Annotated in this window: 48 protein-coding genes and 9 pseudogenes (2 of these 57 running past the window's edge); 32 read left to right on the top strand and 25 right to left on the bottom strand. The window is 66.9% G+C overall.

Annotated features, from left to right (window positions below):
* Positions 1 to 905: the 5' portion of an IS110 family transposase gene (locus tag ACQ858_RS01350; RefSeq protein ID WP_431274663.1), read on the bottom strand. 133 nt of this gene lie to the left of the window's left edge; 905 of the gene's 1,038 nt are visible here — the first part of the coding sequence; its start codon is at positions 903 to 905; the stop codon falls past the left edge of the window.
* 121 nt (positions 906 to 1,026) lie between these two features.
* A complete protein-coding gene (locus ACQ858_RS01345; protein WP_431275077.1) occupies positions 1,027 to 1,494 on the bottom strand; it encodes a DUF1348 family protein in 468 nt (155 codons plus the stop codon).
* A 99-nt stretch (positions 1,495 to 1,593) separates the two neighbouring features.
* On the opposite strand from ACQ858_RS01345, the gene ACQ858_RS01340 reads away from it, so the two are divergent.
* Positions 1,594 to 2,175: a TetR/AcrR family transcriptional regulator gene (locus ACQ858_RS01340; RefSeq protein ID WP_431275076.1), complete on the top strand. Its 582-nt coding sequence runs from the start codon at positions 1,594 to 1,596 to the stop codon at positions 2,173 to 2,175.
* 416 nt (positions 2,176 to 2,591) lie between these two features.
* On the opposite strand, the gene ACQ858_RS01335 is transcribed toward ACQ858_RS01340, so the two are convergent.
* Positions 2,592 to 4,058 carry a PLP-dependent aminotransferase family protein gene (locus tag ACQ858_RS01335; protein WP_431275075.1) on the bottom strand — a complete coding sequence of 489 codons (1,467 nt, stop codon included), beginning with the start codon at positions 4,056 to 4,058 and terminating at the stop codon, positions 2,592 to 2,594.
* Positions 4,059 to 4,424: 366 nt separating this feature from the next.
* Between ACQ858_RS01335 and ACQ858_RS01330 the strand changes: the two genes are divergently transcribed.
* The 7 genes and pseudogenes from ACQ858_RS01330 to ACQ858_RS01300 all read left to right on the top strand — a co-directional run bounded on the left by ACQ858_RS01330 (position 4,425) and on the right by ACQ858_RS01300 (position 11,387).
* Complete coding sequence (locus ACQ858_RS01330; RefSeq protein WP_431275074.1) at positions 4,425 to 4,661, top strand: hypothetical protein; 237 nt, start codon at positions 4,425 to 4,427, stop codon at positions 4,659 to 4,661.
* A gap of 224 nt (positions 4,662 to 4,885) precedes the next feature.
* Positions 4,886 to 5,648 (top strand): IS5 family transposase gene (locus ACQ858_RS01325; RefSeq protein WP_431274653.1). Its coding sequence is split into 2 segments (ribosomal slippage): positions 4,886 to 5,205 and positions 5,204 to 5,648, totalling 765 coding nucleotides; the frame shifts between segments, so codons are not numbered across the junction.
* A 533-nt stretch (positions 5,649 to 6,181) separates the two neighbouring features.
* On the top strand, positions 6,182 to 6,511 hold the full coding sequence (locus ACQ858_RS01320) for a hypothetical protein (protein WP_431275073.1): 330 nt from the start codon (positions 6,182 to 6,184) through the stop codon (positions 6,509 to 6,511).
* 93 nt (positions 6,512 to 6,604) lie between these two features.
* Complete coding sequence (locus tag ACQ858_RS01315) at positions 6,605 to 7,012, top strand: hypothetical protein (protein WP_431275072.1); 408 nt, start codon at positions 6,605 to 6,607, stop codon at positions 7,010 to 7,012.
* Between the two features lie 146 nt (positions 7,013 to 7,158).
* Positions 7,159 to 8,317: pseudogene (locus ACQ858_RS01310) on the top strand (acyl-CoA dehydrogenase family protein).
* A 60-nt stretch (positions 8,318 to 8,377) separates the two neighbouring features.
* Positions 8,378 to 10,488: pseudogene (locus ACQ858_RS01305) on the top strand (acetate--CoA ligase family protein).
* Positions 10,485 to 11,387 carry a LysR substrate-binding domain-containing protein gene (locus ACQ858_RS01300; RefSeq protein WP_431275071.1) on the top strand — a complete coding sequence of 301 codons (903 nt, stop codon included), beginning with the start codon at positions 10,485 to 10,487 and terminating at the stop codon, positions 11,385 to 11,387. The pseudogene ACQ858_RS01305 and the gene ACQ858_RS01300 overlap by 4 nt, the downstream one beginning before the upstream one ends.
* 24 nt (positions 11,388 to 11,411) lie before the next feature.
* Here ACQ858_RS01300 and ACQ858_RS01295 read toward each other — a convergent pair.
* Together ACQ858_RS01295 and ACQ858_RS01290 are read right to left on the bottom strand one after the other, a co-directional pair.
* A pseudogene (locus tag ACQ858_RS01295) lies at positions 11,412 to 12,790 on the bottom strand (NAD-dependent succinate-semialdehyde dehydrogenase).
* Positions 12,791 to 12,842: 52 nt separating this feature from the next.
* Positions 12,843 to 13,681: pseudogene (locus ACQ858_RS01290) on the bottom strand (NAD(P)-dependent oxidoreductase).
* Between the two features lie 398 nt (positions 13,682 to 14,079).
* Here ACQ858_RS01290 and ACQ858_RS01285 point away from each other — a divergent pair.
* The 3 genes from ACQ858_RS01285 to ACQ858_RS01275 are packed head-to-tail and all read left to right on the top strand — an operon-like array spanning position 14,080 to position 16,668.
* Positions 14,080 to 15,114, top strand: a complete 1,035-nt coding sequence (locus ACQ858_RS01285; RefSeq protein ID WP_431275070.1) for an iron-containing alcohol dehydrogenase — start codon at positions 14,080 to 14,082, stop codon at positions 15,112 to 15,114.
* Positions 15,115 to 15,145: 31 nt separating this feature from the next.
* Positions 15,146 to 15,661 (top strand): 2,4'-dihydroxyacetophenone dioxygenase family protein, encoded by a 516-nt coding sequence (locus ACQ858_RS01280; RefSeq protein ID WP_431275069.1) that lies wholly within the window; start codon positions 15,146 to 15,148, stop codon positions 15,659 to 15,661.
* Positions 15,662 to 15,687: 26 nt separating this feature from the next.
* Positions 15,688 to 16,668 (top strand): Bug family tripartite tricarboxylate transporter substrate binding protein, encoded by a 981-nt coding sequence (locus ACQ858_RS01275; protein ID WP_431275068.1) that lies wholly within the window; start codon positions 15,688 to 15,690, stop codon positions 16,666 to 16,668.
* Between the two features lie 30 nt (positions 16,669 to 16,698).
* Here the strand turns inward: ACQ858_RS01275 and ACQ858_RS01270 are convergent, their stop codons facing one another.
* The 6 genes and pseudogenes from ACQ858_RS01270 to ACQ858_RS01245 form a co-directional block, all read right to left on the bottom strand.
* A complete protein-coding gene (locus ACQ858_RS01270) occupies positions 16,699 to 17,601 on the bottom strand; it encodes a M48 family metallopeptidase (RefSeq protein WP_431275067.1) in 903 nt (300 codons plus the stop codon).
* A 10-nt stretch (positions 17,602 to 17,611) separates the two neighbouring features.
* The gene (locus ACQ858_RS01265; RefSeq protein ID WP_431275066.1) at positions 17,612 to 18,379 is read right to left on the bottom strand and encodes a lysophospholipid acyltransferase family protein; all 768 of its coding nucleotides are present in this window, start codon (positions 18,377 to 18,379) and stop codon (positions 17,612 to 17,614) included.
* On the bottom strand, positions 18,379 to 18,957 hold the full coding sequence (gene gmhB / locus ACQ858_RS01260; protein ID WP_431275065.1) for a D-glycero-beta-D-manno-heptose 1,7-bisphosphate 7-phosphatase: 579 nt from the start codon (positions 18,955 to 18,957) through the stop codon (positions 18,379 to 18,381). The genes ACQ858_RS01265 and gmhB overlap by 1 nt, the downstream gene beginning before the upstream one ends.
* A gap of 12 nt (positions 18,958 to 18,969) precedes the next feature.
* Positions 18,970 to 21,121: pseudogene (gene glyS / locus ACQ858_RS01255) on the bottom strand (glycine--tRNA ligase subunit beta).
* A gap of 3 nt (positions 21,122 to 21,124) precedes the next feature.
* On the bottom strand, positions 21,125 to 22,033 hold the full coding sequence (gene glyQ, locus ACQ858_RS01250) for a glycine--tRNA ligase subunit alpha (RefSeq protein ID WP_431275064.1): 909 nt from the start codon (positions 22,031 to 22,033) through the stop codon (positions 21,125 to 21,127).
* Between the two features lie 106 nt (positions 22,034 to 22,139).
* Positions 22,140 to 23,210: an asparaginase gene (locus tag ACQ858_RS01245; protein ID WP_431275063.1), complete on the bottom strand. Its 1,071-nt coding sequence runs from the start codon at positions 23,208 to 23,210 to the stop codon at positions 22,140 to 22,142.
* A gap of 205 nt (positions 23,211 to 23,415) precedes the next feature.
* Here ACQ858_RS01245 and ACQ858_RS01240 point away from each other — a divergent pair, with 205 nt between their 5' ends.
* A complete protein-coding gene (locus ACQ858_RS01240) occupies positions 23,416 to 24,051 on the top strand; it encodes a TetR family transcriptional regulator C-terminal domain-containing protein (protein WP_431276757.1) in 636 nt (211 codons plus the stop codon).
* 81 nt (positions 24,052 to 24,132) lie between these two features.
* Here the strand turns inward: ACQ858_RS01240 and ACQ858_RS01235 are convergent.
* A pseudogene (locus ACQ858_RS01235) lies at positions 24,133 to 25,651 on the bottom strand (CoA-acylating methylmalonate-semialdehyde dehydrogenase).
* A 42-nt stretch (positions 25,652 to 25,693) separates the two neighbouring features.
* Positions 25,694 to 27,038, bottom strand: a pseudogene (locus ACQ858_RS01230) (aspartate aminotransferase family protein).
* A 104-nt stretch (positions 27,039 to 27,142) separates the two neighbouring features.
* On the opposite strand from ACQ858_RS01230, the pseudogene ACQ858_RS01225 reads away from it, so the two are divergent.
* Positions 27,143 to 28,068 (top strand): annotated as a pseudogene (locus ACQ858_RS01225) (LysR family transcriptional regulator).
* A 12-nt stretch (positions 28,069 to 28,080) separates the two neighbouring features.
* Here ACQ858_RS01225 and ACQ858_RS01220 read toward each other — a convergent pair.
* The 7 genes from ACQ858_RS01220 to ACQ858_RS01190 are packed head-to-tail and all read right to left on the bottom strand — an operon-like array spanning position 28,081 to position 35,808.
* A complete protein-coding gene (locus ACQ858_RS01220; RefSeq protein WP_431275062.1) occupies positions 28,081 to 28,413 on the bottom strand; it encodes an AzlD domain-containing protein in 333 nt (110 codons plus the stop codon).
* Positions 28,410 to 29,123, bottom strand: a complete 714-nt coding sequence (locus ACQ858_RS01215; RefSeq protein WP_431275061.1) for an AzlC family ABC transporter permease — start codon at positions 29,121 to 29,123, stop codon at positions 28,410 to 28,412. The genes ACQ858_RS01220 and ACQ858_RS01215 overlap by 4 nt, the downstream gene beginning before the upstream one ends.
* A 22-nt stretch (positions 29,124 to 29,145) precedes the next feature.
* Positions 29,146 to 30,621 carry an amidase gene (locus tag ACQ858_RS01210; protein WP_431275060.1) on the bottom strand — a complete coding sequence of 492 codons (1,476 nt, stop codon included), beginning with the start codon at positions 30,619 to 30,621 and terminating at the stop codon, positions 29,146 to 29,148.
* A 20-nt stretch (positions 30,622 to 30,641) separates the two neighbouring features.
* Positions 30,642 to 32,348: a dipeptide ABC transporter ATP-binding protein gene (locus ACQ858_RS01205; protein WP_431275059.1), complete on the bottom strand. Its 1,707-nt coding sequence runs from the start codon at positions 32,346 to 32,348 to the stop codon at positions 30,642 to 30,644.
* Positions 32,349 to 32,356: 8 nt separating this feature from the next.
* Positions 32,357 to 33,229 carry an ABC transporter permease gene (locus ACQ858_RS01200; protein WP_431275058.1) on the bottom strand — a complete coding sequence of 291 codons (873 nt, stop codon included), beginning with the start codon at positions 33,227 to 33,229 and terminating at the stop codon, positions 32,357 to 32,359.
* 4 nt (positions 33,230 to 33,233) lie between these two features.
* A complete protein-coding gene (locus tag ACQ858_RS01195) occupies positions 33,234 to 34,175 on the bottom strand; it encodes an ABC transporter permease (RefSeq protein ID WP_431275057.1) in 942 nt (313 codons plus the stop codon).
* A gap of 16 nt (positions 34,176 to 34,191) precedes the next feature.
* A complete protein-coding gene (locus tag ACQ858_RS01190) occupies positions 34,192 to 35,808 on the bottom strand; it encodes an ABC transporter substrate-binding protein (RefSeq protein WP_431275056.1) in 1,617 nt (538 codons plus the stop codon).
* A gap of 189 nt (positions 35,809 to 35,997) precedes the next feature.
* Between ACQ858_RS01190 and ACQ858_RS01185 the strand changes: the two genes are divergently transcribed.
* From ACQ858_RS01185 to rutF, 6 genes are all read left to right on the top strand, one after another.
* Positions 35,998 to 37,416: a PLP-dependent aminotransferase family protein gene (locus ACQ858_RS01185; protein WP_431275055.1), complete on the top strand. Its 1,419-nt coding sequence runs from the start codon at positions 35,998 to 36,000 to the stop codon at positions 37,414 to 37,416.
* 195 nt (positions 37,417 to 37,611) lie between these two features.
* Positions 37,612 to 38,724: a pyrimidine utilization protein A gene (gene rutA, locus ACQ858_RS01180; protein ID WP_431275054.1), complete on the top strand. Its 1,113-nt coding sequence runs from the start codon at positions 37,612 to 37,614 to the stop codon at positions 38,722 to 38,724.
* 14 nt (positions 38,725 to 38,738) lie between these two features.
* Positions 38,739 to 39,524: a pyrimidine utilization protein B gene (rutB, locus tag ACQ858_RS01175; RefSeq protein ID WP_431275053.1), complete on the top strand. Its 786-nt coding sequence runs from the start codon at positions 38,739 to 38,741 to the stop codon at positions 39,522 to 39,524.
* Between the two features lie 30 nt (positions 39,525 to 39,554).
* Positions 39,555 to 39,947 carry a pyrimidine utilization protein C gene (rutC, locus tag ACQ858_RS01170; RefSeq protein ID WP_431275052.1) on the top strand — a complete coding sequence of 131 codons (393 nt, stop codon included), beginning with the start codon at positions 39,555 to 39,557 and terminating at the stop codon, positions 39,945 to 39,947.
* Between the two features lie 2 nt (positions 39,948 to 39,949).
* Positions 39,950 to 40,750 (top strand): pyrimidine utilization protein D, encoded by an 801-nt coding sequence (gene rutD / locus ACQ858_RS01165; RefSeq protein WP_431275051.1) that lies wholly within the window; start codon positions 39,950 to 39,952, stop codon positions 40,748 to 40,750.
* Between the two features lie 42 nt (positions 40,751 to 40,792).
* Positions 40,793 to 41,287, top strand: coding sequence for an NADH-dependent FMN reductase RutF (gene rutF / locus ACQ858_RS01160; RefSeq protein WP_431275050.1), 495 nt, complete (start codon positions 40,793 to 40,795; stop codon positions 41,285 to 41,287).
* 12 nt (positions 41,288 to 41,299) lie between these two features.
* On the opposite strand, the gene rutR is transcribed toward rutF, so the two are convergent.
* Positions 41,300 to 42,019, bottom strand: a complete 720-nt coding sequence (gene rutR / locus ACQ858_RS01155; RefSeq protein WP_431275049.1) for an HTH-type transcriptional regulator RutR — start codon at positions 42,017 to 42,019, stop codon at positions 41,300 to 41,302.
* Between the two features lie 172 nt (positions 42,020 to 42,191).
* Here rutR and ACQ858_RS01150 point away from each other — a divergent pair, with 172 nt between their 5' ends.
* The 6 genes and pseudogenes from ACQ858_RS01150 (at position 42,192) to ACQ858_RS01125 (ending at position 47,099) form a co-directional block, all read left to right on the top strand.
* Complete coding sequence (locus ACQ858_RS01150; protein ID WP_431275048.1) at positions 42,192 to 43,178, top strand: isopenicillin N synthase family dioxygenase; 987 nt, start codon at positions 42,192 to 42,194, stop codon at positions 43,176 to 43,178.
* Positions 43,179 to 43,210: 32 nt separating this feature from the next.
* Positions 43,211 to 44,257 (top strand): ABC transporter substrate-binding protein, encoded by a 1,047-nt coding sequence (locus tag ACQ858_RS01145; RefSeq protein ID WP_431275047.1) that lies wholly within the window; start codon positions 43,211 to 43,213, stop codon positions 44,255 to 44,257.
* A pseudogene (locus ACQ858_RS01140) lies at positions 44,254 to 44,751 on the top strand (ABC transporter ATP-binding protein); the annotation flags it as partial. The gene ACQ858_RS01145 and the pseudogene ACQ858_RS01140, both read left to right, overlap by 4 nt.
* 517 nt (positions 44,752 to 45,268) lie before the next feature.
* Positions 45,269 to 45,394 (top strand): hypothetical protein, encoded by a 126-nt coding sequence (locus ACQ858_RS01135; RefSeq protein WP_431276756.1) that lies wholly within the window; start codon positions 45,269 to 45,271, stop codon positions 45,392 to 45,394.
* Complete coding sequence (locus ACQ858_RS01130; protein ID WP_431276755.1) at positions 45,391 to 46,293, top strand: ABC transporter permease; 903 nt, start codon at positions 45,391 to 45,393, stop codon at positions 46,291 to 46,293. Before ACQ858_RS01135 ends, ACQ858_RS01130 begins: the two co-directional genes overlap by 4 nt.
* On the top strand, positions 46,290 to 47,099 hold the full coding sequence (locus tag ACQ858_RS01125) for an ABC transporter permease (protein WP_431275046.1): 810 nt from the start codon (positions 46,290 to 46,292) through the stop codon (positions 47,097 to 47,099). The genes ACQ858_RS01130 and ACQ858_RS01125 overlap by 4 nt, the downstream gene beginning before the upstream one ends.
* 39 nt (positions 47,100 to 47,138) lie before the next feature.
* Here the strand turns inward: ACQ858_RS01125 and ACQ858_RS01120 are convergent, their stop codons facing one another.
* Genes ACQ858_RS01120 through ACQ858_RS01105 form a run of 4 tightly spaced genes read right to left on the bottom strand, consistent with a single transcriptional unit; the run spans position 47,139 to position 49,914 of the window.
* Positions 47,139 to 47,375, bottom strand: a complete 237-nt coding sequence (locus tag ACQ858_RS01120) for a hypothetical protein (RefSeq protein WP_431275045.1) — start codon at positions 47,373 to 47,375, stop codon at positions 47,139 to 47,141.
* 23 nt (positions 47,376 to 47,398) lie between these two features.
* Positions 47,399 to 48,403, bottom strand: a complete 1,005-nt coding sequence (locus ACQ858_RS01115; protein WP_431275044.1) for an MFS transporter — start codon at positions 48,401 to 48,403, stop codon at positions 47,399 to 47,401.
* A gap of 44 nt (positions 48,404 to 48,447) precedes the next feature.
* A complete protein-coding gene (locus tag ACQ858_RS01110) occupies positions 48,448 to 49,503 on the bottom strand; it encodes a 3-keto-5-aminohexanoate cleavage protein (RefSeq protein ID WP_431275043.1) in 1,056 nt (351 codons plus the stop codon).
* A gap of 9 nt (positions 49,504 to 49,512) precedes the next feature.
* On the bottom strand, positions 49,513 to 49,914 hold the full coding sequence (locus ACQ858_RS01105; RefSeq protein ID WP_431275042.1) for a carboxymuconolactone decarboxylase family protein: 402 nt from the start codon (positions 49,912 to 49,914) through the stop codon (positions 49,513 to 49,515).
* A 66-nt stretch (positions 49,915 to 49,980) separates the two neighbouring features.
* Between ACQ858_RS01105 and ACQ858_RS01100 the strand changes: the two genes are divergently transcribed.
* The 7 genes from ACQ858_RS01100 to ACQ858_RS01070 all read left to right on the top strand — a co-directional run.
* Positions 49,981 to 51,015 carry an AraC family transcriptional regulator ligand-binding domain-containing protein gene (locus tag ACQ858_RS01100; protein ID WP_431275041.1) on the top strand — a complete coding sequence of 345 codons (1,035 nt, stop codon included), beginning with the start codon at positions 49,981 to 49,983 and terminating at the stop codon, positions 51,013 to 51,015.
* A 206-nt stretch (positions 51,016 to 51,221) separates the two neighbouring features.
* Complete coding sequence (locus tag ACQ858_RS01095; RefSeq protein WP_431275040.1) at positions 51,222 to 52,253, top strand: hypothetical protein; 1,032 nt, start codon at positions 51,222 to 51,224, stop codon at positions 52,251 to 52,253.
* 240 nt (positions 52,254 to 52,493) lie between these two features.
* Complete coding sequence (locus tag ACQ858_RS01090) at positions 52,494 to 53,081, top strand: NAD(P)H-dependent oxidoreductase (RefSeq protein ID WP_431275039.1); 588 nt, start codon at positions 52,494 to 52,496, stop codon at positions 53,079 to 53,081.
* A 31-nt stretch (positions 53,082 to 53,112) separates the two neighbouring features.
* Entirely contained in the window at positions 53,113 to 53,982 is an 870-nt protein-coding gene (locus ACQ858_RS01085) for a creatininase family protein (protein ID WP_431275038.1), read from the top strand.
* A gap of 71 nt (positions 53,983 to 54,053) precedes the next feature.
* Positions 54,054 to 55,049, top strand: coding sequence for an ABC transporter substrate-binding protein (locus ACQ858_RS01080; protein ID WP_431275037.1), 996 nt, complete (start codon positions 54,054 to 54,056; stop codon positions 55,047 to 55,049).
* Between the two features lie 45 nt (positions 55,050 to 55,094).
* Positions 55,095 to 55,928 (top strand): ABC transporter ATP-binding protein, encoded by an 834-nt coding sequence (locus ACQ858_RS01075; RefSeq protein ID WP_431275036.1) that lies wholly within the window; start codon positions 55,095 to 55,097, stop codon positions 55,926 to 55,928.
* A protein-coding gene (locus tag ACQ858_RS01070; RefSeq protein WP_431275035.1) for an ABC transporter permease crosses the window boundary here: on the top strand, positions 55,925 to 56,020 show its 5' portion. The gene runs 822 nt beyond the window's last position; only the first 96 of its 918 coding nucleotides appear in the window; it begins with the start codon at positions 55,925 to 55,927; its stop codon lies beyond the right edge, outside the window. The genes ACQ858_RS01075 and ACQ858_RS01070 overlap by 4 nt, the downstream gene beginning before the upstream one ends.

Below are 56,020 nucleotides of genomic sequence, written 5' to 3'. Positions count from 1 at the left end.
CTCGCCAGCCACACGTTGGTGTTCACGGCCTTCTTCTGCGCCGCGACGATAGCCGAGCGAGCACCGTGAATCAGCAGCGTGCGCAGGTACACATCGCCGCGCTTGCTGATGCCCAGCAGCGTTGGCTTGCCCCCGCTCGAATGCTGCCTCGGCACCAGCCCGAGCCAAGCCGAGAGCTGCCGCCCGTTGTCGAAGCTGTTCGCATCGGCGATGGAGGCGACGAGTGCACTGGCACCCAGAGGTCCGATGCCGGGAATCTTCTCGAGCCTCAAGCTGAGCTCACTGCTGCGATGCCACGCCTTGATTTGGTCCTCGAACTCGTGGACCAGCTTGTCCAGCTCTTTGAGATGCTCGGTCAGGCGAACGATGAGTCGGCGGAACGACCCCGGCAGCTCATTGCTCGCGTCTTCGAGCAGCTCGGGCACCTGCTCGGCGACGTGACAGATGCCCTTCGGGATGACGAGGCCGAACTCGCCGAGGAGGCTGCGAATCTGGTTGGCCTGCGCGGTGCGGGCAATGACGAAGCCCTGGCGCGCACGATGAAGTGACAGCACCGACTGCTGCTCGACGCTCTTCACCGGAACGAACCGCATGCTCGGTCTGGCGACGGCCTCGCAAATGGCCTCGGCATCGGCCACATCGTTCTTGTTGCTCTTCACATAGGGCTTGACGAACTGCGGCGACATCAGGCGCACCGTGTGGCCGAATCCCTGCAGGGTGCGCGCCCAGTGGTGGGCGCTGCCGCAGGCCTCCATACCGATGAGGCACGGAGGCAAGTTCACGAAGAAGGTGGTCATCTGGTCACGCCGAAGCTGCTTGCGCAACGCGACCTTGCCATGCTCATCCACTGCGTGAACCTGGAACACGTTCTTTGCCAGGTCGATGCCAACAGTCGTAATCTTCATGGTGGACGCCCCTCTCGGTTCAAGTGGTTGGTGACACTTCCACTTTGGCACATCGATGCCGTTACGAGTGGGGGCGTCCATCCCATTGCTCCTGGGCCAAGACCCGACGGTCACCGGTACATCACAGGCCCAGGTCGCTGAGGCCGGGATGGTCGTCGGGACGGCGGCCGAGCGGCCAGTGGAACTTCCGCTCGGAAGCCTGGATGGGCATGTCGTTGATGCACGCGAAGCGGCGCTGCATCAGGCCGTCCTCGCTGAACTCCCAGTTCTCGTTTCCATACGAGCGAAACCAGTTGCCGGAGTCGTCGCGCCACTCGTAGGCGTAGCGGACGGCAATGCGATTGCCATCGAAGGCCCAGAGCTCCTTGATCAGGCGGTAATCCAGCTCCTTGCGCCACTTGCGTTCGAGGAATGCCTGGGCCTCCTCACGGTTGCTGGCAAATTCGACCCGATTGCGCCACTTCGTGTCGCGCGTATAGGCGAGTGCGACCTTCGCCGCATCGCGGGTGTTCCACCCGTCTTCGGCGAGTCGGACCTTCTGGATGGCTGATTCCCTGGTGAACGGCGGCAGCGGCGGGCGAGTTTCCATGGTGTGGACCTTCTAGGTTGATGGGGTTTGGCATGTAGACAGGTTTGTCTACATGGCCTTAATGTAGCGAACGTAGACGAACCTGTCTACACTGGCGCCATGCCCATATCCAGAAGTCCAGAACTTGCCGAACTGCCCGCGCGAGAGCGCATCCTCGCGACCGCTCACGACCTCTTCTATGGAGACGGAATTCGAGCGACCGGCATCGACAAGCTGATCGCGGCGTCCGGCGTCACGAAGGTCACCTTCTACCGGCACTTCCCGAGCAAGAACGACCTGATTCGTTCCTACCTCGACTATCGGCACCGACTGTGGATCGACTGGTTCCGGGACGCGCTGGCCCGGCATGGGAGCGCAAGGATTGGAGCGATGGCACTCCTTCCGACGCTGAAAGAATGGTGGTCCGACGCGCGTTTTCGCGGCTGTGCATTCATCAACGCATCGGTGGAACTCGGTACGTCCAGCGCCGAGGTGCTCGAGGTGAGCCGCGTCCACAAGGAAGAGATGATCGAGGCGATCTCGTCGACGCTGCCGGCGGGGCGACGCCGGCGCGCCCTCGCGCAATCGCTGGCGCTGGCTGTCGACGGCGCGATCGTTCATGTGCAGCTGGGCATGGATGCCGAACAGGTGTCATCCAGATTCGAACAGCTCCTGAAGGCGACGCTAAAGACGAGCGCTTGAGCTGAGTCAATCCGCCCGATGGTCGAACTCGCCAAATCGTTCGCACTACCTGCCACGCACCCAACGCCGGCCCCGAGGCGCCCACCTTCGAGGTCCTCACCACACCCACCGCGAAGCAGCAGCGCGCCGGCGGATCAGCAGCCAGACTGGGATTGACGTTGCCGATCCGCGGCCAAGATCAAGGTGAAAACCGTCGTTCACCCACCTTCAAGATGAGCGCTATTTCGCCGGAAGGCGGCGGGCGATTCTTGCGGTAGGAGTTCTTGACCGCAATCCAATCATGTCGCCAAGAAGTCGGGGCTACCGCTTTAGGCCTTCGTGCCATCTTGCGGCGAAACCTCTACGACTGGATAGAAGCGGCGCGCGTGACGTTGAGCGTCAGTCGAAGGGCGGACCTCGAACTGCATTGACTCCAACTAGGGTCTCGACGAAGCTTCTTCGAAGCTTGGCCCCGATTTTCCAGTTGAAGATTTAAGCTGCGCGTTAGCAAGATCTCCAAGACTCCTGATAGCCCCTTCCAAGCGCGGGTCGCCGAGATACCCGTAGTTAATGCGCAGATGCCGGGTGTATCGGCGGTCGGCTGAAAACAAATGGCCGGGCGCCACGCCTATGCCGAGCCGAAGAGCGTCCTTGTGCAGTGCGAGCGTGTCGACACCTTCTGGCAGCGCGAGCCACAGGAAATAGCCGCCCTCGGGGCGCGTGACCCGCGTTCCAGTCGGAAAGTATCGATCGATAAGTCGCAAGCAGGCAGCCTGCTGGCGGCTGAACGAATGCCGCAGGGCGCGCAAGTGCCGATCGAAACTCTTGTGTTGCAGGTACTCCTGCAACGCCAGTTGCGAGGGAAGTGCCGTCGCCAGCGAACTCATCAACTTGTTCCGACCCAAAGTGGTTGCGAAGCGACCGCCCGCTACCCAACCGATGCGATATCCGGGTGCCAGGGATTTCGAGAAAGAACTGCAGTGCAGCACCCAGCCAGCCCGGTCCCAAGCCTTGGCCGGTGGCGGTCTCCGAGGCCCATGCGCGAGCTCGCCGTACACGTCGTCTTCGATCAGCGGTATGGCGCGAGCGGCGAGCATGCTGACCAGTTGCTCTTTGGCTGCGTCGCTCATGGTGCAGCCCATTGGGTTCTGGAAGGTCGGCATGAACCAGCAGGCCTTCACCGGATGCTGGTCGATCACGCGAGCAAGAGAGCCGAGATCCACGCCTGTTCGCGGGTGGGTCTCAACCTCGACCGCGCGAAGACCGCGCCGCTCCAGTGCCTGCAACGCAGCATAAAAGGTTGGCGTTTCGATCGCCACGACGTCGCCTGGCTGCGTCACCGTTTCGAGCGCAAGATTGAGTGCTTCCATCGCCCCGCTGGTGATGACCAGTTCTGACGCAGGAACATCCATCCCGACGCTGCCGTAACGGAGGGAGATCTGATGGCGTAAAAGGGCGTTTCCTGGTGACAAATCCTCGACGGTCTGCCAGGGATCCATCCGCTTGAGCGCTCGCGTCAGGCCGGCGGCAAGTTGCTCGAAGGGAAACAGCTCTGGCGACGGAAAAGCCGAGCCGAGCGGGACCATGTCGCGCTCGCGAGCCTGTGCAAGGACCTGAAAGACCAGCGACGAGACGTCGACTGACATGGACCGGAGGACAGGCTCGCTGGCGGCGAGTTCGTTGGCCGGCACTTCCGCGCGCGCTCGGACGAAGTATCCCGATCGCTGCCGTGCTTCGACAAGCCCTTGCGCCTCCAGCAGGTAGTAAGCAGAGAACACTGTGGACGCACTGATGCCCATCTGCGACTTCAGTTCGCGCACGGAGGGAAGGCGATCGTTCGCCTTTAGGCTACCCGCGCGAATGCGCTGAGCGATGTTGTCGGCAAGCTTCTCGTAGCGGTTCATGGGCATCCCCCTCTGATACGGTCGTCCTGGACCGCTTCCGAGATTTTCGTATCAGATGTCGGCGTGCCCCGGAGCGACTACCGGCCTCCTTGCATCTGATACGAAAATTTTCAGCTGATCTGGTTCTGTACGTATCAGCCTGGAAGATGAACACTCGACAGCACGATGAGATTGCTTCTGTGGTGCCGGCGGACTGCTCCGCCTTTCGACCGATGTCTTGCGTGACTTTCGACGCGCCTTGCGGACGCCCATTCAGCTCACCGCAACCGTTTCGTTAGGTTGTTTTTCCGTTTCTTTATCGGTCTATTGAGTTATTCGCGGCAATGGAGCATTTCGCCGTCCGTCACCACCAATTTCCTTTAAATCATGAATTCAATCCCTATCTCTTTTATTATTTTCAAGGTTCTCGTGCTCAGCGTGGGCATGTATCTGGCCGTCAAGTGGCATTACGATCGGGGACAGAAGGAAAAGAATCAAAAGACAGCTGCAGTGGTACTGACATCTATTAAGGTGGGCGCGGCGTTCGTCGCTTCTGCGTTCCTCATGCTGTTCCTCACCTTTGAATTTTGCAGTTGGATGGGTCTGGACCTGGCCATGCGGTGATTGGAAATTTTCGGTCGATAGCCCGGATACAGTGCGACTAGCGGCACGACCCTCTCAGAATGGACCGCGACACGACGGCGCGGTATTTGGCTGGCATGCCGACGTGCAAGGCACAAGCTCGCCGACGGTAAAGTTCTTGCCCGGAATTCATGTCAAGTGATCTCCCGACTAGGGCGTGTTAACACTAATGGTGCCGACCATGCCCACTCGCCGATACTCTAGGCATGGAAATCACGCCCGAGCAATTTGCCTGGATTGAGCACTGTCTGCCGACGCAGCGAGGCAATGTGAGCCTGACGAACCTTCAGGTCGTCAACGCCATCCTGTACGTGGCCGAGCATGGCTGCAAGTGGCGAGGGCTGCCCAAGCGCTTTGGCAACTGGCACACGATCTATACGCGCATGAACCGCTGGGCCAAGGCCGGCGTGCTCGATCGAATGTTCGAGGAGCTTCAGAGGGCGCAGGTGGTTCGCATCAGGATCGAGGCTGTCTCGCTGGATTCCACGAGCATCAAGGTGCATCCGGACGGCACTGGGGCGTTAAAAAAACGGCCCACAGGCCATCGGCAAGTCCCGAGGCGGATGGAACACCAAGATTCATATGGTTGCCGCGGATGCTCGAACGGCCATAACGTTCTCGCTGTCGCCGGGTCAAGCGCACGATGCACCTGAAGGTCGGGCACTCCTGAGCCGGCTTGGTGCTCCTGGTCGGCCGCTGCACCTGCTCATGGATCGCGCCTATGAGGGCAACGAAACGCGCCAACTCGCGCTCGACCTGGGGTTCATTCCTGTCGTGCCGCCTCTGAAGACCCGCGTTGAGCCCTGGGAGTACGACCGAGCGATGTACAGGCGCCGCAACGAGGTCGAGCGGTTGTTCCGCCGCCTCAAGGGCTACCGCCGAATCTTCTCGCGCTTCGACAAGCTCGACCTGATGTTCCTCGGTTTCATCAGCTTCGTCCTGGTCGCCGATGGCCTCCGTTTGTGTTAACACGCCCTAGACGCGGACAGCCGGGAGTGAAACCGAGGCGCATGTTCGGATGACGCTTGGGAAATTACTGCAAAGGCGTGCGCTCTGCGTCAAGTCTGCGTGAAGAGCGGCTCTGGGCCCCATAACAACGCGATAGACGAAGGGCTGGTTTTGGCCGAGGCCGGAAAGAATCGCGAGTTTAGGCGCGCAGATCTCGCTCCCACTACCACTTCAAGCGCGAGGCTACGGTTAAGCGCCGCGCATCACTCGACCCCATCGCTATACTCCGCCCGATCACGTCCCCAACGACGTGATCGGGTTCTAGCAGCCCCAAAACACGTTCTGCGACGAAAGCCGCAGTCACTCCCGCAGGACCTGCGGCTTTTTCGTTCGAGCTTCTTTTAGGCGGCTCGAGCGGGAGGGCTTACGCCCTGCCGGTTCTCGCAGGAGGTGTCCGGTCTGCTAACCCGTTCGAGCTGCCGCCTTCGTTTAGCAGCGGGTGCGGTGGTTGTTGCAATGACACACCTCCTGGAGGCCTTCATGGCTCACCCTACTTGCGCGCTCGCGCGCCTCCCCCACCCTCCCCCGCTGGCGACCGCCCGCGTCCCACCACCGAAGCCGAGCGCGACCTGCTCGTCGACCGGGCCAACGCCGAACTCGGCGCCGCGACCGAAGCCGGCACCGCGCTCACCTGCTTGCGCAAGCTGCTCGTTCACACGCGCGGTTTGAGCCGCGATGAGCGCAGCTTCAGCCATCACGAGGTGGAGTGCCTGATCACCGTGGTCGTCGACGAGTTCGAGCGGCGCTTGCAGGTGACGCAGGCGACCGCCGATCTGCTCGGTCCGTCGATGGTCGCCGAGCGATTGCATCACCCATCGACCTGATCGGGTCCGGCAGCGCCCGCACGTTTGCGCGCATGCGCCATCCGACCACGTTGTGCGAGGATGGCGCTCGCTGCATTAGACGGGGTGCGCGTGATGCCCAATCCATGGAAGCGTCGATTCGTCCTGTTCATCAAGCGCTTCTGGCAACCGACCAGCGCGTGCATGACCTGCATGCCCGGGAGCCTCGCGAATCTCCTGAGCGCGCCCCATTGGGCGCTTGCGTTGCGGACCGGTTTGTTCACCGGGGTTCTCGTGCTGATCCTCACCTTCACACCGGCGATGAAGCTGTTCGGCAATCGCTATGGCAACGCGCTGCTGGTCGGGTTGCTGACGATGGCCGGCGACACGTTCTCGCATCCGGGGCACTACGGCATTCCGCATCTGGAGGCGGTGGTGACGGGTGTGGTGTCCGGGCTGCTGGCGCTGGCGGGGTCGTACCTCTTTGAGGACCGGGCTCGGAGGCTGCGCGGGCTGTGGGCTCGTCTGTGGGGCCGCGCGTGAATTGCCGCCTCGGAACTCGCCAGGTGCCAGCGGTGTGCACCGGATGCGATGACTTTTTGTCATGCCAGCTGTCCGGATCGGAAGTTCCGCGAATCGCGCGCCTGGAGGACGATCGGCCCATCGCACCGCGGACCGACGAGAGGCACATGAATTTCCAATTGAGTGAAGAACATCAGGCGTTCGCCGATTCGGTGAACCGTTTCGCACAGGACAAGCTGGCCGCCGGCGCCCTTGAGCGTGCCCACGCCCACGACTACCCGTGGGAGATCGCGCAACTGCTCGCGAAGCAGGGGTTGCTGGGCATTGCATTTCCGGAGGCCGATGGCGGCCAGGGCGGCACGCTCATGCACGCCGTGCTGGCGATCCAGCAGATCGCGCTGGTGTGCCCCAAGAGCGCGGACATCGTGCAGGCGGGCAACTTCGGGCCAATCCGCACTTTCGTCGAGTACGCGACGCCGGAGCAGAAGGACCGCTTCCTGCCGGATCTGCTGGGCGGGCGCAAGTTGATCGCCCTCGGCATGACCGAACCCGATGCGGGCTCTGCCGTGACCGAGCTCAAGACCAGCGCCCGCAAGGATGGCGACGGCTACGTCATCAACGGCAGCAAGATTTTCTCGACCCATAGCCCGGACGCCGATGTCTTTCTCGTCTACGTGCGTTTCGGACCCGGGACGGACGGCATCGGCTCGGTGCTGGTCGAGCGCGGCACGCCGGGATTCACGGTCGGCAATCCGGCGGGCTTCATGAACGGCGAGCGCTGGTCGCAGCTGTATTTCGAGGACGCGCGCATCCCGGCAAAGAACGTGCTTCTCGGGCCCGGCGGGTTCAAGAAGCAGATCTCCGGATTCAACGTGGAGCGCCTGGGCAACGCATCGCGCTCGCTCGCGCTCGGACGGCATGCTTTCAATGTCGCGCGCGAGCATGCGCGGACCCGCAAGCAGTTCGGTCGCGAGTTGTGCGAGTTCCAGGGCCTGCAGTGGGAAGTTCGCTGACATGTGGATGAAGCTGGAGCAGGCGCAACTGCTGCTGTACCGCGCGGCGCTTGAGGGCGAGCACGGCCTGCCGTCCGCGCAGAGCACGGCAATGGCCAAGCTCGCATGCAACGAAGCGGGATGGTTCGTTGCCAACGAGGCGCTGCAGGTCATGGGCGGCATGGGGTTCAGCCAGGAGGCCATCGTCGAGTACTGCGTGCGCCGCATCCGCGGCTGGATGATCGCCGGCGGCTCGATCGAGATACTCAAGAACCGCATCGCCGAAGGCGTCTTCGGCCGCACCTTTTCCCAGCGGCCGCCCAAGGCGGCTTAAACCTACCCAAGACACTCTGGAGACTCTCTCGGTCAGGGTCTCGCTGACTCAATGATCGACATGCAGAAGTTTCGCGCAGAAGAAGGCGGCCTCCACACGGCCCTGTTCAACCCCAAGAGCGTGGCGCTGGTCGGCGCATCGGACGACGAGACGAAGACCGCAGGGCGACCGCAGCAGTTCCTGCGCCGCGCAGGGTTCGCGGGCAAGGTCTACCCGATCAATCCGAACCGCGAGACCGTGCAAGGCGCGCGGGCCTACCCCTCTCTATCCGCGCTGCCGGAGGTGCCGGACCATGTTTTCGTGCTGTCTCCCACCGCGAGCGTGCTGCCGACGGTGGAGGAGTGCGCGAAGCTCGGCGTCAAGGTCGTGACCGTGCTGGCCAGCGGCTTCTCGGAGTCCGGACCGGAGGGCGCACAGAAGGAGGCGGAGCTGCGCACGCTGGCGCAACGCAGCGGCGTGCGGGTGCTCGGCCCCAGCAGCATCGGGGTGGTCAATCCGAGGAATGGCATGGTCCTCACGGCCAATGCCGCGTTCGCCGAGCCGGACCTGCCCAGTGGCCGCGTTTTCGTGGCATCGCACAGCGGCAGCATGATCGGTGCGCTGGTCTCGCGCGGTATCGCGCGCGGCGTGGGCTTTGCCGGGCTGGTGTCCGTGGGCAGCGAATCGGACCTGAGCCTCGGGGAGATTTGCCTCGCATCGCTCGACGATGACGGCATCGATGGCTATCTGCTCTTTCTCGAATCGATGCGTCACGGCGAGGCGCTGAAGCGGTTCGCGATCGAGGCGGCCCGCCGGGGAAGCCGGTGGTGGCCTACAAGCTCGGCCGATCGGACGCGGCCGCCGAGATGGCCACCACCCACACCGGCGCGCTGGCCGGCGAGGACGATGTGGCGGACGCGATGCTGAAGGACTGCGGCATTGCGCGTGTCGGCGTGATCGAAGCCTTGCTCGAAGCGGTGCCGCTGGCCCGGCGCATCCCGCTGCAGCGATGGACGCGCCCTCCCCGCGTGGGCGTGGTCACGACGACGGGCGGCGGCGCGGCGATGGCAGTGGACCAGCTCGGCATCCGCGACGTGACGGTGCAGGCACCGTCGGCCGAGACACTCCAGAAGCTGCGCGACAAAGGCATCGTGGTCAGCGCAGGCCGCGTGGTCGATCTCACGCTGGCCGGCGTCAGGTACGAGGTCATGAAGGCGGCGCTCGATGTGTTGCTGACGGCGCCCGAGTTCGATCTGGTGCTGGCGACGATCGGGTCGTCCGCGCGGTTTCAGCCGCAGCTTGCGGTCAAGCCCCTCATCGACAGCGCGCATCACGCGACGCCGCTGGCCGCGATGTTGGTGCCCGATGCGCCGCAGGCGCTCGCGGCGCTGACAGCGGCGGGTGTGCCGTGCTTCCGCGGTCCGGAGGCCTGCGCGGATGCGATTGCATCGGTGTTCGCGCGGCGGCTGCCGGACCGCCCGGCGCTGCCGCCGCAGCCTGACTCCGGGTTGGCGGTCGCGCCGCTGAGCGAAGCCCAGGCCTATGGGGTGCTGGATGCGCTGGGTGTGCCGCACGCTCCCGCGGTCACGGCATCGATCGACGCGGAGCCGCCGGCTTTGCCGTTCGACTTTCCGGTGGTGGCCAAGGTGTGCTCGGCGCAGATTCCGCACAAGACGGAAGTCGGGGGCGTCGTGCTCGACATTCGGAACGCGGACGCCTTGCACGCAGCCATGGCAACGCTGCGCGCCAACCTGCGCGAGCGAGCGCCGAGCGCAACATGCGACGAGGTACTGATCCAGCCGATGCGCAAGGGACTGGCGGAGGTCCTGATCGGCTACCGCATCGACCCGGACGCCGGGCCGATCATCATGCTGGCGGCAGGCGGCATCTGGGCGGAGGTCGCGCGCGACCGCAGCATCCGCCTCGCGCCGGTGAGCCTCGAAGTCGCGCGGGACATGGTCGGCGAAGTCCGCGCACTCAAGACCGTGACGGGGCTGCGCGGCAAGGCGCGCGGCGATCTCGAGGCGCTGGCGGCCGCGGTTTCGGCCCTCTCGCAACTCGCGCTGCGCCCGCAGCTGGGCATCCGCGAAGCCGAGGTCAATCCGCTCATGATCATGGAAGAAGGAGCCGGCGTGATGGCGGTGGACGCGCTGATCCTGCGGACACCACAGGCAAAATCCACGCCTCAATGAAAACTCCGCCGCTCAATCCGCTCAAGGTATTCGACGCCGTTGCGAGGACCGGCAACCTGACGACGGCCGGCAGCGAACTGGGCGTGAGCCAGTCGGCGGTGAGCCGGCAAATCGCGGTTCTGGAGGAATACCTGGGAGTCCAGCTCTTCGCGCGCGAGCGGGTGGGCGTGAAGCTGACGGAGGTGGGCGAGGTCTACGCCAGCCGAATCGGCCCGGCCTTCAAGGAGATTGCCGACGCGACCCGGCTCATCACCCAGAAGTATTCCAACAACATCATCCATCTGCGCACGTACACGACGCTGACCGCTCGCTGGCTGATCCCGCGCCTGCCTCGCTTCAACGCCCAGTATCCGGACATTCAGGTCACGATTTCCAACAGCACCGCGTCGCCGGATTTCGGTGTCGAGCAATGTGACCTGGCCATTGTCTTCGGCGATGGAAACTGGCCCGGGGCGGATGCGACCTTGCTGCTGGAAGATGTCATCGAGCCTGTGTGCTCGCCATCGTTCCTTGACTCCTTCGATGACGGCAGCCACTTGCTGGAGGATATTGCTCGCAGGCGGCTGCTCGTCTCCAAGTACCGCAACAATGACTGGCCGATCTGGCTGGCGCACGCGGGCCTGGGCAAGGTATTCGGTGCTGCGGAGAAGATGACGTTCAGCAGTTCCCTGCTGACCTGGCAGGCAGCCATGGATGGGCTGGGGATCGCGATGGGGCAGCAGATCATGACGGAGACCGACATCCGCGCCGGGCGCCTGATCCGGCCGTTTTCCAGGCCGTTGCGAACCGGACGGGGTCACTACCTCGTGACACCGTCGCTGCAGCGGTACTCGGGCAAGATCGAGTCCTTCAAGGACTGGCTGCTGCACGAAGCACAGCAGTCGCAGACCATCCTCTGATTCCCTTGACTTGCCGCGCCCGGCTTACGAGCCCGCGCCCTGGCGCACGCACTTGAGGCGCAGAAACTCCTGCACACCTTCGATCCCGCCCTCTAACCCAAGGCCGCTGTCCTTGTGTCCGCCGAAGGGCGTCTCCGGCGCGGAGGCCTGCCATTCGTTGATGCAGACCACGCCACTGTCGATGTCGTTGGCGAGGCGCTGCGCGTGCTTCACCTGGTTTGTGAAGGCGTACGCCGTGAGACCAAAGGGAAGTCGGTTGGCCTCGGTGATCGCTTCGTCCAGGGTGTCGAAGGCGCTGATCGAGGCGATGGGGCCGAACGGCTCGATCGTCGCGACGTCGGAATCGACGCCGGGGTGAAGAATCACCGTGGGCCGGTAGAAGAAGCCCTGGGTGCCGACCCGCTCACCCCCGGTGGCGATCGTGAGTCCGCGACCGCGGGCGTCCTGCACCATGCTTTCGATGGCTTGCAGGCGCTTGAGATTCTTCAGCGGCCCCACCTGGGTGGCGCTGTCGAATGGGTCCCCCACTCTCAACGCCGCGGCTGCACGGACAAATTTCTCGGTGAACGCATCGAAGATCGACGACTGGACCAGGAACCGCGTTGGCGACGTGCACACCGGCCCGCATTCCGATACTTGCTGGCCACGGCCATGTTGACCACGCGATCCACGTCGACGTCGTCGCACACGATCACCGGTGCATGGCCGCCCAGTTCGAGCGTGGCCCGCTTCATGGTCGCGGCCGCCATCTTGCCGATGTCCTTGCCGACGGAGGTTGCTCCGGTAAAGCTGACCATGGCGATCTGCGGCGCGTTGCACAGGATGTCGGCGATCTCGGCGGGATCCCCGAACACCATGTTGACCACGCCGTCGGGAACGCCCGCATCCTGGATGATGCGCGCGATGAGAAGCGCGACGCCCGGGGTTTCTTCCGAGGGCTTGATGACGATGGTGCAGCCGGCCGCCAATGCGCCGCTGATCTTGCGCGCCGGCGTGATGGCAGGAGCATTCCAGCCCGCGAAGGCAGCCACAGGGCCGATCGGCTCCCAGCAAACGGTCTGGGTCACACCTTCGGTTCGCGCGGGAATCGTACGGCCGTAGATTCGTCGCGCTTCCTCGCTGGCCCAGTCGAACATCTCGGCAGCCGTCACCACTTCGCGCTGCCCCTCGGCAAGCGGCTTGCCCAGTTCCCGGGCGATCTGCTCCGCGAGCACCGTGCCGCGCTCGCGCATCAGCAAGGCCACGCGGCGCAACTGCGCGGATCTCTCCAGCGCGGACGTCTTGCGCCAGGTCTGGAAGGCGTTGGTCGCTGCGGCGACGGCCTCTTTCACGTCGGCCTTCGTGGCGGCCGCGAACTCATCGAGCGTCAGGCCCGTGCTCGGATTGACGACGACGCAGCGCATCGGCGAAGTGCCCGGCCGGAATTCGCCCGCGATGAATTGCGAGTACTGCATGTCAGTCCAATCGAAGGTGCGCCAGTCCGTTGGCCTCGGCCCAGAAATCGGTCATCGCCGACGTGTCCTGCGCATCCTTGCCAGCGTGGCGCGCCAACTGGAAGAGGCTGCGCACGAGGTTGCCCACCGGGAGTGACACTTGCGACGACTGTGCGGCCGCGCAGGCCAGGGTGAGATCCTTGAAGCCGAGGGCAAGGTCGAACCCCGGGGTCAAGTCGCCCTTGAGCACCTTGGCGGGCCACTTCTCCTTGAGTTGGCCGTTGGTTGCCGTTGTGCCCGTGAGCACGTTGAAGGTCTTGCGCAGGTCCAGCCCCAGTGCTTGCGAAAGCACGAGGGCTTCGGAATTCAATTGGCAGTAGCACAGGACCATGAGGTTGTTGATCAACTTCATGCGCGTGCCGGAGCCGGGCGCCCCGCAGTGCAGCACCGTGCTGCCCATTTTCAGCAGGACCGGTTCGAGAGCGGCAAGGTCGTCGGCATCGGCGCCCAGCATGAACAGTGATTCGCCGCGATCGGCATGGGCCGCCAACCGTCCGACTGGTGCGTCGGCGAAGCGCAGCCCCTGGCCTTGGCGGCACTGCACAGCTCGTCGACCGTATCGGTGTCGATCGTGCTGAGCTCGACCAAGGTAGCGCCCGGCTTCATCGCGCCAATCACACCTTGAGGGGACAGCACCACGTCTCGAACCTGGCGGGGGCCCGGCAGCATCGTGAAAATAATGTCGGCACGCGCAGCCAGATCCTGTGCGCCAGCGGCCGTGGAAGCGCCCTGCGATTCCAGTTTGCCGACCGGCTCGCTCTGGATGTCATGGACGATGAGGTCCACTCCGTTGCGCAACAAGTGAGAGGCGAGGGCAAATCCCATGCGCCCCAATCCGATGAATCCAACTTTCATAGATGTCATAAGAGAGCAGTTTCATTGGATTGTCCTTGGGCCTTCGCCATCACAGAACCAAGAATTTGTAGTGCAGCGATGAGCTTTGGTCATGCCTGCACGACATGAGTATTTGTCATGGCTTTTGACCAAAGCAGAAGTTCTCAAGCCTCGGGCCCATCGGCAACACTCATGGCTCGGCGCTACGACGGCGCAGCAGGAATGTGCATGGATTTCACGCTAATAGATGAACAAGGGGCTTCGATGCGCGCACCTGATATGTCGGGAGCGCCTGCGTGATGCCAGCGCCTCGCGTTATCGGACTGCCCGCTCTTTACGTTCAGGGCGAGAACATTCTGCAAGAGTTGTCCGCTCGTCTCACCGAAGGTTTCGGCTGCACGCACGCCTGCGCGATTTTTGATCCGGTGGTCGAGCCTCTGTTTTCCTGCTTGTTCTCCAACGCTTCGCCGGAACTGCGATGGACGGGACTGCCATTCGGCGGCCGCTGCACGCGTGCCGAAATCGAGCGCCTGTGTGCACTGGCGGGACCTGCTGCGCCCCAGGTGATCGTCGGCGCGGGAGGGGGACAGGCGCTGGACACGGCCAAGGCCGTGGCACGGCAGCTGCGGCTGCCGCTGGTCATCGTGCCCACGGCGGCGTCCAGCGATGCGCCGACCAGTCGCCTGATCGCGATCTACGACGATGCGCACAAGATCGTCGATGTTCCGCTCATGCCTTGGAATCCGAGCATGATCCTCGTCGACACGGCCGTTCTGGCCAAGGCGCCGAGGCGCCTTTTTATCGCGGGCATCGGCGACGCTTTCACCAAGCGCTTCGAAGTCGCGGACGCCGCGCGCGACCCGAACCAACGCAATTACTTCGGCGGACTGCCGCCGCATCTGGCGACGGTGCTGGGACGTGAATGCCACGAGATTCTCATCAGATTCGCGGCACCGGCCTTGCGCGAACTGGACGCGGGTGCGGGCGGTCCTGCGTTCGAGCGCGTGGTCGAGGCGACCATCCTGTATTCGGGGCTGGCGTTCGAGAGTGGCGGCTTGTCCGTCGCCCACGGCATGTTGCGCGGCCTGACCGCCTTTGGTGAGACGCAGGGCAGCCTGCACGGCGAACTGGTGAGCTACGGCTTGCTCGTGCAGCTTCATGCCTTTGATTACGACCCGCAGCAGATCACCGATGCGACGCGCTTTCTCGCGGGCGTGGGCCTGCCGACCTCTCGCAAGCACATCGGGCTCAGCGGCGCGTCGGCCGAGGACTTGCTGACGATCGCCCGGCTGACCCTGGCCGCCCCCTACCTGGAGCGGCTGGGGCCGACGCTCACACCTGATCGCCTCGTGGACGCCATGAATGCCGTGGAGCGGCATGCGCAGCCCGCGGTGATCTGACCCCGGTTTTCATAAACAAGGAGATGAAGCAATGGAGAAGGTTGTCTTTCCGAAACCCGTTCCGGCCGAGCGGCAGCCGCCGGGACTGACCCCGGAGATCGTGCTGCCCGGCATTCCGGAGGATGAGCGCGTGTGGGTGCCGGTCTATCCCGGCGCGTGGATCCGCCCGCTGCTGTTGAACAAGACGCACGGCTACTGGACGAGCCTGCTGCGCGTGCGTGCGGCAGGAGTCGTCAGCTGCCACCGTCATCCGGCGCCCGTACACGGCCTCGTGCTGAAGGGGTCGTGGCGCTACCTCGAGCACGACTGGGTGGCACGCGAGGGCGACTACGTCTTCGAGCCGCCTGGCGAGACGCACACGCTGGTCGTCGACGAAGACGTGGAAGAGATGATCACCTGGTTTCTCGTCAGCGGTTCGATGATCTACATGGACGAGCAAGGGCGGACAACAGGCTTCACCGACGTGTTCGACCGCATCGAAATCTGTCGCAAGCACTACGCGAGCGTCGGCCTCGGGGCCGACTACGTCGATCAATTCATTCGCTGAGCAACTGCCAAATCAAAGGAGACAACGTGAAGCTGAAATCGCTCTACAAGAAAATGGGCTTTGCCGCGCTATTGGCCGTGAGCCAAATCGCGGGCGCGCAAGACTACCCGAACAGGCCCATCACGATGGTGATCGGCTTCGGCGCGGGCGGACCGACGGATGTCGTGGGCCGCTTCGTGGCCCGCCAACTCGAAGCCGAGTTGAAGCAGCCCGTCATCGTCGACAACCGCGCCGGGGCCAATGGCCTGGTCGCGCTGCAATACGTGAAGCGCGCCAAGCCTGACGGCTACACCATCCTGATGGGCAGCAGCGGATCGCTGGCTATCGAGCCGGCGTTCAAGAAAAAGGTGGAGTTCGATGTCCTCAAGGACTTCATTCCAATCGCGCCGCTGGCCAACTATCCGTATGTCCTGGTCGTGTCGCAGGACTCGCCGTACAAGACGCTCAAGGAACTGGTCGACGCGGCTCGCACCTCCAAGGTGCCGCTGTCATTCGCGTCCGCCGGCATCGGGGCGGACAACCACCTGGCAGGCGAATGGTTCGCCGTCGCGAACAAGATCAAGCTTTTGCACGTGCCTTACAAGGGCGATCCGCCGGCCATGCAGGACGTGGCGACACGCCGGGTCGACTTTGCTTTCCTGAGCGGGTCCGTCGCGGTGCCGCAGGTCAAGGCAGGCAAGCTGCGCGCATTGGCCGTGGCAGATGACCATCGCGCTGAGTTCTTGCCCGATGTTCCGACCGTCGCCGAAAGCCTCGGTACGTCCAACTTCGTCGTGGGACCCTGGAACGGGCTGCTGGTGCCGGCCGGTACCGATCCGGCCATCGTGACCAAGCTGAGCAAGGTGGTGAACAAGATCATGGCGTCGCCCGAGACGCGCGCCGCATTGCTGGAGCAGGGTCAATATCCTTCGACTGGCACTTCCCAGGAATTCGCGCGCTCCATCGACCAGAAGCAGAAGCACTGGGCCGCGATCGTGGAAGAAGCGAATCTGGAAAAAGTGGATTGACAGAGGTGCGGCTGGTGGCAGCGCCGTCCGTCACCAGCGAGGAACCGCCTCGTCCTTGAGCTGCCGCCGCAGCAGCTCGTAATCGGGCACCACGCTTTCGACGGTTTCCCAGAAGCGCGGGCTGTGGTCCATCACGCGCAGGTGGCTCAGCTCGTGCGCGACGACGTAGTCGACGACGGACATGCGGAAGTGCACCAGCCGCCAGTGCAGCCGGATGCTGCCGTCGCCGCTCGCGCTGCCCCAGCGGGTGGAGGCGTTCGAGAGGCTGAGCTTCTTCCAGCGCACGCCCAGGCGCGGCGCGAAGTGGTCGAGGCGTTCGACGAAGATGCGCTTTGCCTGCCGCATGAGCCACGCCTGTGCGGCGTCGCGGATCTGCGCGGGGGTGGCGTTGTTGGCGAGCGCGAGGCGCAGGGTCGGCGGGCCGTCGTCGGCGACGGCGTCGAGCACGGCGCCGATGCCGTCGAAGGCATGGTGCGGGTCGAGCCGCACCGTGACCTGCTGGCCGAGGAAGGGAAAGCTGACGCCGTCTCTCCAGTCGATGCGGGTGGCTTCGAGGCGGTCCTGGCGCTGCTGGGTTTCCGAGAGCTTGCGCAGGATCCAGCTGGACTTTTCGACGACGGCGGCATCGACGTCGCGCAGCGCCACCCAGCGCGGCGCGCGCACCGACAAACCTTCGGCGCCGATGACGAAGCCGATGGTGCGGCGCTTGCCGCGCGTGAATTCGTAGGCGACGCGGGCGTTGCCAAGCACGACTTCACGGCTCGCGCGCGGGTGGATGAAGCTGACGCGGCTCAGCACGTCGGCGGGCGGGGTCGCGGGCGGTTGCTGCCGTGCGTTGTCGGCGGTGGGCGCTTCGGGCTGCTGCGGTGTGCGTGCGGGCGCCGGCTCGGGTGGGTCGAACAAATCGAGCGTGAACTGCAGCAGCGCGCGCATGCGGGCCTCTTCAGGCGGTGGTGGATGCGGCCGGCGCGGGTGCGGTGACGTAGGCCTCGGGGTCGAGGCGGCGCATTTCGCTTTCGATCCAGGCCTCGACTTCGCGCATGAGTTCGTCGGGACGGCGGCCGACGCTGGGGATGGCGGGGCCGATGGAGACATCGACGACGCCCGGCGTCTTGACGAAGGCCTTGCGCGGCCAGACCTTGGCCGAGGTGACGGCGATCGGGACGACGGGCACGCCGGTTTCGATGGCGAGGCGGGTGCCGCCGGTCTTGTAGGTGCCCTGCTTGCCGCGCGGGATGCGCGTGCCTTCGGGGAACATGATGATCCAGATGCCCTGCGCGAGCAGCTTGCGGCCTTGCGAGACGACCTTGTTGAAGGCCTGGGTGCGCTGGCTGCGGTCGATGTGGATCATGTCGAGGCGCGACATGGCCCAGCCGAAGAAGGGGACGTAGATGAGTTCCTTCTTGAAGACGAATGCCAGCGGGTGCGGCATGAGCGTCGGCATCAGGAAGGTCTCGTAGGTGGACTGGTGCTTGACGAGCAGGACGGCGCCGGCGAGCTTGTCCTGGGGCAGGTTCTCCATGCCGCTGACGCGGTAGCGGATGCCGAGCAGCACGCGCGCGCCGCCGATGGCCCAGCGCAGCCATTGCACGGCCATCCAGTAAAGCGGGATGCCGCGCTTCCACAGGGAGTTGACGCACATGATGATTCCCCACGGAACCACGGTGACGAGCATCCACAGGGCGTGGATGACGGAGCGGATGAAGGACATCAGACGGCCACCTTCAGGGCGGCTTGTTCTTCGCGTTCGAGGAGGAAGTCGACAAAGGCGGCGAGGTCTTCGTGAACGCGGGTGTTGGGTGGGTATTCGGGCGGCAGCGGGTTCATGCCGCGGCAGGCGGCGCCCATGCCGGTGAGCAGCAGGTGCGTTTCGCACCCGGCGGCCGCGCCGGCCTGCAGGTCGCGCAGGCTGTCGCCGGCAACCGGGATGTGGGCGAGGTCGACGCCGAAGCGTTCGCCGATCTGCAGGAACAGGCCGGGCTTGGGCTTGCGGCAGTCGCAGTTCTCGTCGGGGCTGTGCGGGCAGTAGAAGATGGCCTCGATGCGCCCGCCGACGGCCGCGAGCATCTTGTGCATCTTGGCGTGCATGGCGTTGAGCGATGCGACGTCGAACAGCCCGCGCCCGAGGCCGGACTGGTTGGACGCGATGACGACGTGCCAGCCCGCATGGTTGAGTCTCGCCACCGCTTCGAGCGCACCGGGGAGCGGCGTCCACTCGATGTCGCTCTTGACGAAATCCTCACGGTGCACGTTGAGGGTGCCGTTGCGGTCGAGGATGACGAGTTTCATGGTGCAGAGAGCTTACGCCGCCAGCCGCTCGAGTTGTGCAACACGGTTCATCGCACCGTGCAGGATCATGAGCAGACCGAGGCGGTTCAGGCGCAGGTCGGACTGCTCGGCGTTGACCATGACGCCGTCGAAGAAGGCATCGACCGGGTCGCGCAGCGCAGCCAGGGTTTGCAGCGATGCGGTGTAGTCGCCGGCCTCGAACTGGCGGTTGGCCACGGGCACGACTTGCTGCATGGCGGCGTGCAGGGCCTTTTCGGCAGGCTCCTGCAGCAGGAGTTCGCTGACGTGCGCGTCGGCTTCGGGCGACTTCTTGAGGATGTTGCCGATGCGCTTGTTGGCGGCGGCGAGCGCGGGCGCTTCCGGCAGCGCGGCGAAGGCACGCACGGCGGCGAGGAGCTTGGGCACTTCGGCCAGGCGCTGCGGACGCGGGCTGAGCACGGCTTCGACTTCCTGGGCGCTCGCGCCCTGCTCGCGCAGGCTGCCGGCGAGGCGGTCGTAGATGAAGGCTTCGAGCGCGTCGGTGGGGTCGGTGAGCGCGATCTCGCCGCCCTTGTGCGCACTGAATGCGGCGAAGGCCTGGCTGAGCATGGCGCGCAGGTCGAGCGAAAGATCGCGCTCGATGAGCATGCGGATGACGCCGAGCGCATGGCGGCGCAGCGCGAAGGGGTCGCGGTCGCCGGTGGGCAGGTTGCCGATGCCGAACATGCCGACCAGGGTTTCGAGCTTGTCGGCCAGCGCGACGACGATGCCGACGTTGCTGCGCGGCAGTTCGTCGCCGGCAAAGCGCGGCTTGTAGTGGTCTTCGATGGCATCGGCGACGGTGTGATCGAGGCCGTCGTGCAGCGCGTAGTAGCGGCCCATGATGCCCTGCAGCTCGGGGAATTCGCCGACCATGTCGGTGACGAGATCGGCCTTGGCGAGTTGCGCGGCCTGCACGGCGCGCGGCGCCAAGTGGGCGTCGCCGATGGGCGTGCCGATGTGCTCGCCGATGGCGTGCGCGATGCGCATGACGCGCTCCACGCGCTCGCCCTGCGTGCCGAGCTTGTTGTGATAGACCACCTTGGCCAGCGATTCGACGCGCGAGGCGAGCGACTTCTTGCGGTCCTGGTCGAAGAAGAACTTGGCATCGGCCAGGCGCGGGCGCACCACGCGCTCGTTGCCGCCGATGACGGCGCTCGCATCGTCGGGGCTGATGTTGCTGACGACCAGGAACTTGTGGGTCAGGCGGCCGGCGGCGTCGAGCAGCGGGAAGTACTTCTGGTTGGCCTTCATCGTGAGGATGAGGCATTCCTGCGGCACGTCGAGGAACTCGCGTTCGAACTCGCAGGTGAGCACATTGGGCCGCTCGACCAGCGCGGTGACTTCGTCGAGCAGCGCGTCGTCATTGATCGGCTGCATGCCGCCGCCGACACTGACGGCGGCCTCGGCGAGCTGGCGGGCGATCTCGGCGCGGCGTGCCTCGAAGCCGGGGATGACGGCGCCTTCGTCCTGCAGCTGCTGCGCATAACTGTTGGCATGGTGCAGCACGACGGGATCGACGCTGGCCTCGAAACGGTGGCCGTGGGTTTCGCGGCCGGCCTGCAGGCCCAGTGCCTCGACCGGCACGACGGTGTCGCCATGCAGCGCGACGAGCGCATGCGCGGGGCGCACGAAGCTCACGCTGGTCCAGCCCGGCAGCTCGCAGCCGGTTTCGAGCTGGTAGCTCATGACCTTGGGGATCGGCAGCTTGGCGATGGCCTCGGCCAGGGCCTTCTGGAGCCCCTCGGCGAGGGTCGCGCCCTTGGCGGTGCTTTCGTAGAAGAGCGCTTCGGCCTTGCCGTCCATGGCGCGGCGCAGTTCGGGCACGACACTGGCGTCGGCGCCGAGCGCGCCGAGGCGCTTGAGCAGCGCGGGCGTGGCGTTGCCGCTCGCATCGAGGCCGACCGACACCGGCATGAGCTTCTGCGAAACGGCCTTGTCGGCGGCCTGCGCGAGCACGTTGGTGAGGTGTGCGGCCAGACGGCGCGGCGAGGCATACGGCGTGAGCACCGAGCCGGCATCGGCGAGGCCCGCGGCGACGAGCTGGTCGCGCAGCACGGTGGCGAAGGCTTCGCCCAGCTTGCGCAGGGCCTTGGGGGAGTTCCTCGACGAAGAGTTCGACGAGCAGGTTGTTCTTGGTGGTCATCGATCAGGCCGCCTTCTTTGCCGGGATTTGCGCGACCCACTCGCGCGGCGCCATCGGGAAGCCCAGGCGCTCGCGGCTGTCGTAGTAGCTTTGCGCGACGCTGCGCGCGAGGTTGCGGATGCGGCCGATGTAGGCCGCGCGTTCGGTCACGCTGATGGCGCCGCGCGCATCGAGCAGGTTGAAGCTGTGCGCGGCCTTGAGCACCTGCTCGTAGGCGGGCAGCGCGAGCTGCGCTTCCATCAGATGCTTGGCCTGCTTCTCGTGCGCGGCGAAGGCGGTGAAGAGGAAGTCGGCGTCGCTGTGCTCGAAGTTGTAGGTGGACTGCTCGACCTCGTTCTGCTTGTAGACGTCGCCGTAGCTCAGACCCTCGGTCCAGACGAGGTTGTAGACGTTGTCCACGCCCTGCAGGTACATCGCGAGGCGTTCGAGGCCGTAGGTGATTTCGCCGGTGATCGGCCGGCAATCGATGCCGCCGACCTGCTGGAAGTAGGTGAACTGGGTCACTTCCATGCCGTTGAGCCAGACCTCCCAGCCGAGGCCCCAGGCGCCGAGCGTGGGGTTCTCCCAGTCGTCCTCGACGAAGCGGATGTCGTTCTTCTTGAGGTCGAAACCGAGCGCTTCGAGCGAGCCGAGGTAGAGCTCGAGGATGTTGCTCGGCGCCGGCTTGAGCACCACCTGGTACTGGTAGTAGTGCTGCAGGCGGTTGGGGTTCTCGCCGTAGCGGCCGTCCTTGGGGCGGCGGCTGGGCTGCACGTAGCCGGCCTTCCAGGGCTCCGGCCCGATGGCGCGCAGGAAGGTGGCGGTGTGCGAAGTGCCCGCGCCGACCTCCATGTCGTATGGCTGCAGCAGCGCGCAACCCTGGTCGGCCCAGTAGGCCTGAAGCTTGAGGATGATTTGTTGGAAAGTCAGCATGGTGAGCCCGGTGGCCGGCCGAGGCGTCAGCCCCGACCCGGCGAACCGGGCATTTTAGGTTCCCCGGCCCAACGAGCCCACGAAGTGCGCGAGCCTGGGGGTGGGCTCAATACTCCCAGAAGATCCGCTGCAGTTCCTTGGTGTCGTTGGTCTTGGTCAGCGCCACCATCGTCAGGATGCGTGCCTTCTGCGGACGCAGGTCGTGCGCGACGACCCAGTCGTACTTGTCGTCGGGCTGCTCGGCATTGCGGATCACGAAGCCGTCAGGCACGCGCGAACTGCGGACCACGATGCCGCCGTCGGCGCGCACCTTCTGCAGCACCGGCACGATGCGGTCGGCCACGGAGCCATTGCCGGTGCCGGCATGGACGATGGCCTTGGCGCCGCTCTTGGCGAAGGCGTCGATGGCGGTCGAAGGCACGCTCTGGTAGCCGTAGACGATCTCGACCGCGGGCAGCGCGGTGATGGTGTCGATGTCGAACTCCGACTGCATGGTGTGGCGCTTGGCCGGCGCGCGGAACCAGTAGTTCCGACCCTCGACGATCATGCCGAGCGGGCCCCACTGGCTCTTGAAGGCTTCGGTCTTGATGTTGACCGTCTTGCTGACGTCGCGCGCGGTCTGGATCTCGTCGTTCATGGTGACCAGCACGCCCTTGCCCATGGCGTCCTTGCTCGCCGCGACATTGACTGCGTCGAAGAGATTGAGCGCCCCGTCGGCCGACAGCGCGGTGCCCGGGCGCATGGAGCCGACCACGATGATCGGCTTGGCCGTGTGGACGGTGAGGGTCAGGAAGTAGGCGGTTTCCTCGAGGGTGTCGGTCCCGTGGGTGATGACGATGCCGTCGACGTCGGCCTGCTTCGACAGCGCCGAGACGCGCTTGGCGAGCGTGAGCAGGTTGTCGTTGGTCAGGCTTTCGGAGGCGATCTGGAAGACCTGTTCGCCGCGCACGTTGGCGACCTTCGACAGCTCGGGCAGGCCGGCAATGAGCTTGTCCACCGGCACCTTGGCCGCCGAGTAGGTGGCGCTGTTGACGGCGGATGCGCCCGCGCCGGCGATGGTGCCGCCAGTGGCAAGGATGACGACGTTGGGCAGGGCCGCCTGGGCGTGCGCGATGGCACTGGCGGTGATCAACGCGGCCGCGCCCGCGAATGCGCGAAATCTGGAAGCAAAGTACATGGAGGTTCCTTTGACAGTTGTGTGACGGAAGCGGGCGAGACGATAGCCAAACCACGCCTTCACGACACATGCGCCTGATGCCAAGGTCGCATGCCGTCATGCGGCCGGCCCGGCAAGCATGCGACTGCGGAGGGGTTCGGGCAAGCGCTACCATCGACCACGCGATGACCGAGACACCTCCCCCGACGCCGTGACCGCCCAGCAGATGCCCGTGCCGATGGGGCCGCTGTCGCGCGCGCGGCCGGGGCGCGAGCGCATCCTCGCGGCGATCCGCTCGGCGGCGATCGCGGAGTTCAGCCTGCATGGACTCAAGGGCGCATCGACGCAGGCGATCGCGGCACGCGCCGGGCTCACCAAACCGCAGCTGCACTACTACATCCCCGGCAAGGAGGAGTTGTACGAAGAGCTGCTGATGCAGGTGCTGCACGACTGGAAGGTGGTGTTCGACTTCCAGGAGAAGGCCAACGACCCCGGCGCGGTGCTGGCCGACTACATCCGCAAGAAGCTGGACCACGCCTTCGACAACCCGGAGATCTCGCGCATCTTCACGCGCGAGGTGCTCGACGGCGGACGCAACCTGGAGCGCTACTGGCCCAATGCGCGGGCCTGGACGCAGAAGAAGGTGGACATCATCAACGGCTGGATCGCGCGCGGGCTGATGCGCCCGCTCGATGCGCGCCTGCTCCTGATGCACATCTGGGCGATGACCCAGAGCTACGCCGACTACGCGCTGCAGACGCGCGTGATGCTGGGCCTGCCGCCCGATGCACCGATCGACCGCGAGCCGATCGCGCGCGAGCTGATCGCCTTCGTGCTGGGCGGCTGCGGCATCAAGGCCTGAGCGAGCGCCTATCGATGCGGCCGCGCCTCCCCTCGGGGGTGGCGTTACACGCCGCGCAGCGGCGTGAAAAGCCGGGGGCTTTCATTTCGCGGTGGGCATCACGAACTCGGCGCCCTTGCCGATGCTCTCGGGCCAGCGCTGCATGATCGACTTCTGCTTGGTGTAGAAGCGCACGCCTTCCTCGCCGTAGGCGTGCATGTCTCCGAAGAGCGACTTCTTCCAGCCGCCGAAGCCGTGCCAGGCCATCGGCACCGGGATCGGCACGTTGATGCCCACCATGCCCACCTGGATGCGCCGGCCGAACTCGCGCGCCACGTTGCCGTCGCGCGTGAAGCACGAGACGCCGTTGCCGAATTCGTGGGCGTTGATCAGGTCCACCGCTTCCTTCAGGTCCTTCACCCGCACGCAGCCGAGCACCGGGCCGAAGATCTCTTCCTTGTAGATGCGCATCTCGGGCGTGACGTGGTCGAACAGCGTGCCGCCCATCCAGAAGCCGTTGTCGCAGCCTTCGCCGGCCTGCGCGCCCTTGAAGCCACGACCGTCGACCAGCAGCTTCGCGCCTTCCTTCTCGCCCTGGGCGATGTAGCCGGTGATGCGCTCGTACGCCGCGCGGGTGACGATCGGGCCCATCTCGGCCGCCAGTGTTCTCGCCGTCCAGCACCTTGAGCGACTGGGTGCGCTCGATCAGCTTGGGCAGCAGCCGGTCGGCCACATCCCCCACCAGCACCGCCACGCTGATCGCCATGCAGCGCTCGCCGGCCGAGCCGTAGCCCGCGCCGATCAGCGCGTCCACCGCCTGCTCGATATCGGCATCGGGCATCACCACCATGTGGTTCTTCGCTCCGCCGAGCGCCTGCACGCGCTTGCCGTGACGCGCGCCGGTCTCGTAGATGGTGTTGGCGATCGGCGTCGAGCCGACGAAGCTCACGGCCTTGACGTCGGGGTGTTCGAGCAGCGCATCGACCGCCACCTTGTCGCCCTGCACCACGTTGAAGACGCCGTCCGGCAGCCCCGCTTCCTTCAGCAGCTCGGCGATGCGCAGCGACGGGCTCGGGTCGGTCGGGCTCGGCTTCAGAACGAAGGTGTTGCCCGCCGCGATCGCCACCGGGAACATCCACATCGGCACCATCACCGGGAAGTTGAACGGGGTGATCCCCGCCACCACGCCCAGCGGCTGGCGCAGCGTCCAGTTGTCGATGCCGGTGGACACCTGCTCGGTGTAGTCGCCCTTCAGGAGCTGGGGAATGCCGCAGGCGAACTCCACGATGTCGATGCCGCGCGTGACCTCGCCCTGCGCGTCGGTGAAGACCTTGCCGTGTTCGGCGGTGATCAGGTGCGCGAGCTCGTCGCGGTGCCTGTTGAGCAGCTCCAGGAACTTGAACATCACGCGCGCCCGGCGCAGCGGCGGCGTGTCGGCCCAGGCCGGGAACGCGGCCTGCGCGGCGGCCACGGCGGCGTTCACCTGATCGGCGGCGGCCAGCCCGGAACGGCCCGTGAGAGCCCCGGTCGCGGGGTTGAAAACGTCCTGCGTGCGGCCGGAGGTGTTGGCCACGACGCGGCCCTGGATGTAGTGGTCGATGGCGGCGATGCTGTTCTTCATGAGTCGGATTCTCGAGGTCGGGCGAATGAAAGACGGAGGCGGTCAGCGCTGATCGTTCAGCGCTTCTCCCAGGGCGTTGATCAGCGCATCGATCTGCGACCGCTCGCTGATGAAGGGCGGCGCGAGCTGGATCGTGTCCCCGCCGAAGCGCACGTAGAAGCCCTTCTCCCAGCAGCGCATCGCGATCTCGAACGGCCGCCGCGCGGGCTCGCCCGGCAGCGCCGCGATCGTCAGGCCCGCTGCGAGACCGAAGTTGCGGATGTCCACCACGTGCTTCGAACCCCGGAGCTGGTGCACCGCGGCCTCGAAGTGCGGCGCCAGTTCGCGAACCCGCGCCGGCATGTCTTCCTTCTCGAGGATGTCCAGCGTTGCGAGCCCAGCCGCGCACGCCACCGGGTGCGCGGAATAGGTGTAGCCGTGCGGGAACTCGATCGCAAAGTCGTCGCCGGCCGCGGCCATGAAGGTGTCGTGGATCTCCTTGCTGGCCACGACGCCGCCCATCGGGATCACGCCGTTGGTCACCTGCTTGGCGAAGTTGAGGATGTCCGGCGTCACGCCGAAGGCCTCCGAACCGGACCACGCGCCGGTGCGTCCGAAGCCCGTGATCACCTCGTCGAAGATCAGGAGGATGTTGTTCTGCGTGCAGATCTCGCGCAGGCGCTTGAGGTAGCCCACCGGCGGGATCACCACGCCGGCCGAGCCCGAGAAGGGCTCGACGATCACGGCCGCGATGGTCGAGGCGTCATGCAGCGCGATCAGGTCGAGCAGGCGATTGGCCAGCGCCTCGCCGCCCTCGGCCGGCATGCCCTTGGCGAAGGTGCCCGGCGCCGGCTGCGTGTGGGGCAGGTGGTCGGCTTCGATGCCCTGCCCGAAGGTCTTGCGATTGCCGGCGATGCCGCCCACCGAGATGCCGCCGAAGTTCACGCCGTGGTAGCCCTTCTCGCGGCCGATCAGGCGCGTCTTGCCGGCCTCGGCCCTTGGTGCGCCAGTACGCGCGGGCCAGCTTGAGCGAGGTGTCGGCCGCTTCCGAACCCGAGCCGGCGAAGAACACATGGTCGAGCCCCGCGGGCATCTTCGAGACGATCCGCTCGGCCAGCTGGAAGGCCTGCGGGTGGCCGAACTGGAACGGCGGCGCATAGTCGAGCTCGGCCACCTGGTGGCTCACCGCCTGCACGATCTCCGCGCGCCGGTGGCCCAGGCCGCAGGTCCACAGCCCCGACAAGCCATCGAACACGCGCCGGCCGCGCGCGTCGCGGTAGTAGCAACCCTCGGCTTCGACCAAAAGCCGCGGGTCCTTCTTGAACTGGCGATTGCCGGTGAAAGGCATCCAGTGGGCATTGAGCTGCTGCTCGGTGACGAGGCTGCGTGGGAGGTCGCTGAGGTCCATGGGGTGGTTCGAAAAGGAAAGAGGGATCGGCTCATTCTGGAGAGACCATCGGTTTCGGTAAACTGCCGCGATTGCCAGTTCACGTTCAAGGGACTGAAACTTTCATGGTCAAGAAGGCGTTGCTGGGCCAGGTCAGCGACAACGAGATCCGGCTCCTGCGCATCTTCAGGACGGTGGTGGAGTGCGGGGGCTGGCCGCCGCCGAACTCGAGCTGAACATCGGCCGCTCCACCATCAGCCGTCACATCAAGGAACTCGAGGAGCGGCTCGGGCTGGTGCTGTGCCGCCGGGGCCGCGCGGGTTTCGCGCTCACGCCGGACGGTCAGCGAATCCATGAATCGGCCCTGCAGCTGCTGGGCGCGATGGAAGCGTTTCGCAGCGGCGTGCACGACATGCATGCCGAGCTGGTGGGAACGCTGTCCATCGGACTGTTCGACAAGACCGCGACGAATCCGCAGGCGCGCATCAGCCAGGCGATCCGCCGCTTCCGCAGGCAGGCGCCGGACGTGCTGATCGACGCTTCCGTGGGCACCCTGCAGGACATCGAGTCGGGCGTGATCGACGGGCGGCTCCACGTCGGTATCGTGCCCGACCACCGCCGCTCCGACAGCCTCGAGTACGTCGATCTCTTCGGCGAGACGATGTACCTCTATTGCGGAAGGCAGCATCCGCTCTACGGCGCTTCCGCCGGCCTGCACTGGGAGGACCTCCGCGAGTACGACTACGCGGGCCTGGCCTTCCATTCGCCCAACATGGAGGCGACGCACCGCTTCCACCTGCAGCGCAAGGCCGTCGCGAGCGACCAGGAGGCGATCGTCTCGCTGATCCTGTCGGGCTGCTACCTCGGCTTCCTGCCCGACCACTACGCGGAAAGCTTCGCGAACGCAGGCCTGATCGAGCGCGTGGCGCACGCGGAGTGCATGTACGAATTGCGCTTCGTGGCGATCTCGCGCCGCTCGTCTTCCGCCTCGCGCCTGGCTGCCACCTTCCTCGAAGCGCTGCAGATCGCGCACCAGGAGCCGCCGGGCTGAGGCCACGGGGGTTCAGGCCCTCGCGAGGTACTGGAACAGCACCAGGGCCGAGCTTCCGACTACCACCGGCTCGGTGACGCCGCGCCGCCAGCAGAACCACGCGACGGAAACCGCGGCCGCGAGCCAGCGCGGGTCGTGAAGGGACGCGCTGGCCGCCATGTTCTGCCCGCGCACCACCTCCGGCACCACCACGGCCATCAGCGCGGCCAGGGGCGCATGGCGCAGGCCCGACGACAGCCAGCCCGGCAGGCGCGGCTCGCGGCGCGGCAGCAGGAACACCCCGCGCGTGAGCACGGTCACGCCCGCCAGCGCGAGGATGGCGAGCCACAGGTGCCAGTCCTTCATGCGGCTGCCGTCCGGCGCTCCGCCCAGCGCCCGGCGGCCATGGCCGCACCGATCGCCGCCACCACCTGCAGGCCGAAGGGCCATCCCTGTCCGAGCAGCCCGATGGCCCCGGCGACCGCCGCCACGAGCCAGCTCGGGCGGTCAGAGATCATCGGCATCGCCGAGCCCAGCAGGGCCAGCACGCCGATGAAGCGCAGGTCCCAGGCCGCCGGAATCGCGTCGGCCAGGAAGATGCCCGCGAGCGAGGCGACATGCCATGCCGCCCAGTTGCACAGGGCCAGCCCGAGGAAGTAGGCCAGCTGGTCCGGCGCGCGGCGCGGATAGCGCTGCATGAAGCGCACGTACACCGGGTCGCCCGCGAGATAGGCCAGCCAAAGCCGCTGCGGCCTCGGCAGCAGCCCGAAGTAGCGCCGCCAGTGGGCGCTGAAGACCACGAAGCGCACGTTGAGCATCAGCGCGGTGAGCACGATGACCCACAGCGGTGCGCCGGCCAGCAGCATCGGCAGACAGGCCAGCTGGGAGGCGCTCGCGTAGACCAGGAACGACATGCCGAGCACCGCCGGCAGCGGCAGCCCGCTGCGGGCCATGGCCACGCCGGTCACCGGGCCCAGCGCCAGCGTGCCGAGCGCCGGACCCGCGATCGCGCGCGCGCCCTGGCCGAAGGCCGGATGTGCGAACAGCGCGCGCAGCGAGCGCGTGGAAGAGGCCATGCCCGGCGCCTGCCCGTTGCCTTCAGCCGGCCGTGACGTGCACGCCCGGACGGCGGCCGTCGTTCCAGCGGCCGCCCAGGGCGCGCTCGATCTGCGCCGCGAGCTGCAGCAGCAGGCCGTCGTCCGCCTGCTTCGCCTGCGCGTGGATGCCGAAGGGCAGTCCGTTCTCCTGCCGCGCCATGGGCAGCGAGATCGCGGGGATGCCGCACAGGTTCGACAGCGGCGTGTAGGCGAAGAACTTCCAGAGGTTCTCGAACCAGTCGAGCACGTCGGGGTTGTCGCTGGTCGTCAGGTACTCGGTGGTGCCGACGCGCGGCGTGGGCAGCGCGGTGATCGGCGTGAGGATGACGTCCCATTCCTCGAAGAAGGCACCGAAGGCGCGCGCGGTGCTGTTGAACACCGCCTGCATCTGGTAGCGCTCGGCGTACGACAGGTCCTTGCCCGCTTCCCAGATCCGGATGTTGATCGGCTCGATCAGCTCGGCCGGCGGCCGTTCGAGGCCGCGGGAGGTCAGGAGGCCGTTGATGACCTGGGCGAAGTTGCTGATGTAGCAGGTGGTCTGCGCACGGAAGGCCGCGCGCAGGTCGACCTGCGGCAGCGCCCACGCCACGTGATGGCCCAGGCCTTCGAGGAAGCGGCCGGCCTTCTCGAGCTCGGCGACGATGTGCGGCGTGGCGCGGTAGTCGCCCCATTCGTGCGAGAGCGCGATGCGCAGCGGGCGCGGGTCCTTGCGGATCAGCGCGCTGTAGGGCTCGGGCGCGGTCCAGTAGGGCATGAACTCGCCCGGTGCACCGCCGCGGCAGGCGTCGACGAAGGCGGCCGTGTCGCGCACCGTGCGGCTGTGGCAGCCCTGGATGGACACGTAGCCGGTGATGTCCGACAGCTTCGGGCCGATCGAGAACACGCCGCGCGAGGGCTTCAGGCCGATGTTGCCGTTGAAGCCGGCCGGGATGCGGATCGAGCCGCCGCCATCGGTGGCGTGCGACATCGGCACCACGCCCGCCGCCACCATGGCCGACGTGCCGGCGGAGGAGCCGCAGGTGGTGTAGTCGGTGTTCCACGGGTTGCGGGTGACGTAAAGCGCCGGGTTCTCGGCCGAGCTGCAGACGCCGAACTCGGGCGTGGTGGTGCGGCCCATCAGGTTCAGGCCGGCGCGGCGCATTTGCTGCGTGAGCCGGGCGTCCTCGATGGGACGATGGCCGCGCATGAAGAGCGAGCCCTGCTCCTGCAGCCGGCCCTTGAGCGTGGGGCCCAGGTCCTTCATCAGAAAGGGCACACCGGCGAAGGGGCCCTGCGGGTTCAGGCCGTCCTTGAGGGGGTCGGCCACCACGTCCTCGAACACTTCCACCACGCCGCTGAGCGCCGGGTTGGTCATCTCGATGCCGGCGGCCGCCTGGCGCGCGAGTTCCGCCGCGCTCACCTCGCCCTTGCGGACTCTCTCGGCCAGGCCCACGGCGTCGTGCGCGGCCCATTCGTCCCAGCTCATAGCCAAAGTCATCTGTCGTCCTTTTCCGTATGTCAGTGCGTATCTCGGTGGGCGGAGCGTACTGCGCCTTCGCTGCGGGCTGCGCTCCAATCGGCCTGCGGTGCGGCCGCGAGCAGCTTGCGGGTGTAGGCATGCGCCGGCTTCGCGAACACCTCGGCGGTCGGGCCCTCTTCCACGATGCGGCCCTGGCTCATGACGATCACGCGATCGCAGAGTTGCGCGGCCACGCGCAGATCATGGGTGATGAAAAGGATGCCGAGGCCGAGATCGCGCTGGATCTCGCGCAGCAGGTCGAGGATCTGCGCCTGCACCGACACGTCGAGCGCCGACACCGCTTCGTCGGCCACCAGCACCCGGGGCTGGCAGGCCACCGCGCGCGCGATCGCGAGGCGCTGGCGCTGGCCGCCCGAGAACTGGTGCGGATAGCGCGAGAGCGCGGCGCGCGGCAGCTGGATGCGGTCCATCAGCTCCTCGGCCAGCGCACGGGCCTGGCGCGCATCCATGCCAAAGTTCATCGCGCCCTCGACCATCGAGGAGCCCACGGTGCGGCGCGGATTGAGCGAGCGGTTCGGGTCCTGGAACACCACCTGCACGCGCGAGCGCAGCTGCCGCAGGCGGCCTTCGGGCAGCGACTGCACCTCGCTGTCGCCCCATCGCACCACGCCCTCGCTCGGATCGATCAGCCGGATCATGCAGCGCGCGAAGGTGGACTTGCCCGAGCCGGATTCGCCCACCACGCCCACCGTCTCGCCGCGATGCACGGCCACGCTGGCCCCGGCCAGCGCGGTGTTGGGCTTCGCGCGGCCGAGCCAGTCGCGGCGCACGTAGGTCTTGCCGACGCCGACGCCGGCCAGCAGCGCCGGACCGCCCGGCAAGGTACGCGGCGGCGGCGGCACCATGCTCGGCACGGCCGCCAGCAGCATGCGCGTGTAGTCCTCGCGCGGCCGGCCGAGCACCTGCTCGCGCGGCCCTTGCTCGACCACCGCGCCGCGGTGCATCACCATCACGTCGTCGGCGATCTCGTTCACCACGCCCATGTCGTGGGTGATGAACAGCACGGCGCTGCCCTGCTCCGCCTGCAGTTCGGCGATGAGCTTGAGGATCTCGGCCTGCGTGGTGACGTCGAGGGCGGTAGTGGGCTCGTCGCAGATCAGGAGGCGCGGCTTGAGGATGATCGCCATCGCGATCACGATGCGCTGGCGCTGGCCGCCCGAGAGCTGGTGCGGGTAGCTCGCGAAGATGCGCTGCGGATCGGGCAGGCGCACCCGCTCGAACACCTCCAGGATGCGCGCCTTGCGCGCAGCCGGACCGGCCGTGCCGTGGTTGCGCAACAGCTCGTCGACCTGCTCGCCGCAGCTGAGCACCGGGTTGAGCGCGGTCATCGGCTCCTGGAACACCATGCCCATCACCCGGCCGCGCAATGCGCGCAGGCTCTTCTCGGGCGCGTAGCGGCCGGCCGCGAGCAGGGGCTCGCCGCCGAGCACGATGTCGCCCGACGTGATCGCGAGGCCCTTGGCGAGCAGGCCCATCACCGTGGTGGCCAGCACCGACTTGCCCGAGCCGGACTCGCCGACGATGCAGAGCGTGCGGCCGGCCTCGATGCGCACGTCCAGCCCCTCGATCGCATGGGGCCGGTCGGCATCGGCAGGCAGCGCCACCTGCAGTCCGCGCACTTCGAGCACCGGCGCAGAGGGCATCCGGGGCGCCTCGCCGGCAGCCATCTTCGGAAGGGGTTTCATCTCGGGCCTCATGCGCGTTTGGAGAACTTGGGATCGAGCACGTCGCGCAGTCCGTCACCCAGCAGGTTGATGGCCAGCACCGTCGGGACCAGGAAGAGCGCGGGGAACAGCACGTTGCCCGGCGCCTGCGAGAACAGCACGCGGCCCTCGGCCATGATGTTTCCCCAGGTGGGCACGTCGGCCGGCAGGCCCAGCCCGAGGAAGCTCAGGATCGCCTCGGTCAGCACAGCGGACGCGGCGATGAAGGTGCCCTGCACGATCAGCGGCGCGAGCGCGTTGGGCAGGATGTCGCGCCACAGGATCACCGCGTTGGGCGTGGCCAGCGCGCGTGCCGCTTCGACGAAGGGCTCGTCGCGCAGGCCGATCACCAGCGCACGCACCAGCCGCGTCACGCGCGGCACTTCGGGCACCGCGATCGCGAGGATCACGGTCGGCAGGCTGGCCCCGAGCATCGCGACCAGCGTGATCGCCAGCAGCACCGCCGGGATGGCCATCATGCCGTCCATCACGCGCATCAGCACCGCATCGAGCGCGCGGAAGTAGCCCGCCAGCATGCCCAGCAGGCAACCCACGGCGACCGCCAGCACGGCCGTGAGCACGCCCACCAGCAGCGAGATGCGCGTGCCGTAGAGCACGCGGCTCCAGATGTCGCGGCCCACGCTGTCGCTGCCCATCCAGAACACATGCCGGACCTGCGCGCCGTCGGGCAGCGTGACCTGCCCGCTGGTGCCGGCCGGTACGGTGATGAAGCTGGCATCCATGGCCGAGGGATCGAAGGTGCCGAGCCAGGGCGCGAGCGCGCCGATCAGGGCCAGCGCGAGCAGCACCATGCTGCCGCCGCGCACCGCGCCGTGGCGCCACAGTTTCTTCCAGGTGTTCATGGCTTCAGTACCGGATGCGGGGGTCGAGGAAGAGATAGCTCAGGTCCACGAGCAGGTTGACCGCGACGTAGACCAGCGCGAAGAACATCACCACGCCCTGCAGCACCGGGAAGTCGCGGTTGAGCACCGCATCGACCGTCAGCTGCCCGAGGCCCGGGATCGCGAACACCGTCTCGGTCACGACCACGCCGCCGAGCAGCAGCGCCGCGCTGACACCGATCACCGTGATCACCGGCACCGCCGCGTTGCGCAGCGCGTGGTGGCTCAGCACGGCGCGCTCGCCGATGCCCTTGGCACGCGCGGTGCGGATGTAGTCCTCGGTCAGTGCCTCGCTGACGGCCGCTCGCGTCACGCGCGCCAGCAGCGCCACGTAGGTGATCGCAAGCGTCAGGCAGGGCAGCACCAGCTGGCGCAACCACGGCCCGAGGCCCTCGCCGATGCGCCGGTAGCCCTGCACCGGGAACCACTGGAGCTTCATCGCCAGCAGGTAGATCAGCACATAGCCGATCACGAACACCGGCACCGAGAAGCCGGCCACCGAGAAGGCCATCACCGCCTTATCGAGCCAGCCGCCCATGCGCCAGGCCGCGAGCGTGCCCAGCGGCAGCGCGATCGCCACCGCCAACAGCAGCGTGCCGACGGCCAGCGACAGCGTGGGCTCGATGCGCTGGCCGATCAGCTCGACCACCGGCTTGTTCAGGAAGTAAGAGAAGCCGAAGTCGCCCTGCAGCACCTTGCCGCCCCAGAGCGTGAACTGCGTCCACAGCGGCTGGGTCAGGCCCAACTGCGTGCGGATGCGGTCCAGGTCCTCGTTGGTGGCGCTGTTGCCGCCGATGATCGCGGCCGGGTCGCCCGGCGTGAGCCGCACGATCATGAAGACCGCGACCGCCACCACAAGGATCACCGGCAGCGTGGCCAGCAGGCGCTTGCCCAGGAAGCTCAACATGGCTGGCTCCCGCCTCTTACTGCTTGCGGATGTTCCAGTACACCTGCGCGCCGGCCGGCACCGGGCCGCTCACGCCCTTGCGCACCGCGGCGGGCTGGTTGTACTGGCCCACGGGCACGTGGCTCACGGTCTCGAAGGCGCGCAGCTGCGCCGCCTCGGCCAGCTTCTTCTTCTCGGCGTCGGTGGTGGCGGCGACGAACTGCTTCTTGATCTCTTCGAGCTTCGGGTCGTCCTGCCATCCGAACCAGCCCTTGTCGCCGGTGGCGTTCATCATCGCCATAGTCAGCGGGTTGAGGATGTCCGAGGCGGTCCAGGAGGTGAGGAAGATGCTCCAGCCGCCGGCGCTGGGCGCGTCCTTCTTCGCGCGGCGGGCCACCAGGGTCTGCCAGTCCATGTTCTGCAGATCGACCTTGAAGCCGGCCTGCTCGAGCTGCTGCTTGGCCACCAGCGGCAGCTTGCCGATGGTGCCGTTCTCGGCCGGGCGCATCAGCACCACCGGCTCGCCCTTGTAGCCCGCTTCCTGCAGCAGGGCCTTGGCCTTCTGCGGGTTCGCGATGCCGGTGTATTCGCCGGTCTTGTCCGACTCGAAGGGCGTGCCGCACGGGAACATGCTCTTGCAGTAGCGCGTGAGCCCCGCCGCACCCACCTGGGTGCGAAGGAAGGCCTCCTGCCCGAGCGCCAGCATCGCGGCACGGCGGATCTTCTCGTTGTCGAAGGGGGCGTTCAGGAAGTTGAAGCGCAGGATGAACTGGTTGCCCGCGGGCTGCGCATCCACCAGTTCCACGCTCGGCGTGTTGCGCAGCGTCGCGTACTGCTCGAACGCGGGCTGTTCGAGGATGTCGGCCTCGCCGTTGAGCAGCGCATTGAGCTGGGTCTGCGCATCGCGGATGAACAGCCATTCGACCCGGTCGACGTAGACGTTCTTGCCGCCCGCGGTGCCCGAGGGCGCCTCGGCGCGCGGCTTGTAGGCGGGGTTCTTCACGAAGACGGCCTTCTCGCCGGGGCGGAACTCGTCGGCCTTGAAGATGTAGGGGCCCGAGCCGATGGTTTCCTTGATCTGCACGTCGCCCGGGGTATCTGCCACCCGCTTGGGCATGATGAAGGGCACGTTGGACGAGGGCTTGCCCAGCGCCTCGGTGACCTGTCCGAAGGGCTCCTTGAGCTTGAGCACGAAGGTCCTGGCGTCCGGCGTCTCGTACTGATCGACGGCCTTGATCAGTTGTCCGCCGAAGGTGTCGCGGCTGCCCCAGCGCTTGAGGGAGGCGACCACGTCCTCGCTGGTCACCGGCTTGCCGTCATGGAACGTCAGGCCATCGCGCAGCGTGAAGGTCCAGGTCTTGTTGTCCTTCGATGTGCTCCACCTGGCCACCATCTGCGGCTGGATCTTGCCCTGCGCGTCGGTGCCGAACAGGGTGTCGTAGATCATGTAGCCGAAGTTGCGCGAGATGTAGGCCGTGGTCCAGATCGGATCCAGCACCGTCATGTTCGAGGTCGGGATGATCCGCAGCGTGCTGCTCTGCGCGGCGGCGGGCAGCGTGGTGCCGACCGCCATCGCGACCACGGCGAGGGAGGCCGCCCACTTCGAGAGTCCACGGCGACTGGTGGATGCGACAGGAAGGATCGGGAGTTGCATGAGGTCTTTCCGGGGTGGAGATGGCAATGTGGAAGCAGATGGGAACCGGCTTTCCGATGCGATGCATTGGGACAAAAAACCCGGCAATTGAATATGTACAGTTGAATGGGTCTGCGCTATAACAGCCTACCCATCCCGACTGTATTCAGGTGCACCGCCGCACATGCTTGGTGCCCCCCCTTGGCGCCCATGACCCCGACCATCGCCCTCGACCCCCAGTCCGACGTTCCCCTGGTCCGCCAGCTGCATGAAGCCATCGCCCAGCACATCGACCGCGGCGCGTTCGCGGTGGGCGCGCGGCTCCCGTCGGTGCGCGAACTGGCGCGCGAATGCGGCGTGAGCACCATGACCGCGACCAATGCCTATCAGCGCCTCGTGGCGGACGGCTACGCGGAAGCGCGCCCGGCCAGCGGCTACTACGTGGCCGCTGCCCACCGGGCGGCGCAGCAGCGCCAGCGCCCCTTCCTCGGACGGACGGCGGTGGATTCGCTGTGGCTGATCCGGCGCGTCTACGAGGACGACGCGCCCCTGCTCAACGCCGGCGCGGGCTGGATGCCCCCCGAATGGCTGCAGACCGATGCGGTGCGGCGCGCGATGGCCGCGCTCTCGCGCAAGCAGAGCACGCCTTTCGGCCGATATGGCTCGCCGCACGGCTACCTGCCGCTGCGCCAGCAGATCGAGCAGCTGCTGGCCGCGCGGGCCGTGCAGGTGCCGCCGCACCAGATCGTGCTCACGCACGGCGCCACGCAGGCGCTCGCACTCGCGGGGCGCTGCCTGCTGCAGCCGAACGACTCGGTGCTGGTCGACGACCCGGGCTCGACGAACCTGTTCGCGACGCTGCGCACGCTCGGCGTCCGCCTGATCGGCGTGCCGCGCCGGCACGACGGCCCGGACGTGCCCGCGCTGCAGGCGCTCGCGCAGCGCTACAAGCCCAAGGCCTTCTTCATCATGACGAACCTGCACAACCCGACCGGGACGCAGTGTTCACCCGCCAATGCCTACCAGGTGCTGCGACTGGCGGAGCAGCACGATTTCCACATCGTCGAGAACGACGTGATGGCCGGCCTCGAACCGCCGGGCGCGACTGTGCTGGCCAGCCTGGACCGGCTGCGGCGCGTGATTTATGTGGGCGGCTTTTCCAAGGTGCTGTCGCCGACCCTTCGCGTGGGCTACGTCGCGGCCAGCGAGGACATGGTCGACAAGCTGATCCACGCCAAGATGAGCGAAGGCCTCACGAGTTCGGAGGTCAACGAGCGGCTGGTGTACACGGTGCTGGGCGAGGGCCGCCACCGTGCCCACATGGCCCGCCTTGCGCAGCGCCTTGCCGGCGCACAGGCCGCCGTCTGCACCGGCTTGTCGAAGGCCGGGCTGCAGGTCTTCGCCCAGCCCGAGGGTGGGCCTTTCCTGTGGGCCCGGTTTCCTTCCGACAAGGTCGACGCGGCCGTGGTCGCCCAGAGCGCGGTGGAGGCCGGCGTTCTGCTCGCCCCGGGACATCTCTTCACCCCGAGCCAGAAGCCCTCACCGTGGATGCGCTTCAACGCGGCCTATGCGAACAACCCGCAACTGTTCGCCTTCCTCGCCCGCTGGATCAAGGACAACAGGCCGTAGCCACCCCACGACGGCGCACCAAAGCCGGTGGCGCGCACTTGAACCATGCGCTCCACTTTGGACCATTTGGTCCAACTTTACCGATGCCTATCGCGTAACTCGTTGATTTTCAAAGAGTTAGCGCGCTGGCACGGAGCATGCAATCCGGCGTTTGCATACCCCTCCATTTCCTCCAACGGTCAAGGAACGCAACGCATGAACGTCGGCATCTTCATCCCCATCGGCAACAACGGCTGGCTGATTTCGGAGAACGCTCCGCAATACAAACCCAGCTTCGAACTCAACAAGAAGATCACCCTGGCCGCCGAGCACTACGGCGTGGACTTCGCGCTCTCGATGATCAAGCTGCGCGGCTTCGGCGGAAAGACGCAGTTCTGGGACCACAACCTCGAGACCTTCACGCTGATGGCCGGCCTCGCGGCCGTCACCTCGAAGATCAAGCTCTATGCGACCGCGGCTTCGCTGGTGATGCCGCCGGCGATCGTGGCACGCATGACGTCGACGATCGATTCGATCTCCAACGGCCGCTTCGGCCTCAACCTCGTCACCGGCTGGCAGAAGCCCGAGTATTCGCAGATGGGCATGTGGCCCGGCGACGAGTTCTTCGCCACGCGCTACCAGTACCTGTCGGAATACGTGCAGGTGCTGCGCGATCTCTGGGGCACCGGCCGCAGCGACTTCAAGGGCGAGTACTTCAACATGGACGACTGCCGCGTGAGCCCGCAGCCGCAGGCCGACATGAAGGTGATCTGCGCCGGCCAGAGCGACGCAGGCATGGACTTCTCGGCCAGGTACGCCGACTACAACTTCTGCTTCGGCAAGGGCGTCAACACGCCGCGCGCCTTTGCGCCCGCAGCCCAGAAGCTGATCGACGCGACCAAGAAGACCGGCCGCCACGTGAGCACCTACGTGCTCTTCATGGTGATCGCCGACGCCACCGACGAGGCCGCGCGCGCGAAGTGGGAGCACTACAAGGCCGGCGCCGACCAGGAAGCGCTGGCCTGGCTCACCGAGCAGAGCGCGGTCGACACCCGCTCGGGCGCCGACACCAACGTGCGCCAGATGGCCGACCCCACCTCGGCGGTCAACATCAACATGGGCACGCTGGTGGGCTCCTACGCCACCGTCGCGCACCTGCTCGACGAAGTGGCCGAGGTGCCGGGCACCGAGGGCGTGCTGCTGACCTTCGACGACTTCGTCCTGGGTGTGGAGGCCTTCGGCCAGCACATCCAGCCGCTGATGAAGAGCCGCGCCCACGTCGAGAGCCCGGTGCCTTCGCGCGTGGCTGCCGAGCCACTGGCCGCCTGAACGGGAGCGACGCCATGACCTCGAAGAAAAACAGCACCCTCGCCTCCACCACGCCTGCCGGCGTGCCGCACGTGCCCGGCACACCGGCGCCGCTGGTGCTGCCGGCGCGGCCCGAGCCGCTGGCGCTGCATGCCGCCAACTCGGCGCTGATCGTGGTGGACATGCAGAACGCCTACGCATCCATCGGCGGCTACGTGGACACGGCCGGCTTCGACATCTCGGGCGCGCAGGGCGTGATCGCCCGGATCGCACGCGCCATCGCCGCCGCGCGCGCCGCGGGCATGCCGGTCGTGTTCCTGCAGAACGGCTGGGACGCGGACTATGTGGAAGCCGGCGGCCCCGGCTCGCCCAACTGGCACAAGTCCAACGCCCTCAAGACCATGCGGCGCCGGCCGGAACTGCAGGGCCGCTTCCTGGCCAAGGGCGGCTGGGACTACGCGCTCGTCGATGCGCTGGTGCCGCAGGCCGGCGACATCGTCGTCCCCAAGACGCGCTACAGCGGCTTCTTCAACAGCACGCTCGACAGCACGCTGCGCGCACGCGGCATCCGCAACCTGGTCTTCACCGGCATCGCCACCAACGTGTGCGTGGAATCCACGCTGCGCGATGCCTTCCACCTCGAGTACTTCGCCGTGATGCTCGAAGACGCCACCCACGAGCTCGGCGGGCCCGCGATCCAGCAGGCCTCGGTCTACAACATCGAGACCTTCTTCGGCTGGGTCTCGCAGGTCGACGACTTCTGCCGCACCTTCGCGCCGCAGGCCGCCGCGCAGCCCGCGCCGGCCGAAGCCGCTGCCTGATTCCCTCCCACTGCAAACGGACCTTTCATCATGCCCAAGCTCGCCATCATCCCTCCCGGCACCGGTGTGCCGATCGCCCCTTTCGTGCCCGGCGCGCTCGCCGATGGCGTGCTCTATGTGTCGGGCACGCTGCCCTTCGACACGAACAACAACGTGGTCCACGTCGGCGACGCGGCCGCTCAGGCCCGGCTCGTGCTCACGACCATCCAGGGCGTGATCGAGGCGGCCGGCGGCACCATGGACGACGTCACCTTCAACATGATCATGATCAAGGACTGGGCCGACTACGCGAAGATCAACGCGGTCTATGCCGAGTTCTTCCCCGGCACCAAGCCCGCGCGCTACTGCATCCAGTGCGGTCTCGTGAAGCCCGAGGCGCTGGTCGAGATCGCCTCCATCGCACACATCGGCAACCCGGCCTGAGCATGGCGCTGCACTACGAAGCGCACGGGCCCGCCGACGGCGACGCGGTGCTGCTGTCCTCCGGGCTCGGCGGCTCCGCGGGATTCTGGCAACCGCAACTGCGCGCCCTGCTCGATGCCGGCCACCGCGTGATCACCTATGACCACCGCGGCACCGGGCGGAGCAGCGCCGCGCTGCATCCTGCGCATGCGATCGCCGACATGGCGCGCGACGTGATCGAGATCCTCGACGCGACATCGACGCCGCGCTGCCATCTGGTGGGCCACGCGCTCGGCGGATTGATCGGCCTGCAGCTCGCGCTCGACGCGCCTTCGCGCGTGGCCAGCCTCGCGCTGGTCAACGCATGGGCGCGCACCGATGCACACACGCTGCGCTGCTTCGGGGCGCGCATCGCCCTGCTCGACGCCTGCGGCGCGCGCGCCTATGTCGAGGCGCAGCCGATCTTTCTCTACCCCGCCGCGTGGTGTGCCGCGCATGCGCAGCGCGTGGCCGACGAGGTCGAGCACGCGCTCGCGCACTTCCCGGGCGCGGCCAACATGCATGCGCGCATCGGCGCACTGCGCGATTTCGACGTCGACGCGAGGCTCGGGGACATCGCGGTGCCGGTGCTGGTCGCCGCCGCCATGGACGATGTGCTCGTGCCGTGGACCTGCTCGCAGCGGCTCGCGCAAGGCCTGCCCCACGCCACCTTCGAATGCGTTCTCCACGGCGGCCACGCGCACAGCGTGACCGACGCCGCAGCCTTCAACCGCGGCCTGCTCGCCTTCCTCGCGCGCGTGGCCACGCCCGAAGTTCCCGCGTGACCCGATCGCCGGATCACGCCGCCTGATCGACACCCCGACGCCATGAACGCCCTGCCCAAGACCGACTACCGCAACGCGATGGCTCGCCTCGGCGCCGCCGTCCATGTGATCACCACCGACGGCCCCGGCGGCCGCGCCGGCTTCACCGCCTCCGCGGTGTGCAGCGTGACCGACGAGCCGCCGACGCTGCTCGTCTGCGTCAATCGCGCGGCCTCGGTCTATCCGGCTTTTCGCGCCAACGGCGTTCTGTGCGTGAACGCACTGGCCGCGGGTCAGCAGCAGCTGTCGAGCCTGTTCGGCGGCAAGACGCCGATGGAAGAGCGCTTCGCCGCGGGACGTTGGGGACGCAAGCTCACCGGTGCGCCGGTGCTCGAGGGCGCGGCCGTGTCCTTCGATTGCCGCGTGTCGCACGTGACGCCGGTCGGCACGCACGACGTGCTGTTCTGCGAGACGCTGGCCATCGCCATCGGCGGCACCGCGGATGGCCTGATCTACTTCGACCGGCGTTACCACGATCTCGTCGCCGCGCCGCAGTGAACGCGCGGCGCGTCAGCGCGCGGCGATGCCGCGCAGCACGATGCGCTGCAGGTTGTCCACGGCCTTCTCGAAGAAGTCCGGATCGTCGAGCGTGCGGCCCGTGATGGCCTGCACCTGCACGCCGAAGTCGGCGTAGTGCTGCGTGACCGCCCACAGGGCGAAGATCAGGTGATGCGGGTCGACCGGCGCCAGCTTGCCGGCCGCGACCCAGGCGCGGATCACGTCGGACTTGGTGTCAACGAGATCGCGCAACTCGCGATCGAGCTCGTCGCGCAGAAGCGGGGCGCCCTGGATCATTTCGAGGCAGAACAGCCGCGAGGCATCGGGCTGGTCGCGCGAGATCACCAGCTTGCGGCGGATGTAGTCACCGATCGCCTCCTGCGGGTCCTGTTCGGCGCGGAAGCCGCGCAAGGGCTCGAGCCACACGTCGAGCAGCTCGCGCAGCACCGAGACATACAGCTCCTCCTTGTTGGCGAAGTAGTAGAGCAGGTTGCTCTTGGAGACATCCGCGCGCGCCGCCACCTGGTCGACGCTGGTGCCGTGCAGCCCGTAGCGCGAGAACAGCCCCAGCGCGGCGCGCAGGATCACCGCGCGCTTGTCCTCAATCTGGCGCAGGCGGCGGTTCGCCGCCGCGGCGCTGCGCACCGCCGGTGCACGCATGGCGTGCGTGCGCTTCGGCGACGGCACCGGCTTGGCCTGTTCGGACTTCGGCGTGATGCGTGTCTTGGGCATGTGTTGCGGCTTCTCCATCCAACGCGGGTTCTCGTGACCATGCACGAGGCATGCCGCGCCATGTTAAGCACCAGTCGACGATCCGGGGAAGGCGCGGCGCACCACGCCGATGCGGCAAAACGGATTTGTCCATTTGGTCCAACTGGCATGGACGTTGCATGGCGGAACATCCATGAACGCCATCCCTCTCATCGATCTTCGCGGCAACATCGATTCCAGTGCGTCCATCGCACACGAGACGGCCGCCAGCCTGCGCGAAGCGCTCGCCAGCGTCGGCTTCGCCTACATCGCAGGGCACAACGTGCAGCGCGCCACGCGCGAGGCGGCCTTCGCGGCCTCGCGCGAGTTCCACGCCTCGCCGCTGGAGCGCAAGCAGTCGATCGCGATCAACGGCTTCCATCGCGGCTACATGGGCATGGCCAGCTCCACCATCGTCACCTCGTCGGTGGCAAAGGTCACGCGGCCGAACATGAGCGAGTCGCTGATGCTCATGCACGAGCTGCCTCCGGACGACCCCGGCCTGCTCGCAGGCCTGCCGATGCAAGGCCCCAACCAGTGGCCCGACTGGGTTCCGGACTTCCGCCCGCGCATCGATCGCTACATCGCCGAGGTCGACGCGCTGGGCCGCTACATCGTGCAGCTGGTCGCGATGAGCCTGGACCTGCCGGCGCACGCGCTCGACCATCACTTCGACAAGCCCACCACCTTCCTGCGCCTGCTGCACTATCCGCCGCAGCCACCGGTAACGGACGACCAGATGGGTTCGGCGCCGCACACCGACTACGGGATCATCACCCTGCTCGCGCAGGACGACACGGGCGGCCTGCAGGTGCGGCCGCGCGGCGGCGACTGGATCGAGGCGCCGCCGATCCCCGACACCTACGTGCTCAACGTCGGCGACATGCTCGCGCGCTGGACCAACGACCGCTTCGTCTCGACGCCGCACCGCGTGATCAACCGCTCCGGCGGCGACCGCTACTCGCTGCCCTACTTCCTCGACCCGGGCATGGACGCGCTCATCGAGTGCCTGCCGACCTGCGCCGACGAGGCGAACCCGCCCCGGCATGCGCCGGTGCGCTACGGCGACTACCTGCTCGACCGCCTGAACCGCAACTACGACTACCGCCGCGCGCCCGTCGCCGCCGCAGCCGCCGTCTGAACATCAACCACCACTCCCCGCCGAGACCTGCCATGCACGCTCCCCTCCACCGACGCGATCTTCTTCTGCGCAGCCTGGCCGCTGCCGCCGGCCTCGCGCTGCCTTCGATGCCCTCCTTCGCGAACTCGCCGCTGGTGGTCAACACCTACGGCGGCCGCTGGGAGAAGTTCTGGCGCAGCGACCTGCTGCCGATGCTCGACAAGTCCAGCGGCGTGCAGGCCACGCTCGACGTGGGCCTGGGCAAGAACTTCATCGCCAACCTGCGCGCGGCCGGCATCGACAAGCCGCCCTACAGCGTGCTGATGGTCAACGAGAACATCGCGAGCGTGGTGCGCGGCGAGGGCTACTTCGAGCCGATCCCCGCGGCCAAGGTGCCCAATCTCGCCAACATCTACCCGAACCTGCGCAACCCCGGCGACAACGGCGTGCGCGGCATCGTCTCCACGATCGGCATCGGCTACCGCAAGGACCTGGTGAAGACGCCGCCGAAGTCGTGGACCGACCTCTGGACCAACCCCGAGTTCAAGGGAAAGATCGGCCTCTACCAGATCGGCAACACCGCGGCGATGCTCTTCCTCCTGATGACCGCGAAGATCTACGGCGGCTCGCAGGACGCGATCGACCGCGCCTTCACCGAGATCAAGAAGCTGCTGCCCTTCACGCAGGCCGACTGGAGCGGCACGCTCTCCACCATGCTCACGCGCGGCGACGTCACGGTGGCGGTGATCGACTTCCCCGAGATCGTGGCGCTCCGGAAGAAGGGCGTTCCGGTCGAGATGGTGGTGCCCACCGAAGGCGTGGTGGCCTTCGAGCAGTCGTTCAACATCCTGAAGAACGCGCCCAACAAGGAGGACGCCTACAAGTACCTCGACTTCATCCTTCAGCCCGAGGTGCAGCAGATGATGGCCAAGGAGTTCTTCACCTCGCCCACCAACACCAAGGTGCAGCTGCCCGAGGCGATGGCGGCCGACGTGCCGGTCAGCGGCAAGGCGATGGCCTCGATCGTGGGCTTCGACTGGAGCAAGGTCAATCCGCAGCTGCCGGCGATCACCGAGCGCTGGAACCGGGAGATCAAATGAGTGCTGTGCTGCCGGCGGGCGCCGTGCCGGCGGATCGCGATGCGGCCAGTGCGCCACGGCTGCGGCGCATGACGCGCCTGACCCTGCGCGGCCTGCGCAAGAGCTTCCAGTCGATGACCGCGATCCAGTCGCTGGAGCTCGCCACCGAGCCCGGCGAGTTCATCTCGCTGCTGGGCCCGAGCGGCTGCGGCAAGACCACCACGCTGCGCTGCGTCGCCGGCTTCGAGTACCCCGACCAGGGCGAGGTGCTGATCGACGGCGAGGACATCACCCACCTGCCGCCGGAACGCCGCGACATCGGCATGGTGTTCCAGAACTACGCGCTGTTCCCGCACCTCACGGTGCGCCGCAACCTGGCCTTCGGGCTGGAAATGCGCGGCATGCCCAAGGCCGAGATGGCGCGGCGCATCGATGCGGTGCTGGCGATGGTGCAGCTCCAGGACAAGGCCGAGCGCTATCCGCGCCAGCTCTCGGGCGGCCAGCAGCAGCGCGTGGCGCTGGCGCGCGCGCTGGTGATCGAGCCGCGCCTGCTGCTGCTCGACGAGCCGCTGGCCAATCTCGACGCCGTGCTGCGCGAGGACATGCGGGTGTTCATCCGCGAACTGCAGCGGCGCGTGGGCATCACCACGCTGTATGTCACGCACGACCAGTCCGAGGCGATGGTCATGTCCGATCGCGTCGCAGTGATGCTCGGCGGGCGCCTGCAGCAGTTCGACGCGCCCGAGGCCATCTACCTGCGTCCGCGCAGCGTGGAAGTGGCGCGGTTCATCGGACGCTCCAACCTCATCGAAGGCCGGGTGGCGTCGCTGCTGCCGGCCGCCGGTACCTTCCTTCGCCACCGGATCGAGACGGCCCTCGGGCCGGTCGACGCGGACCACGACCAGCCGCTCGCGCCCGGCGAATCGGTGCACGTCGCGATCCGGCCCGAGGCGATCCACTTCGACGCCACGGGCCCCTACCAGGGCACTGGTAAGCACGAGCTACTTCCTGGGCAGCAGCGTCGAGCACACCGTGCAGTGCGCCGCGGGCACGCCGTTGCTGGTGCAGACCGCACCGGGACAGCGCCTGGCCGTGGGCACAACAAGCGGCATGCGCTTCGAACCGGGGCATGCCTGGATCATCGCGGGCCGACCATGAGCGCCACGACTGCCACGGTTGCCCCGCCGCTGTCCGTGACGCGGCGGGTGCCGCTCGCGCGCCGCGCCTTCTGGCTCATCGCGCCGGCGCTGTTGCTGATCGGCGTGTTCCTCGTGCTGCCCTATCTCAACATCGTGCTGATGAGCCTGCGCCCGCCCGCCGTGGGCGCTCCTTACGGCGCAGGGTTCACGCTCGGCAACTACGGCCGCGCGCTCGGCGACCCCTACCTGCTCGGCGTGCTGGGCGACACCCTGCTGCTGGGCCTGACCGTCACGCCGATCTGCCTGCTGCTGGGCTACCCCGTGGCCTATCACCTGGCGCGCACGCGCTCGCGCTGGAGCAGCGTGCTCTACGTGCTGGTGCTCTCGCCGCTACTGGTAGGCGTGGTGGTGCGCAGCTTCGGCTGGCTGATCCTGCTGTCGGGCAACGGCGCCATCAATCGCCTGCTGATCGACCTCGGCCTCGTGGAAAGCGGCCTGCAGCTGATGAACAACCGGCTGGGCGTGACCATCGCGCTGGTGCATGTTTTCCTGCCCTTCATGGTGCTGCCGCTGGTGGGCGTGATCCAGAGCATCGACCCCTCGCTCGAATCCGCCGCGCGCTCGCTCGGCGCCTCGCGCCTGAAGGCGTTCTGGCGGCTCGTGCTGCCGCTGTCGTGGCCGGGCATCCAGGCCGGCACCATCCTGGTCTTCGTGCTCACCTTGAGTGCCTACGTCACGCCGGTGATGCTCGGCGGCGCACAGGTCAAGACGATGTCGGTGCTGGTGGTGCAGAACCTGATCGACAACTTCCAGTGGCCGGCGGGTGCCGCCCAGGCGCTGCTGCTCACGGCCTGCGGCATGGCGGCGGTGGCGCTCTACGTGCGCCTCACCGGCCGCTTCACGAAGGGGCTGGCATGAGAGCACCGCTGTCCGAACGCATCGCGAACGCCTTCGGCGGGGTCTTCGTCGGCGCCGTCTACGTCTTCCTCCTGCTGCCGATCGCGATCATCGTGCTGATGTCGCTCAACGCCGGCGAGTTCATGACCTTTCCGCCGCAGGGCCTGTCGCTGCGCTGGTTCGGTGCGCTGTTCGCCAACGAGGCCTTCATGCGCGCGATCCGCACCTCGCTGCTGCTGGCGGCGATCGCCACGCTGTGCTCCTCGGTCATCGGCGTGGCCGCCGCGCTCTATGTGGTGCGCCATGCCACGCGGCTGCGCGAGGCCCTGCGCATGCTGCTGATGCTGCCGCTCATGCTGCCGGAGATCCTCACCGCGATCGCGCTGCTGTTCTTCCTGTACGCAAGCGGGATCGGCACCCGCACCATGTTCGGCCTCGTCGTCGGCCATGTGCTGGTGACGCTGCCCTATGTGTTCACCAACGTGGCTTCGGCGCTCTACAACCAGGACGCATCGCTGGAGCAGGCCGCGCGCAGCCTCGGCGCCTCGCCCTGGCGTGCCTTCCTGCGCGTGACGCTGCCGCTGATCAAGCCGGGCATCATCACCGGCGCGCTGTTCGCGTTCGTGATCTCCTTCGACCTGTTCAACATGTCGCTGCTGCTCAAGGGGATCGGGATGACGACGTTGCCGCTGCAGCTCTTCGACTATCTGCGCTGGGACTTCGACCCCACGGCGGCGGCGGTGTCCACGGTCAGCATCGTGCTCACGCTCGCGGTGGTGGTGTGGGTCGACCGGACCGTCGGCCTGCGCTCGCTGCGCTTCGGCTGACCGGCGGGCACCGACGACGCGAAACGGCGCCTTCGCCCCTCAATGGGCGACCATGCACTCGGCCGCCGCTTCGACGCGGGCCCCGCGTGCGGCCAGTGCGTAGAACAACGCCGCGACGATGACGATGATGTCGGTGGCGAGGAGCACGTCCGTGAGCGCGTGGCCCGACCCCGCCGCGCTCATGCGGTCGCTGACCGCACCGACCACGAGGTTCCCGACCGCGATCGCGAACACGTTGATCAGGAGCATCGTGACACCCGTGACGGTCGAGCGCATGCGGTCCGGTGTCAGGCCCTGGATCAGCGCGAGCGAGGGCCGTAGGTTGCCAGCGGCAGGAAGAATCCGGCGCACATGCCGACGTAGAAGACCGCGGAGCCCGGGTCGGCGAAGCGGAAAGCCACCATCAGCGGGCCGCAGATTCCGATCAGCAGCACGACGAAGCCGGCATGGCCGCCCGGCAAACGCCTGGCGAGGCGGTCGCTGAGCATGCCGCCGACCAGCGAGCCGAGCACGCCGAAGACGATTCCCAGCACGCCGATCTTCTGCGCCATCACGGCAGCGTCCAGACCTCGCTCACGCACCAGCCAGAGCTGGGCGAACGCGATGCCGACGAAGGCCATATGGACGAGCACGAAACCGACGACCGTGTGTGCCACCGTCGGGCTGCCGCGCAACAGGGTGACGACGCTGCGCAACTGCTCCGTGAAGGGCAGGCCGCGATCGGCCACGGTGTGTGCGCCGCGATCGTCCTTGAGCAGCAAAGCGGCCAATCCGATCAGGATGCCTGCGGCCCCCAGCGCGTAGAACGTACCGCGCCAACCCAGCGTGGAGCCGATCGTTCCGGCCAGCGTGAACGCCAGTCCGATGCCCAGCGGGATGCCCATGAAGAAGATGCCGACCGCAGTGCCGGCGCGGCCTGGCTTGAACAGTTCGATCAGCAGCGAGACTGCCGCCGGCACCAGCGCCGCCTCCCCCGCGGCGACGAAGAAGCGTGCCGCCACCATCTGGCCGAAGTTCTGCGCCAGACCTGAGGCCCCGGTGCACACGCTCCAGGCCAGGATGCCGAACGCAATCACCTTCGTACGACTGAAGCGATCGGCAAGGCTGCCCAGGAATACCGCCATGAAGCCGAAGCTCAGCACCCACACCGCGCCCGCGAGGAAGCCGTACTGCGCGTTGCCGAGCGCGAGGTCCCGCGTGATCTGGGGCGAGAACCCGAGCAGCATGTTGCGGTCGACATGTGCCATCACGTGGATGACCAGCAGGCCGATCAGCACCGCCTGAGGATTTTCTTTCCAGCGCATCGTCGTCTCCTTTTTTGTGTGATGGCAATGCCGGCGCCGGCGCTTCAAGCCGCAAGGCGCAGCGGCATGCCCAGCTCGCCTGGCCGGCGATTCGGCCCATAGCCGAGCTTTGCGAGCGTCTCGTCCGCGGTCGCGTAGTGCTCGCCGATCCGATAGATGGCCCTGGCCTCCGCGCCACCGGCAATCTCGCGATGCAACTGGCGCGCGATGCCGACCATCTGTTCGACCTGCCGCACGCTGGTCATGCGTTCACCCTTGCGAGCCCAGAGGTTGTCCTCGATGCCGACGCGAACGTGCAGTCCCATGGCAATGGCCATCGTATTGAGCGGCAGGACGTGGCGCATCAAGCTCTCGATGGTGAGGACGGCACCGGCCGGAACGCGGCGAACGAACTCCATCATGTTGTAAGGGTTCGGGCCGTCGGCGCCACCCCCGATCGCGACCCAGTTGAGTACCAGCGGCCCCGTGTAGGCACCGCGACGAACCAGGCGCTCCACCGTCTCCAGCTGGCCGACATCGCCGAGCATGAAGTGCGGCTGGATGCCGGCGGCCTGCAGGCGTCTCAGGTGCTCTTCGACGAAAACCGGGCCGGACGGAATCCACATCTCGCGGTACGCCGCCTGCAACGCCGGGTTGGCGAGCGAGGTGCCATCGACGTCGTCGGCGCTCAGCAGCTCGCAGATGTTCATCTGGTTGGTGTTGATGGCGATCGTGACCTGGTCGGGCCTGGGATCGAGTTCGGCCAGCATGTGGCGCGTGTCGTCGTTGAGCCATTTCGCCTGCGCGCCGTCGCCCTCCGGAGCGAACGAGATCGATCCGCCGACCTGCAGCACCATCTTCGGAACCGCCTCCCGCAGGCGGGCCAGCATCTCGTTGAACATCGAGAGACGCTTGCTGCCCTTGCCGTCGGCCTCCCGCACGTGCACATGCAGCACGGTGGCGCCGGCGTTCCAGCAGTCCACGGCCTTCTGCACCTGTTCCTCCATCGTGACGGGAATGTCATCGGAATCGCCCGGGAGGAATTGCGGCCCGTAGGGCGCGACCTGGATCACGAGCGGCTGCTGGTTCTCGGGCAGCAGAGAGTCGTCGAGGAATTGCATGGTGGTCTCCTAGTTGCGGTGATGGACGGAAGGGGCGGGGCACTCGCACGACGCGAGTTCTTCGAGCAGGATCGGGGCGCCGAGGCTCATCGTGTGAATGCCGAGGACCGACACGCACTGCAGCACTGCAGTGATCTCTTCCTTCGTGGCGCCCAGTTCGAGTGCCCTGCGGATGTGCCTGCGTACGCCCGGCGCGTACATGTGGGTGCAGGACGCATCGACCGCGATCGCGATGAACTCGACGGTCTTGGCATCCAGGACGCCGCTGCGGACGGGCGCGAGGCCCATGGCCATGAATTTCTCGGTCCAGGACGGATCGAGCGCATAGAACGGGTCCCAGGCGGGATTCCACTGCTCAGCCTGTCGCAGGTGGTCGCACAACGGTGTGGGGGCGGTCGGGGTGTCGCTCATGTCGGGCTTTCGGAGTCGTTTCGATGTGCGTCGATTCTTCCGCCGGGCGCTTGAAACGACTTGACGATGGGGGACACCCAATTACCATTTCGGGACATTCGCCGGATTTCCATGACCCAGCTCGTCCGCAGTGCAAGCCTCACCGGGTTCGCCGAATTGGCAGTGGCCTGCGGGCTCGATCCCTACGCCCTCGTGGCCGAAGCCGGCCTGCCGAGGCGCTGTCTGGATGAACCCGATCTGATGGTGGCGGCGCCGCGCGTCGGGCGCCTTCTCGAACTCGCAGCCGCGCGGGGCCGCGAGCCGGCGTTCGGATTGCGGATGGCCGAGTCACGCAGGCTTTCGAACCTGGGACCCCTCGCGCTGCTGGTGCGTGACGAGCCGACCCTGCGTCACGCGCTGGAGGCCCTGGTCGCGCACATCCACATGCACAACGAGGCCCTGTCGGTCCGCGTGGAGCAAGTGGGCAATCTCGTCGCGATCCGGGAGCAGATGGACGCCGGGCACGAGATGTTTCGTCAGGCGACCGAACTGGTCGTCGGCGTGACCTTTCGGGTGCTGTCCATCTTCCTGGGCTCGGCATGGCGGCCGCGGCTCGTGTGCTTCGCGCATCGTGCGCCGGCCAGCCTCGAGGTTCATCGGCGCGTGTTCGGCAGCGCGGTGGAATTCGGCCACGAGTTCGACGGCATCGTCTGCAACGCGGCCGACCTGGATGCGCCCAACCCCGGCGCCGATCCCGTGATGGTGCGCTATGCACGCCGCCTGCTCGAACAGACCCCCGGCCCGCGACCCTGCGCTTCAGCGCGGGCACGCGAGCTCGTCGTCGTCCTGCTGCCGCGCGGGCACTGCAGCGTCGAGGCCGTCGCTCAACACCTGGGCGTGGACCGGCGAACGCTGGCCGGGCGCCTCGCGGCAGAAGGCACGACGTTCACTGCGGTGGTGGATGGTGTGCGCCGCGATCTCCTGGCGGGCTACCTCAAGGACGGTGCGCGGACGCTCTCGGACGTCTCGGACCTGCTTGGCTTCTCGGCGCCGAGCGCTTTTTCCCGTTGGCACCGCAACCAGTTCGGGATCGCGGCCCGAAGCAGGGTGCATGCCGAGTAGCCGATCGATCGTGCGGCGTATGCTTGCTGGCGATCGCAGCTCCGACATGGGGGTTCATATGACCAACGAGGGCCCAATGATTCGTCCGGAAGCGCCGCCATCGATCTCGATGCGGTGCATCCGAAGTCCGGCCTGGGATCTCGTCTGGGTCCTGAACCCTCTCTGGATGGTGCCCCTGGTACTGCTGCTCGCGCAGGGCCACGAGGATGCGCGCAACAGCGCCGTCGATGGCTTGTTCTTCGTCCTCGCCGTCCCGCTGTGGTTCGGCCACCGCGTGTCCTCGGCACTGGCTTGCCTACGCGACCCCGGCCTATCGTCCACTGCTCGCCCGGCAACGCCTGCGCTTTGTCGTGGCGCCGCTGGTCATCGCAGCGGCCTGCTTCGCCGTGCTGCTGGCGCCCGAGCGCGTGCTGCCGATGCCGCGGGAGGAACGCGTCGTGTGGCTGGTGGTGTTGGATTTCCTGCTGGTCAGTCACCACTACGCCGCCCAGCACTTCGGCCTGCTCAGCCTCTACCGCGCGCGGGCAGGACGCGCGGCATCGCCGAACGCGCGACGACTCGACCGGTGGTTCGCGCTCGTCGTCGGCGGTGGCTTCGTCGTGGTGGCGCAGGCCCTGACGGGATCGATTGCCTTTCAGGAGCGCTGGATCGATCCATGGCTCGGAGAAGTCGCGTCGGACCTGCTGGCACGCACGCTGCACGATGGCGGCATGGCCCTCGTCGTGATCCTGACCGGCCTCGTGCTCGTCGTGGAGTTGCGCTCGGGGCATCCATCTCTTCCACGCATCGGCTACGTCCTCGGCCTCGCGGCGATGGTGCTCCTGGCCTTCATCGCGCGCGATCCGTTTCTCTTCATCGTGTTGTGGAGCGTGCAGCACTGGAGTGCCGCGATGGGGCTCACCTCGCTCGCGGCCGCTGGTGGCGACCAGGCGGCGACCACACGCTGGCAGCGTCTGCTGGCGCCCATCAATCGGCGCGGCTGGGCCGTCCTGCTCGCGCTCTCCGTCGTCTCCGTCCTCCTGCTGCCGCTGCTGGAGGTGGAGGCCGTGGGCGACGACTACGTCTACGCCGACCGCATCTTCGGGGAGGCTGCGTGGTGGCTGCGCTCGTCGCCCTTTGTTCCGGTGCTGCTGGCCCTGGGCTTTGCAACCGGCTTCATCCACTACCTGCTGGACCGCGCCGCTTTTCGCTTCTCATCGCCCGACGTACGGCGGGCCGCACGAGGCTTGTTGCAGTAGATCAGGGGACGCCGCTCCCCGATAGCTCGAGCAGAGCCGCAATCCCCTTTAAAGGTTGGCAGACCAGGGCACCACGTACGTCTTGCGCGCAAGGCCTCGAACCCTGTCCAACTGCTTTGCCTCACCGGCCATCGAGGCCGGACGTCTCCTCGAGGCCGCCTCCCGTTTTTGGTGCAAACCGGATTGGCACGTCGCTTGCATAACCTGACCACTTGCTCTGATTAAGCGGTCAAACACACCATGCGAGTGCTCGTCGTCTATTGCCATCCGGTCGAAACCAGCTTCCATGCCGCCCTGCACCAGGAGGTGGTGCGCAACCTGCGCGCCGCCGGCCACGAGGTGGACGACTGCGACCTCTACGCCGAAGGCTTCGATCCGGTCTTGTCGCGCGAGGAGCGACTCGGCTACCACGAGGTGCCGAGCAATCAGCTTCCCCTCAAGCCCTACGTGGAGCGACTGCAGTGGGCCGAAGGCATCGTGTTCTGCTTTCCGACGTGGTGCTTCGGGCTGCCGGCGATGCTCAAGGGCTACTTCGACCGGCTCTTCATGCCGGGCGTGGCTTTCGACCTGAGCGACCCGCAGAACGTCAAGCCGATGCTGACGAACATCCAGCGCATCTCGGCGGTCGTCACCTACGGCCGACCACGCTGGGTCGCGTGGTACATGGGCGACCCGCCGCGCAAGATCGTCACGCGCTACATGCGCCGCCTGACCGGCCAGCAGGCGCGGGTGGACTACCACGCGCACTACCACATGAACGTCGCGACCGAGCCGCAGCTCAAGCGCTTCCTCAAGCGCGTGGGCAATGCGATGGCGCGCTTTGCCTGAAACGCTTCCCGCTTCCTCCAGGACCTTCTTCATGCTGCACGGCTACATCCCACCCCACCGCTTCCTTCCCTACCTGAGCTGGACCGAGATCGACGCCCTGCCCGATCGCGAAAACACCGTGATCGTGCTGCCCTGCGGCGCGATCGAGCAGCACGGGCCGCACCTGCCGTGCTCGGTCGACAGCGTCATCTCGTCCGGCGTGATGGGCAAGGCGCTCGAACGCCTGCCCGCCGAAGTGCGCGCGTTCGCGCTGCCGACGATCACCTACGGCAAGTCGGAAGAGCATCTGCACTTCCCCGGCACCATGACCTTGACGGGCACCACGCTGCTGTCGACCGTGATCGAGATCGGCGAATCGGTGTACCGCGCGGGCTTTCGCAAGCTGCTGTTCGCCAACGGGCACGGCGGCCAGCCGCAGGTGCTCGAAATGGCGGCGCGCGAACTGCGGCTGCGCCATGGCGATTTCGTGGTCGTGCCGCACGGCGTCTCGCGGCTGCCGAGCGCGGCGAGCAAGCAGGTGAGCGAGCAGGAGAAGCGCCTCGCGATGCACGCAGGTCATTCCGAGACCGCGCTGATGCTCGCGCTCGCACCCGAAACGGTGCACATGGAACGCGCTGCCGCCAACTTCCCGCCGCCCTTCCCGATCAAGCTGCTGTCGGCCGATGGCCGCCCCGCCTGCGCATGGACCGCGCGCGACTTCGGCCCGAGCGGCGTGATCGGCGACCCGACCAGCGCGACGCGCGAACAGGGCGAGGAAATCCTCGACACGCTGGCCGACAGCTGGGTGCAGGCGCTGAGCGAGCTTTACGCCTTGCGCTGGGTGGTGCGCGACGAAACCACCTGGGGGCGCGGCCACGAGCAGGGTTTCATCCAGACCAGCCAGACGGCCTTTGCCGGCTGATGCGGGCCGAGGCTCGTTCCTTGCATCGGCATGTTCCGTCCCATCCATTTCCCACCTCGAAGGTTCTCACCATGCGCCAGCACTTCGTTCCCACTCTCGGTCGTCTTGCCGCTGCCGCGGCGCTCGCCATCGCGGCGACTGCGCCCGCCCACGCGGAGGACAAGTTCGTCTACATGACCAACTGGTACGCGCAGGCCGAGCATGGCGGCTTCTACCAGGCGGTGGCGCAGGGCATCTACAAGAAGTACGGGCTGGACGTGACCATCAAGATGGGCGGCCCGCAGGTCAACATCACGCAGATGATGGCCGCCGGCCGGGCCGACTGCATCATGGGCTCGAGCGACATCCAGATGATGCAGGTGCGCGAAGGCGGCGTCCCGGTCGTGAACGTCGCGGCCTTCTTCCAGAAGGACCCGCAGGTGCTCATCGCCCACGACGACGTGAAGAAGTTCGAGGACCTGAAGGGCAAGACGATCCTGATCGGCTCGCAGGCCAACCGCGGCTACTGGCCCTGGCTGAAGGCCAAGTTCGGCTTCACCGATGAGCAGACGCGGCCCTACACCTTCAACATCCAGCCCTTCGTGGCGGACAAGAACACCGCGCAACAGGGCTACCTCACCTCCGAGCCTTATGCGATCCAGAAGGCCGGCGTGAAGGCCACGGTGCTGATGTTCAGCGACCACGGCTTCCCGTCCTATGCGACCACCGTGACCTGCATGGACAAGACGGTGAAGGAGCGCGCCAAGCAGGTCGCCGCCTTCGTGAAGGCATCGGCCGAAGGCTGGAAGAGCTACCTCGCCGATCCGGCGCCCGCCAATGCGCTGATCAAGAAGGACAACCCGAACATGACCGACGACCAGCTCGCCTACAGCGTCGCCAAGCTGAAGGAAATGGGCATGGTCACCGGCGGCGATGCGCAGACGCTGGGCATCGGCGTGATCACCGATGCGCGCACGAAGGCGAGCTATGACTTCCTCGTGTCCGCGAAGCTGCTCGATCCCGCGAAGGTCGAGATGGCCAAGACCTACACCACCGAATTCGTGAAGGACGCGAAGGTCCTGCCCTGAAACACCGGCGGCCCGCGGATCGGGCCTCCTCTCGAAAGGCTTTGCATGAACGAACCCGAATCCGCGACCTACGACCTGCCGAGGCGGGTCACATCGACGCCTGCCGTCGAAGTGCTCTCGGCAGAGAAGACCTATCCGAACGGCACGCGAGCGCTGATGCCGGTGGACCTGACCATCGGCGAAGGCGAGTTCGTCACGCTGCTCGGCCCCTCCGGATGCGGCAAGAGCACGCTGCTGAAGATGGTCGCCGGCATGCTCGAGCCGACCGACGGCCGGCTGAAGGTGTTCCGCAAGCCGGTGCAGCAGATCGAATCGAGCGGCCGGCGCATGGCCTTCGTGTTCCAGTCGCCCACACTGATGCCGTGGGCCAGCGTGCGCACGAATGTGCGGCTGCCGCTCGACCTGGCCGGCGTGCCGCGCAAGGAAGCGCAGGCGCGTGTTTCGGAAGCGCTCGAGCTGGTCGGCCTCGAGAAGTTCGGTTCGGCTTTGCCGCGTGCGCTTTCGGGCGGCATGCAGATGCGGGTGTCGATCGCGCGTGGCCTCGTCACGCAGCCCGACCTGCTGCTGATGGACGAACCCTTCGGCGCGCTCGACGAAATCACGCGCCACAAGCTCGACGCGGAACTGCTCGACCTGTGGCGCGAGAAGAAGCTGACGGTGATCTTCGTCACGCACTCGATCCATGAAGCCGTCTTCCTGTCGAGCCGCGTGATCATGATGGCCGCGCGGCCCGGCCGCGTGGTGGAAGAGTTCGAGATTGCCGAGCCCTATCCGCGCACCGCCGACTTCATGGTGTCGCCGCAGTTCAGCCGCTACGCGAAGAAGCTGCAGGACAGCCTGCTGCGCGCGAGCACATCGACTGACGAGGTGGCGGCATGAGCGCGATTGCACCGACGAGCCCTGCCGCCGCGCCGCAGACAACATCCGCAGCGTCCACCAAGGTCCGCGCCATGCCGCAAAGCCCCGCCAAG

The sequence above is a fragment of the Variovorax ureilyticus genome (genome assembly GCF_050632185.1).
GTDB classification, from domain to species: Bacteria; Pseudomonadota; Gammaproteobacteria; order Burkholderiales; family Burkholderiaceae_C; genus Variovorax; species Variovorax ureilyticus_A.
This window is presented reverse-complemented; position numbering and strand designations above follow the sequence as displayed.

Bases quoted from the DNA above. Each gene is read 5' to 3' on its own strand.
- ACQ858_RS01345 (WP_431275077.1), bottom strand. From the start codon at position 1,494: ATGGAAACTCGCCCGCCGCTGCCGCCGTTCACCAGGGAATCAGCCATC.
- ACQ858_RS01340 (WP_431275076.1), top strand. From the start codon at position 1,594: ATGCCCATATCCAGAAGTCCAGAACTTGCCGAACTGCCCGCGCGAGAG.
- ACQ858_RS01335 (WP_431275075.1), bottom strand. From the start codon at position 4,058: ATGAACCGCTACGAGAAGCTTGCCGACAACATCGCTCAGCGCATTCGC.
- ACQ858_RS01330 (WP_431275074.1), top strand. From the start codon at position 4,425: ATGAATTCAATCCCTATCTCTTTTATTATTTTCAAGGTTCTCGTGCTC.
- ACQ858_RS01315 (WP_431275072.1), top strand. From the start codon at position 6,605: ATGCCCAATCCATGGAAGCGTCGATTCGTCCTGTTCATCAAGCGCTTC.
- ACQ858_RS01300 (WP_431275071.1), top strand. From the start codon at position 10,485: ATGAAAACTCCGCCGCTCAATCCGCTCAAGGTATTCGACGCCGTTGCG.
- ACQ858_RS01280 (WP_431275069.1), top strand. From the start codon at position 15,146: ATGGAGAAGGTTGTCTTTCCGAAACCCGTTCCGGCCGAGCGGCAGCCG.
- ACQ858_RS01270 (WP_431275067.1), bottom strand. From the start codon at position 17,601: ATGCGCGCGCTGCTGCAGTTCACGCTCGATTTGTTCGACCCACCCGAG.
- ACQ858_RS01265 (WP_431275066.1), bottom strand. From the start codon at position 18,379: ATGTCCTTCATCCGCTCCGTCATCCACGCCCTGTGGATGCTCGTCACC.
- gmhB (WP_431275065.1), bottom strand. From the start codon at position 18,957: ATGAAACTCGTCATCCTCGACCGCAACGGCACCCTCAACGTGCACCGT.
- glyQ (WP_431275064.1), bottom strand. From the start codon at position 22,033: ATGCTGACTTTCCAACAAATCATCCTCAAGCTTCAGGCCTACTGGGCC.
- ACQ858_RS01245 (WP_431275063.1), bottom strand. From the start codon at position 23,210: ATGTACTTTGCTTCCAGATTTCGCGCATTCGCGGGCGCGGCCGCGTTG.
- ACQ858_RS01240 (WP_431276757.1), top strand. From the start codon at position 23,416: ATGCCCGTGCCGATGGGGCCGCTGTCGCGCGCGCGGCCGGGGCGCGAG.
- ACQ858_RS01220 (WP_431275062.1), bottom strand. From the start codon at position 28,413: ATGAAGGACTGGCACCTGTGGCTCGCCATCCTCGCGCTGGCGGGCGTG.
- ACQ858_RS01215 (WP_431275061.1), bottom strand. From the start codon at position 29,123: ATGGCCTCTTCCACGCGCTCGCTGCGCGCGCTGTTCGCACATCCGGCC.
- ACQ858_RS01210 (WP_431275060.1), bottom strand. From the start codon at position 30,621: ATGACTTTGGCTATGAGCTGGGACGAATGGGCCGCGCACGACGCCGTG.
- ACQ858_RS01205 (WP_431275059.1), bottom strand. From the start codon at position 32,348: ATGAAACCCCTTCCGAAGATGGCTGCCGGCGAGGCGCCCCGGATGCCC.
- ACQ858_RS01200 (WP_431275058.1), bottom strand. From the start codon at position 33,229: ATGAACACCTGGAAGAAACTGTGGCGCCACGGCGCGGTGCGCGGCGGC.
- ACQ858_RS01195 (WP_431275057.1), bottom strand. From the start codon at position 34,175: ATGTTGAGCTTCCTGGGCAAGCGCCTGCTGGCCACGCTGCCGGTGATC.
- ACQ858_RS01190 (WP_431275056.1), bottom strand. From the start codon at position 35,808: ATGCAACTCCCGATCCTTCCTGTCGCATCCACCAGTCGCCGTGGACTC.
- ACQ858_RS01185 (WP_431275055.1), top strand. From the start codon at position 35,998: ATGACCCCGACCATCGCCCTCGACCCCCAGTCCGACGTTCCCCTGGTC.
- rutA (WP_431275054.1), top strand. From the start codon at position 37,612: ATGAACGTCGGCATCTTCATCCCCATCGGCAACAACGGCTGGCTGATT.
- rutB (WP_431275053.1), top strand. From the start codon at position 38,739: ATGACCTCGAAGAAAAACAGCACCCTCGCCTCCACCACGCCTGCCGGC.
- rutC (WP_431275052.1), top strand. From the start codon at position 39,555: ATGCCCAAGCTCGCCATCATCCCTCCCGGCACCGGTGTGCCGATCGCC.
- rutD (WP_431275051.1), top strand. From the start codon at position 39,950: ATGGCGCTGCACTACGAAGCGCACGGGCCCGCCGACGGCGACGCGGTG.
- rutF (WP_431275050.1), top strand. From the start codon at position 40,793: ATGAACGCCCTGCCCAAGACCGACTACCGCAACGCGATGGCTCGCCTC.
- rutR (WP_431275049.1), bottom strand. From the start codon at position 42,019: ATGCCCAAGACACGCATCACGCCGAAGTCCGAACAGGCCAAGCCGGTG.
- ACQ858_RS01150 (WP_431275048.1), top strand. From the start codon at position 42,192: ATGAACGCCATCCCTCTCATCGATCTTCGCGGCAACATCGATTCCAGT.
- ACQ858_RS01145 (WP_431275047.1), top strand. From the start codon at position 43,211: ATGCACGCTCCCCTCCACCGACGCGATCTTCTTCTGCGCAGCCTGGCC.
- ACQ858_RS01130 (WP_431276755.1), top strand. From the start codon at position 45,391: ATGAGCGCCACGACTGCCACGGTTGCCCCGCCGCTGTCCGTGACGCGG.
- ACQ858_RS01125 (WP_431275046.1), top strand. From the start codon at position 46,290: ATGAGAGCACCGCTGTCCGAACGCATCGCGAACGCCTTCGGCGGGGTC.
- ACQ858_RS01120 (WP_431275045.1), bottom strand. From the start codon at position 47,375: ATGCGCTCGACCGTCACGGGTGTCACGATGCTCCTGATCAACGTGTTC.
- ACQ858_RS01115 (WP_431275044.1), bottom strand. From the start codon at position 48,403: ATGCGCTGGAAAGAAAATCCTCAGGCGGTGCTGATCGGCCTGCTGGTC.
- ACQ858_RS01110 (WP_431275043.1), bottom strand. From the start codon at position 49,503: ATGCAATTCCTCGACGACTCTCTGCTGCCCGAGAACCAGCAGCCGCTC.
- ACQ858_RS01105 (WP_431275042.1), bottom strand. From the start codon at position 49,914: ATGAGCGACACCCCGACCGCCCCCACACCGTTGTGCGACCACCTGCGA.
- ACQ858_RS01100 (WP_431275041.1), top strand. From the start codon at position 49,981: ATGGGGGACACCCAATTACCATTTCGGGACATTCGCCGGATTTCCATG.
- ACQ858_RS01095 (WP_431275040.1), top strand. From the start codon at position 51,222: ATGCGCGCAACAGCGCCGTCGATGGCTTGTTCTTCGTCCTCGCCGTCC.
- ACQ858_RS01090 (WP_431275039.1), top strand. From the start codon at position 52,494: ATGCGAGTGCTCGTCGTCTATTGCCATCCGGTCGAAACCAGCTTCCAT.
- ACQ858_RS01085 (WP_431275038.1), top strand. From the start codon at position 53,113: ATGCTGCACGGCTACATCCCACCCCACCGCTTCCTTCCCTACCTGAGC.
- ACQ858_RS01080 (WP_431275037.1), top strand. From the start codon at position 54,054: ATGCGCCAGCACTTCGTTCCCACTCTCGGTCGTCTTGCCGCTGCCGCG.
- ACQ858_RS01075 (WP_431275036.1), top strand. From the start codon at position 55,095: ATGAACGAACCCGAATCCGCGACCTACGACCTGCCGAGGCGGGTCACA.